The organism is Faecalibacterium sp. Marseille-Q4164 (assembly GCF_017377545.1).
Taxonomy (GTDB): Bacteria; Bacillota; Clostridia; order Oscillospirales; family Ruminococcaceae; genus Faecalibacterium; species Faecalibacterium duncaniae.
In genome coordinates, this window is record NZ_JAFREJ010000010.1 from 1 (window position 1) to 57387 (window position 57387).

Sequence of the window (57387 nt, forward strand, 5' to 3'; positions counted from 1 at the left end):
GCCTGCGTCATCCCCCAGACTGCATTCGGGTCAGCAAGTCCGCAGGCAGCGGTCATGGTATCTGTATAATGCTGCTCCGGGCTATCCTCCTCTCCCTTGGTATTCAAGGCTGCATTGATTCCGCCCTCTGCCATAACAGACTGCGCCCGCTCGGAGGCAAGGGAGGACACCAGCTTTACCGTCCAGCCGTTTTTCACAGCAGTCAAAGCAGCGGAAAGCCCTGCCAGCCCTGCACCCACGATCACCAAAGTGTGTTTCATACATTGTTCCACCCGATATAATATAGAATGATCGAACCGGCAGCAAACAGCACCAGTATAGAAAGAATCAGATAGAGGTCGCCGCGCTGCTCCTTATCCCGGACGATGCCCAGCGATACCAGAAGGGGTCGGAGATTGAGCAGAAGATGCACAAATACCGAAGCAACCAGTAAAAGCTGCGTCAGCAGCCGGACCGTTGTGAACGGAAACAGAATGTATACGCCGTCCTGCACTCTGCCGAACACGCCAATATGGAAAAAGAGCATGAGCAAAATAGCAAGCCCACTGGTGCGCCTTGCCCAGAACAGAGCATTCTGCTTTCCGTAGAGTTTTCCGCCGGACCGGGAAGCCCGGAATGTCTGTGCGGTCAGCAAAAGCCCAAGGACGGTGTGCGCCGCCAGAATGCCAACGCCGATCCATGCCAGAAACTTTCCTGCCCCGGAACTGATGCCCAGCAACATAAAACTGCCCATCAGCCCATGAAGCAGACAGATGAAAAGTAGCAGAACGGAGAGAATGGTGTTCAGTTTTCGCATGAGGGGTCCTCCATTTCTTCTGCGGAGAGCAGAAGGATGTCTGCATCCGGCAATGCTGTTGCATCAAGCGTATTTTCCGAAACCAGCAGCAGTTGATACCGCCCATTGATTGCACGGGAACGCAGCATGGTTTCGCTGTACTGCTTCAACGTGACATCTGCTCCGGCAGCGGTTAGGCGTTCACAAAGAGCCGTTGCATAGCGAAGCAAGGGATAGTCTGTTTTGCAGACCGAAAGCGTCATGTGCGGCAGTCCGGCATCGAAAAGGACTTCTGTCTCACCGGAAACAAATGCTTTCAGGTCATTCCGGAAATCCGCATCAGAAAACGATTCCAGTTCAGGGTTGATGCAGAACAGATAGTTACCCTCCAGCGGTGCGGCCATTTGTGCGGCACGTTTCGCTTTCGGGGTCGCACCGGTCAGCCCATCCAGAATAGAGGGCGGTGAGTGCATAAATACGCCAAACGCGGCAAGAAATCCCAATGTCAGAACCAGCGTGATCAATTTTCGTTTCACAGATAGACCTCTTTTATTGCATGGTTGTTCAAATACAAAATCTTCTGCTCAGAACGCAGCAGTTGAATGAATACTCAACTATATTGTATGCGAAATAAGGAGGCTGTCAAGGTCTGTTAGACGACAAATCGCGGGAAGCAGATGCTAACTTTTCCTCTTGACAACGGAGGAAAAGCAGATATAATATGATTGAACGGTTGTTCAACTACAAAACAAGGAGAACGTCTGATGTCAAATTCTTTATACACCTGTAATTGCGATGTGATCCATGAGGACATCGTGAACGATGTAAAAGGCAAAATGCAGCCGAAAGACGACTACATCCAGCTTGCATCGCTTTTCAAGCTGTTCGGAGATGGCACAAGAGTGCAGATCCTTCATGCTTTGGAACAGAGCGAGATGTGTGTATGCGACCTTGCGGTTCTGCTGGGCGTCACCAAATCGGCGATCTCTCACCAGCTGAAAGCACTCCGGCTTGCCGGACTGGTCAAATTCCGCAGAGAGGCCCAGATCGTGTATTATTCGCTGGCGGATGATCATGTAAAAGAGATCATCGACAAGGGATTTGAGCATTTAAGAGGATGATCGCGTAAGCGATTATCTTTTTGCCTTTTAAGTTGAACGATTGAACAATTAAGAAAATACGGTGGAGGTCAAAATGAAAAGAGTATTCATCCTGAAAGGTCTGGATTGCCCGAATTGTTCCGCCAAGATAGAAAAAGAGGTCGGAGCATTGCCGGGAGTGGAATCCTCGGTCGTGAATTTAATGCAGCAGACACTGACCGTTCAGTCAGAAAAGTCTGCGGATGCAACATTGGCGGAACAGGTCGAAACGATCGTTCACAGCCATGAACCGGATGTTGAAGTGTCGGAAAAGACCGAACCTGCGGTGACGAAGGTCTATCTCCTGAAAGGTCTGGACTGTCCGAACTGCTCTGCAAAAATCGAGAAGGAAGTCGGTGAACTGGACGGCGTGACTTCTTCGACCGTGAATCTGATGAACCAGACGCTGACCGTTCAGGCAGGAACCTCGGTGGCTGCTTCCCTGCTGGATACCGTTACCACGATTGTTCACAGCCACGAGCCGGACGTTGAGGTGTCGGAAAAGCAGCCGGAAGCCACTGCACCTGTCAAAAAAGAAGAAAAAGCGGCGGTCTATAACGATGAGGACAAGAAGCGCACGATACGTCTTGCCGTGGGTGCTGCGGTCTATGCAATCGGTATGGCATTGACCGTGTTCGCAAAGCTGCCGACTCCAGCAGAACTGGCATTTCTGATCGTGGCGTATGTGATCCTTGGTTGGGATGTCGTGTGGCAAGCAGTGAAAAACATCACCAGAGGACAGGTATTTGACGAGCATTTCCTGATGAGTGTTTCCACAATCGGCGCATTTGCCATCGGGGAATACCCGGAAGCCGTTGCAGTCATGCTGTTCTATCAGGTCGGAGAGTTTTTCCAGTCGCTGGCGGTAAAGCGTTCCAGAAAGTCCATCTCTGACCTTATGGACATCCGTCCGGATTCGGCGACCGTCAAGCGGAATGGCGTATTGCAGGTCGTTTCTCCGGAAAGCGTTGCGGTGGGCGAGATCATCGTGGTAAAACCCGGTGAAAAAATCCCGCTGGATGGCATCGTTGTGGATGGCGAATCCATGCTGGACACCAAGGCACTGACCGGCGAATCTGTGCCGAGAAGCATCCGCAAAGGCGATGAAGCCCTGTCCGGCTGCATCAACCAGAGCGGTTTGCTGACGCTGAAAGTCACAAAGAGCTTCGGGGAATCCACAGTGTCGAAGATCATTGACCTTGTGGAGAATGCCTCCGCAAGAAAAGCTCCTACCGAGAACTTCATCACGACCTTTGCACGATACTATACGCCGGTCGTTGTTGGAATGGCGGCTGTGTTGGCGATCATTCCGCCGCTCGTCCTTGGTGGCGGCTGGTCTGAGTGGCTGCGCAGAGGTTTTGTGTTCCTGATCGTTTCCTGCCCGTGTGCATTGGTCATTTCCATTCCCCTGACCTTCTTCGGTGGTATCGGTGCTGCATCCAAGCGCGGTGTGCTGGTAAAGGGCAGCAACTATCTGGAGGCACTGAACAAAGTGAGCGTGGTGGTCTTTGATAAGACCGGCACCTTGACAAAAGGTGTTTTTGAGGTCGCAAATATCATTCCGGCAGCCGGATACCAGAAAGAGCAGGTATTGGAGTATGCTGCACAGGCAGAGAGTTATTCCAACCACCCGATTGCAAAGTCGATTCTTGCAGCTTATGGAAAGTCGATCGACCAGAAGCAGTTCTCTGGCTTTGAGGAAATCTCTGGACATGGCATCAGTGTTATGGTGCAGGGAAAGAAGGTGCTGGCTGGCAATAGTAAGCTGATGGAATCTGAAAAGATTGCCTATTCTGCTTGCGATGCAGCCGGAACAAAGGTCTATGTAGCAGCGGATGGCAGCTATGTAGGCTGTATCCTGATTGCAGATGAGGTGAAACCGGACAGCAACCGCGCAATCGCAGAGCTGAAAAAAATCGGCGTGGAAAAAACTGTTATGCTCACCGGCGATGATGAGCGAATCGGCAAGTCGGTGGCAGACGAACTTGGTCTGGATGCGTATTATGCACAGCTCTTGCCCGACCAGAAGGTCGAAAAGCTGGAAATGCTGGATAAGCAGAAACGGCAGGGCAGCAAGCTCGCCTTTGTGGGCGATGGCATCAACGATGCCCCCGTCCTTGCCCGTGCAGATGTCGGCATAGCCATGGGCGGACTGGGTTCGGATGCCGCGATCGAAGCTGCGGATGTTGTCCTGATGACAGATGAACCGTCGAAACTTGTGGAAGCCATTGATGTTGCAAAGGCCACGAAGCGAATCGTGATGCAGAACATCGTGATTGCTCTTGGCATCAAGAGCGTGTTCCTTGTTCTGGGCGCACTCGGCATGGCCGGTATGTGGGAAGCCGTGTTCGGTGATGTGGGTGTCACGATCATCGCTGTTCTGAACGCAATGCGGATTCTGAAGAAATAAGCACAAACAAAAACAGGGTGCGCCCACCCGGACGCACCCTGCAAAAATCCACACACGATAAGTAAGGCAGGGAGTTCCCCAGCGGGAACTTCCTGTTTTTCTTTGCCAGAGATATGAGCCTGTTCCGCCTGCCACGCGGCAAACTCCCGCTGACCTTCCTCACTGTTCCAGCAGGCAAGGATGGCCGGGTAGAATGCCCGTGCCAGACGTTCGATGGCTTCATCGGGATAGGGGGAAGTGTTTGTGGACTTTTTCTTTTTGTTCAAACGCACGCTCCTTTGATCGTCCCACCGCAGCAAAGCCGGACAAGAAAATCAAAGTTCCATTTTTTATCAGGCGCAAGGGCGCGGATGCTTTCCGCCCTGCACTTGCGGCTGGTGGCTCGTTGATGGCTTACAAGTGCCTGTCGTTATGCGGTCTTTTCTTCTTCAAGGGCTTCTGCAAGAGCCTTTTCCAGATAGGTTTCGATTTCAGTCAGGTAGTTAGCAGGTCGCTGCATTGCGAAGCGGAGAACCTTCTGCTTTTCCGGGTCAGTGAAATAGCTGGGATTGTTTTTGAGCGTTTTCTTCCATGAGTTTTTCATCATTTCGGTCGCACGGCTCAAAGATTTGTAAACCTTCATAAACTCGTCCGGCACATGATAGCACCGGAATTCTTCTGTTTGTGGCGTGGGCATGGGAACGGGTTCCGCTTTTTCAGGCTCAAATTCAGCGCTGGCAGATTCCAACACTTCCAATGCCTCTGGATGCAGGATTTGAGCAAGGACATCTGAACGATGCTCGACACTTGCCTGCACAAGCTTGGACATTTCTTCGTTGGTGAACTTCACTTCACCGGAAAAGACTTTCTGCTTGATGCCGGGAGAGAGGTTGTCCGCAATGTCGATGCCTCGTGTATAGTGGCTGGCACGGAGAACAGAGGCACGGCTGACACCGTTTTCTTCTGCGATTCGGTCGCAGGTTTTCTTCCCGGAGTGGTGGTTATCATCGTGAGCACCACCACTTTTCTTTGCTAAAGTGTACTGATTGCCCCGAAAGATTTTTGCAGCTTTCTTCTCGGCTTCGTACTGCTTCCCAAGCAGATAGCGTTTCTGTTCGGGACTCAGGTTTCGCCGTCCCAACTGATTCCGGCAAATCCACGCAATGGCTTCTTCGCGGTTCTCAAATCGGAGCGGCATGGTGGAGAAATAAATCTCTGGGTGCTTTTGGAGGATTGCATAACGATTGTGGCCGTCAACAAGGGTGTTGTTCCACACGATCAAAGGAGAAATCAGCTTGCCCTCTTTGAGGATGTTTTCTTCAAGCTGCTTAAATTCATCATCGGTCAGAGGAGGAATCTGGGACTGGAACTCCGGATCGATTTTCAGATTGATCATACGCACACTCCTTTATCTCTCCTGCTGCGTCTGTTCTTCCTCCCGGAAAAAGGACGCAACATTCTGCTTTGCGGTTTTCAGTTTGAGCAGTTCCTCTTTCGCTTCCTTGTACTGCTCGTAGAACTTTGCCTTTTCGGATGCCAGCTGCGCATACTCGGCTTCCAGCTTTTTCGGGCTGGGCAGCTTTGTGATGCTGTTTGCCTTGAAATAGGCTGCTGCCGCCCGGTGGGCTGTCAGCTCTGCACGGTGCTGCTCCTCAAAGGCTGCGGGTCGCTTGGCGGTCTTTAGCTGCTGTGCGACATTCTTGGTGCTGGTGTAGGCTGCGATGTGATAGCGCAGCTCATTGTTGGTTTTCATGCGACCTTCGAGGTCTTTCACCACCGCCAGCGAGTCGTGATACTTGGTTTCCAGTTCGGTGATGCGCTGGTTCAGAGCGTCCTCGTCGGTCAAGCCCTTTTCCTGCAGAAGCTTCACGGTCTGTGCCATAACTTTGAGATTGTGTTTCGTGAGCCAACGCTTATAGCCGATGCCCTTGCCCTCAGTCATCTTCGACTGGATGTCAATCAGTTTCCCGATGGTATCCTGCTTGGACTGTACCTTGGGTTTGCGTTCGGCGTTTGCCTGCAATGTGGCAAGCACTGCCGTCTTATCGAACTTGTCCCCGAGATGTTTCGCGCGGATGAACTTCGTTCTGCCAGCGGGCAGATAGCTCAGACACCCACGGCTTTCCTTGACGGCAATACCATACTGCTGCATGAGCCTGTCAGAAAAATCTTCAAAACTCGTTGTGCGGTACAACACCGAAGAAATCTGTTTCCGCAAAGTGTCCTTCACGGTTTCAAACTTCTTCTGCTGGGGCGGCTGTCCAGCTGCGGTGAGGGCTGCGTTCTCACGGTCAAGTTTCAACTGACCACGCCTACGCGCCCAATACTCAGCTTCGCTCACGCGCTCTTTCGAGCCGTTGAGCAGGTCGATCTGGTACAGTCCGGCACCCTCGCACAGCTCCATGACCTCGACACGGAGGTGCCGCATGGTCTGGGCGGTGCTGGAGTGCTTCATGCCCTCGCGCCAATCGCGGGGCTTCTGCATATAGGGCTTACGCTCCACTTCTCGTGTTCGGATGCTGCCAATCACGATGTGGACATGGATATTTCCCGAATGGTTGTGCCCATCCGGGTGAGTGCAGACGATGGCAGGATGACCGGGAAAATTTTCAGAACAAAACTTCAGGCCAAGTGCCTGTGCCTTTTCCATGGTCAAGCCGTTGTCGGCTGCATCTCTGGGGTCAAAGCTGATGATATACTGGTGGCTTTTGATATCACCATGCTGGGTGTTCTTACCATACTTGCGGTTTGCCAGCAGACAGGCCATTGCAAACGAGAAATCGCCGCACTCAAGTGTATCGAGGATGTACGATTCTCGCAGCTTCGGTCTGCCCTGTTCATCCAGAAGTTGCTTCCCGGTGAACGCATCATGCTGGTAAACGAGGTACGCTTCGATGGCGGTATAGTCCGAGTTTTTAGAGGCGATATGCTTGAGCGTTGCCATACAGTTCACCCAGAACTTTCTCGGCGTGCAGCCGAAATGCGGTCGGGTCTGCAAGTTCGTCAAGGAGTTTCGCCCGGATCTGCTCGGTGTCTGCACCGCCGGAATTGAAGTGCCTTGCAAGCTGGTTGAGGTTGGTGCCCACCTTGCTGCACTGGGCAAGCAGGGTGGAAACAGCGGTCAGGGTTTCTTCTCCGCCGCCGGCAACGATGACCGTTTTCTCGATCTTGACGTTGTGGATGGCGCGGCGGATAAAAGTGGAGAGGGAGAGATTCAGGAGTTTGCAAGTGAGTTCCAGTGACGCTTTTTCCTCCGCTGTCACACGGAACTTGATGACGTGCGTTTTGTTGTTCGGCGTGTCGTGGTGCTTGGAATTGCTAGGGGTCGGTTGAACATTCGTTTTGGTCATTGTACCTCCTGTCTGTTCGATAACTCCTCGGTGAAGTTATGTAAAGCACGACACGCCGTTCTTTCGCACCGCAAGGTGCGAATATGAGCAGGGTTTGGGGCAGGCACGCCCCAACAAGATCACTTAGAAAACTCGCAAGAGTTTGAGAAGTGAAGTCCCGGATGGACAGGAAATTTTCAAGAATTGAAAATTTGTGGCCACGGGACGGTTCTTGCCCTCTACCGCTGCGCTCAAAGATCTTCATCAACAAATGTTTCCGAATTATTAAGACGCAAAAATAAGTAGAGAGTTCCACTGCTCGTGTATGTTGATCGCCGTTTGCTCCGAACGAAGTTCCTGCCCCTGTTTTGCAGCGGCGTTGACGAAAAGTCGGTATCACGTCCGGTCGGCTCATGAAATTTTCAAGGTGCAATCTTCCCTGAAAAAGAAAAATACCGCCCACGCAGCGCAGCGATGATTTTGTCGGGTGAATCGGCGGCAAAATGAATCGGGTGTGTTGCGGGGCGGTAGCTTCTTTCGTGGATTTTTCCTTCACTGAAGTGGTGGGTCTCACGGTGATAACCAACCACTTTTGCAGAAGATTTGCAATCAATCTACAAGTTCAGTGGGATTTGTGATAGAGAATATCATGGTTCGTAGAGTACGTCAAGATGATTCCGAAGAAATTATTTATGAATGGAGACAATAGTAAGACTTCTATTATGAATATGATACACTTTACATCATGAAAGAATTTAAGCTGCACAAAGATGATTCAAGCTGATGTGCAATATGCACAATAAGTTTTCTACAGCAAAATACAGATGTGGTCATTTAGCTCTTTTACCAGACAACTTTTTTTGTAAAATAAAAAAATTTGTTGACTTGAAATTGCTTGAAATGTTATCTTGTTGGTAACAAAAGCACGGTGAAGTGCTTGCTACCACACGAAAAGGCAAAACAAAAAAGGAGAGTAAAATGATGAAAAAGCGTATTGCGGCGTTGGTCACCGCCGGTGTCCTTGCTTTGTCGATGCTTACCGGCTGCGGAAGCAAACAGGAGAGCTGGAAAGTTACCTGCCCGTGGGCACCGTCTGGTGTAGCAGCGATGGTCAGCCAAAAGGCTGCTGCCAAGTCCCCTGATTATTCTGATAATAAAATCACACTGGTTGCTGAAGCCGTCAAGGGCGATGCTGCTACTGTCAACACTTGGGTGTCCAGTACTAAGGCAAATGATAAGGAACTGGTCTTCGCCGGTGAAGGTCTGTTCGCCATTACCGAGACTCTGGATCCGGCCAAGCTGCAGTTCAGCTACGACGATTTCGAGTTCGTGGAGAACTTGTACTCCTCCGTCTTCGTCCTGTCCGCTGATTCTTCACTGAACCTCAAGAATCTGGACGATCTGGAGGCCTATGTCAAGGCAGGCAACCCCGTATCCGTGGCCGTTAACGGCGCTACCGGCTCCGAGGCTTTCCTGGCAGCGGCTCTGTTCGGCTCTATGGGTGCCGGCGACCAGCTGAAACTGACTCCGTACCAGTCCGCTGCGGAGGCTGCACAGGCTGTAGCTAAGGGTGAAACGAACTTCGCGGTCTCTCACCAGTCTCAGATTCTTGAGACCTACCAGCAGGGCGGCGTTGATGTGGTCTGTGCATTCGATGACAAGGCTATCGAAAACGGTCCCTTCGCAGGTGTTGAAGGCGTTGGCTCCAAGGGCTATCCTTTCTTCCGCAATCGTTGCTTCGTGATGGCTCGCAAGGGTACCGATGCCGCGAAGGTTGCAGAACTGAAGGAGCTGTACGACAAGATCCTCGCCGATGATGAGATGGTCGAGTGGCTGAACGACACTATGCTGCTGGAAGTCGATACCATGACCGAGGACGATGTGAAAGCTCACATTGAGAACGTCAAGAGCATCGTCGAGCAGTATAAGGACATCGTGGCAGGCTGATAAAAAGTCCTCATAGCGACAAAAAGCTGAAGCAGGGGGAAGGGGATGACCCCGTCCCCCTGCTTTTATATTTAAAAAGGAGTGGAAACAGGTGAAAAATCTGATAGAACGCATCGAAGCAAGACTGGATGACTGGGGCGCGAAGCTCGAGAAGAAGAACATCGAGTACCCTGTTGATTTGATCTGCGGCATTCTGTTTCTGGTCATTGGCATCGTGCTGCTGCTCATCATGCCGCAGCAGGTGCAGATCTCGGAAAAAGACGTTGTGAATGGCCGCGCTTTCCCGACGATGCTGATTTGGCTCATGCTGGCCATGAGCGCCCTTCTGGTGGGCCGCGAGGCATACAACATGGTGATGCACCGCCCGACCAAAACTAAAACGCTGAATCTTTTGGTGGAAACAAAAGCACTCGTCATCGTCCTCATTCTGGTGGTCACTTATCTGCTGGCAGAGGTCACGGATCTGTTTGTTGTGGGCGCTGTATTCTGCGCACTGGCATTTCTGGTCTTTTTCCGCTGCAAGAAACCCCTTTACTATGCCATCACAGTTTCAATGGCTGTGTTGATTTGGGTCGTATTCCACTTTGTGCTGAATGTTAGTTTCTGAGGAGGCAGAATATGGGTTTGTTTGACTTTATCGGCCCGGCCTCCGGGCTGCTTTTCACCCTCGAAAATATCATCTGGATAAACCTCGGCGTCTTTATTGGCTGCGTGTTCGCGGCCATCCCGGGATTAAGTGTTATCCTCTGCATCATCCTATTCCTGCCTGTCACTTATACCATGCGTGCGATTCCCGGCATGATGTTCCTGTTGGGCATTTACTGCGCAGGTGGCTATGGTGGCTCGGTATCGGCTATCCTTATCAACACGCCGGGTACGCCCCACGCGGCGGCTACTATGCTGGACGGCTATCCGCTGTCCAAAATGGGCCGCACTAAGGCGGCGTTGAAAATTGCACTTTATGCATCTACCTTTGGCGGTATCTTCTCTGCGTTGGTGCTGCTCTTCCTCGGCCCTCAGGTCGCAAAAATTTCGGCACAGCTCGGCACGGCGGAGTACTTTATGGTCTGCCTGTTCGGCATGACGATTATTGCAGGCGTTTCTGGTAAGAGCCTTGTCAAGGGCATCATCGCCGCCTGCCTTGGTTTGCTTATTTCCTGTGTGGGCGCAGACCCCATGACCAGCTATGACCGCTTTACATTTGGTATTCCCCGTCTGTATCTGGGTCTTGACCTTGCCGTTACCCTCATCGGTTTGTTCGCACTGGTGGAAATCATTGGCAAGGCAGAGCTGAAGCGGAATGAGTTGAACCTTCACGCCGGAAAAATCGGCAATGATGACGGCAAAATCACAAAAGATGAATACAAGCGGATGTTCCGACCAGTGCTGATGGGTTCTATCATCGGTTCCTGTGTTGGTATCGTACCTGGCACGGGTGCGTCGGAGGCCTCGTGGTTCTCCTACAACACTGCGAAGAACCTGTCCAAGCATCCCGAGGAATTCGGCCACGGTTCTGTGGAGGGCGTTGCGGCTGCTGAGTCTGCCAACAATGCCGTCTGTGGCGCGACCCTGATTCCCTTGCTGACGCTGGGCATCCCCGGCGACGGCTGCGTGGCCATCATGTTGTCGGCCCTGATGATAAATGGCCTGAACCCCGGTCTCTCGCTGTTCACCACCGACGGCGCTATCATGTATGCCATCATGCTGGGCCTTATCCTCGTGAACATCTTCATGTTCCTGCAGGGCAAATACCTGACTAGCCTGTTTGCAAAGGTCGTCTCCATCCCTCAGCAGATCTTGACCCCCATCATCGTGATTTTCTGTTTCGCCGGTGCTTACTCGGTGAACAGCAGCTATTTTGATTTGAGCGTTGCGCTGGTGTTCGGCGTGATGGCGTGGTTCATGCGCAAGCTGGAGCTGCCCGCTGTCCCTGTGCTGCTGGGCATGGTGCTGGGCAATATGACCGAGACGAACTTCCGCCGCGCCCTGCTCATCTCGGACGGCAGCCCCAACATCTTCTTTGGCAGCGTGTTCTGCTGGATCTTCATTGCGCTGATCGTGGTGGTTATCATCGGCATCCTGCGCGGCAAGATGAAGGAAGCAAAGAACACCAAAGCAGAACAGTAAAGGAAGGTAAAACCATGGCATATAATATCATTTTCTATTTCAGTGACCAGCAGCGCTGGGACACCTGCGGCTGCTTCGGCCAGCCACTGAATATCACGCCTAATCTGGACAAGCTGGCGGCAGAGGGTGTGAAGTTTGACAATGCCTTTTCGCCTCAGCCGGTGTGCGGCCCCTGCCGTGCTCTGTTCCAGACCGGCAAATATCCCACCGAGACCGGTTGCTTCCGCAATAATCTGATGCTGCCCTCCAACATCAAGACGCTGGGCGAGTACATGGAAAAGGATGCCGGCTACGAGACGGCCTACATCGGCAAGTGGCATCTGGCTTCGGACGGTGAGCTGGAGAAAAAGCCCACCGTTGACCACACCATCACCGCTGTTCCGCTGGAGCTGCGCGGTGGCTATACCGGTTACTGGCGTGCTGCGGATGTGCTGGAGTTCACCTCCCACGGCTACGATGGCTATGTGTTTGATGAGAACAACAACCGCATCGATTTCAAGGGCTACCGTGCCGACTGCATTAACCAGTTTGCGCTGGACTATCTTGACCAGTATGCCGGCGAAAAGCCCTTCTTCATGACCGTGTCGCAGATCGAGCCGCACCATCAGAACGACCATAATCACTACGAAGGCCCCAACGGTTCCAAGCAGCGATTCGCAGATTTTGTTCTGCCGGAAGATCTGAAGGCTCTGGGTGGAAACGCAGCGGAAGAGTACCCGGATTATCTGGGCCAGTGTGCCAGCCTTGATGAAAACCTTGGTAAGCTGGTGTCAAAGCTGAAAGAAAAAGGCCTGTATGATAATACAGTTATCCTCTATGCTTCCGACCATGGCTCTCACTTCAAGACCCGCAACCGTGACGCGCACCTGAACGGCTATGATGATTACAAGCGCTCCTGCCATGACGGTTGCCTGCATGTGCCGCTGGTCATCTGTGGCGGCCCGTTCAAGGGTGGCAAGGAGATCACCGACCTGGTCAGCACCGAAAGCATTCCCAAAACTCTGCTGGCTCTGGCAGGCGTGGATGTCGGTGATAAGATGATCGGTGAAAATCTGCTTGACGTTGTGGAAAAGAAAAACCATAATAGAGTCAATGAGGTCTATGCACAGATTTCGGAAAGCCGTTGCGGACGCTGCATCCGTACTGCAGATTATATGTATTCTGTCTATGCACCCGGCGTCAACGGCGGCGAGGCTGCGGCATCCGATGTTTATGCAGACGACTTCCTTTACGATATGCAGAAAGACCCGTGGCAGCTGAACAATGTGGTCGCGGATCCTGCATATGCTGCGGTCAAGGCGGAACTTCGTGAACGTCTGCTGAATTGGATTCAGCACGCGGAAGGCAGCCGCCCCACTATCACCGACTGAAAAGGAGCGCTTGCCCATGCTCTCGGCTGTTGAGAAAAAATCCGATCAGGTTTATCGCTGGCTTCTGGCTTATATTGACGAAAACAAATTTTCCGGGAACCAGCGTTTGCCTTCGGAAAATGCGCTCTGCCGGAAGCTGGGTGTCAGCCGAGAAACGATACGAGTGGCCATCGACCAGTTGGTAGCAGAAGGACTCGTGTACAAGCTCAAGGGAAGTGGGACTTATTTCCACCGGGAAAAAGTAATGACGCGGGATTTGAACACAGATGATGCCCTTTATAAAATCGGCCTTGTCCTGCAGGGACAGGATACAAGTGCCAATTCGGGATTAATCGAAGGGGTTCGCAGTGTTCTGACGCAGGAGCAGGTTGACCTCCATGTATTTCTGACCGATAACAAATTCTGCAACGAACGCCGCTGTCTGGAGACTGTGGTACATCAGAATTTTCACGGTTTCATCGTGGATGGTGTCAAATCGAGCATCCTCAGCCCAAATCTTGACTGCTACAAGGAGCTTTACCGACGTAAGATCCCGGTGATATTCTACAACAACTTCTATCGGAACTTGCGCTGCCCCCGCGTAACGATCAATGACATCGAATGTGCCCATCAGCTGATAGGACGCCTGATGGATGCCGGACACAGCCACATTGCAGGCATCTTCGTGTACGACAACTACCAGAGCGTAGAAAAGTTTCAAGGCATGGCGGAAGCGATGCGAAATCGTGGTTTGGAACTGAACGATGATTACATCAAGTGGTGTATTTCGGACGAAGCCCACAACGAAAGCTATGTCCGTTCCATTGAAAGATTTCTGAAGAGCATCCCTAAATGCACCGCTATCGTCTGCTGCAACTACATCATCTATCGGCTGGTCATGAAAACCCTGCAGAAAATGGGGAAGACTGTACCCGAAGATTATTCGCTGGTCTGTTTTGATTATTCCGAAGAAACTTATCGGCAGGAGGATGTTACCTGCTCCGTGGAGCAAGGCTTCGAGATGGGACGTCAGCTTGCGCTGCGGCTTATGGAGATGATTTCCACCGGCGAATGCGATGACCGGAACTACACTTATGTCATGAAGCCCATCCTCTACGATGGCCATTCCATCCGGAAGATCAAAAAGGTAAAATAAAGATTCTCCCGGAGGCAGTACTGCTCTCCGGGAGAATCTCTTTATCGGTTTTGTTGTGCCAGAAAATGTGCAGCAGTATGCAGGCGCGGAAGCACATAGGCAAAGAACTGCTTATACGCTGCGCAAAAGCGGTTGCTTCCAGAGGCATCCCAATCTCGCTTGCATCCGCCCCGACAGAGCAGCTGATAAGCACATGCTGCGCATTCCGCCGGGCGTTTGCGGCCCTGTGCCAGAAATGTCTGGCTTGTGGGAGAATCAAGCGCATCTTCAACGGTACAGTGGCTCAGATTTCCCAGCTTCCACTCATCCAGAACATAAAAGTCACAGGGATAAAGGCTTCCGTCACCTTCTACGGTAAGATAATGTCCACAGGAACCGGAAGAAGCGCAGGAGGTAGGCGGCATTCCCAGCAGGATACGCAGATAGTCCTCAAAATTGCGAACACTGATATAATTGCCTCGTTGCAGCTGCTGATACCAAGTATCAAAGACGCCGCACAGAAAACGACCATAAAGTTCCGGCGTTAGAGAATATGCCTGCCCTCCAATCGTATCAAGTGGGTCAAGACATGGGATGAATTGCAGATTGTGCTGTCCCAACTCGCAGAGGCTTTTGAAGGCTCGCTGCGGCTTTCTGGCCAGCTGTCCGGTCACAACACAGAGCAGATTCGTTTCGACCCTGTAGGCATCCAGCAGCGCAAGCGCATGAGTTACTTTATCCCATGTGCCCTGCCCAGCTGCGTCCAGCCGATAGAGATCATGGTTCTCCTGTGTGCCGTCCAGAGAGAGGCCTACGAGGAAAGAGTTGGCTTTGAAAAAGGAAGCCCACTCTTCATCCAGACAAATGCCATTGGTCTGGATGCTGTGGAACACAGAGATATTGCGCTGCATGGAACGCTCCGTTTCCAGAAAGAACCGGAAGAAATCCAACCCAGCAAGAGTCGGTTCGCCGCCCTGAAACAGAAAATGGACGCTGCCGCCTTCCTCTGTGGCTGCAAAAGCCTTTTCAACCAGTTCTCCTGCCATTTCATGGGAAAGCAGTCCCATATTTTTGCAGGCTCGGCTGTTGGAAACATCGTCATAAAAGCAGTACTGGCAACGCAGATTGCACAGGCTGGACGCTGGCTTGACGAGAAATGTATTATGTTTCATAGAGATTCCCTCCGTGCTTCGCAGTTCTTAAAACAAGGATACCGGAAAATACGGGCTTTCGCAAGCAGTAACAGTTAAAAGCTGTTTGAAATAGTAAGAAAACAAATATAGTTGTCCGAAAATCAAAAAAGGGGAAGAAAACTTGTATGGATGAAAATAAAACATACGGTACACGGTTAGCACGGCTTTGGAAGCTGTTTTTGAGTACGCTGTACATTAGCAGCTTTACCTTCGGCGGCGGCTTTGTCATCGTGACCTTTATGAAGAAAAAATTTGTAGATGAGCTGCACTGGATCGATGAACAGGAAATGCTGGATATGACAGCGTTGGCGCAGTCCTCTCCGGGCGCAATCGCGGTCAATGCTGCAATTCTGGTAGGCTGGCAGGTAGAAGGCTTGATTGGAATGATCGTGGCAGTGTTGGGCACCATCATCCCACCTATGGTCATTCTTTCAGTCATTTCTGTGTTCTACAATGCTTTTGCCACCAATCGCTATATCGCGTTGTTACTCAAGGGAATGCAGGCTGGTGTGGCGGCGGTCATTCTGGATGTTGTATTCGACCTCGGCGGAAAGGTGCTGAAGACCCGCTCATGGGTGTATATTGTCCTGATGGTCGCAGCGTTTGTCGCAAATACGGTGTTTGATGTCAATGTGGTGGTGGTCATCCTTGCCGCTGCAGTATTCGGCGTGGTGCTGGCTCTGGTCCAGTGGAAAAAAGGTGGTGCAAAATGATCTACTTACAGCTTTTTCTCAGCTTTTTGCAGGTGGGTATGTTCAGCGTAGGCGGCGGCTATGCGGCCATGCCGCTGATCCAGAGCCAAGTGGTGGAACAACATGGCTGGCTGACGATGCAGGAGTTTACTGACCTCATCACGATTGCAGAAATGACCCCTGGTCCCATTGCGGTCAACTCGGCAACTTTTGTTGGTTTGCGTATCGCGCAGGTACCCGGAGCCATCATTGCAACACTAGGTTGCATTACACCGGCGCTGTTCTTTGTTTCACTTCTATCCTACATCTATCGTAAATACAAGGATATTTCTCTGCTGCAAAGTGTTCTGGCCTGCCTGCGTCCGGTCATTGTAGCACTTATCTTTGGTGCAGGTCTTTCTATACTGTCTATGGTGGTGTTCGGAGAGAGTGCAAAGACGCTCGCCAACGTAGACTGGATCGGCATCGGCAGTTTTGCATCGGCATTTTTTGTGCTACGGAAGCTCAAGTGGAATCCCATCCTGACCATGTGCCTGTGCGGCGTGGCCGGGCTTGGACTTCACATTTTGCTCGGAATATAATCTTAAGACAATTTGTCTGTTGGAATCATGAAAATAAATCATTGGGCTTGCAATCAGGGCAAAACTGTGGTATATACATTATACGAAACATTGCTTTAATAAACGTATTACCGTTCAATGACGTATAAAATGGAGGTGCTCGCCATGACCGCCGTGATCTATGCTCGCTATTCCTCGGACAACCAGCGTGAAGAATCCATCGAGGGTCAGATTCGTGAATGCACGGCGTATGCTAAGAAAAACGGCATCACCATCGTCAAGCACTACATTGACCGTGCCATCTCTGCCAAAACGGACAACCGCCCGCAGTTCCAGCAGATGATAAAGGACAGCGACAAGAAGCTGTTTGATATCGTTCTGGTCTGGAAACTCGACCGCTTTGCCCGAAATCGCTACGACAGCGCACGGTATAAGACCCAGCTGAAGAAGAACGGTGTCAAACTTGTTTCGGCTACGGAAATCATCTCTGAAGGGCCGGAAGGCATCATTCTGGAATCGGTGCTGGAGGGCTATGCGGAATACTACTCTGCCGACCTTGCCGAGAAGGTCGTCCGTGGACAGACGGAGAACATCCTAAAAGGCCGCTGCAACGGTGGCCGTGGAACCTTTGGTTATACACTGGATTCGGAACGGAAGTTCCATATTGACCCTCTCACCTCGCCTTTTGTGCTGGAATCATTCAGAAAGTACCGGGACGGTCTTACGATGAAGGAGATCCGGGACTGGTTGAATGAAAACGGCATCAAGAACCCGGTGGGCGGTGCGTTTACTTATAACAGTGTCGAACATATGCTCAAGAATCGGCGGTACATCGGAGAACTGAAATTCCGGGATGTGGTCGTGCCGGATGCCATCCCGCCCATCATTCCGCTGGAACTGTTTGAGGATGTGCAGGAAAAGATTGCCAAAAACAAGAAAGCCCCTGCCCGAAGAAAGGCAGAGGATGATTACCTACTGACCACCAAGCTGCACTGTGGCTGCTGCGGTGCGCTGATGTTTGGCGAAAGCGGTACAAGCCGGACGGGCGAAGTCCACCGCTATTATAAATGTGCCACCGCCAAAAAGAGGAAGGGTTGCAAAAAGAAAACCGTCCGCAAACAGTGGCTGGAAGATTTGGTAGTGAAGCAGACCATGCAGCTTGTCCGGGACGATGCTGCTATGGAATCCATCATCGCCAAGGTCATGGAGCTGCAAGACCGGGAGAACACCAATCTTCCCCTCTATGAAAAGCAGCTCCGGGATGCGGAATCGGGTATCCAGAATATGCTCAATGCGATTCAGGCTGGAATCCTTACCAGTTCCACCAAGGAGCGGCTGGAGCAGCTCGAAGAAACCAAGCGTGAGCTTGAAGTCCGCATTGCGGAGGAAAAGCTGGCAAAGCCGAAAGTGACGGAAGATTTCATCCGCTTTTGGCTTCTCCGGTTTCGCAAGCTCAATATGAACCAGAAAGACCAGCGGCAGGCGTTGGTGGATACGTTCATCAATTCGATTTACCTGTACGATGATAAGGTTTTGATAACCTTCAACTATAAAGAAGGTACACAGACCGTGACTTTTGGAGAAGCGACAGAAGCTGCATCAAAGGGAAATGGTTCGGATTTGGATTGCTTTACTGCACCAAACAAGAAAGATCCGAACCTTTTCTCGAAAGAGAAGGGTTCGGATCTTTTGTTTTAGGCGGCGTGCCCCGCCGTACAACAAAAGCATCCGCAGCGCATGGCCGGGCTGTTTCAGCTCAGGCGCAGTGCGCTGCGGATGCTTATTTTTCAGGCCGCGCCCCCTCCCCCAAAGGGAGAGGTCACACTGCGCCCAGGTTTTGGTTTTCGCAAAACCTTATCAAAAGGCCGCTATGAGCTCCTCCTTCGGGGGAGCTGGCATTGCGAAGCAATGACTGAGAGGGTTTGTTTTGTTACCCCACCAGCTGCTGATAGGCATTCAGGGTCTTGTAGGCCGGGTCGGAGTTGTCGGGGGCAAAGCGGCCGCCCAGCTTCTGGTCCATCAGGCCGTGCTCCACGCACCACTGCGCCGCCTTGGCGGTGTCCGGGTCTGCAACGTCCTTGAAGGCCGGGGCTTCGGCAGGCTCAGGACGGCCTGCGGTGTTCCACAGCAGCAGGGCAGTCTGGGCACGGTTCTCCGGCATGGCCACGCCCTCCGGCAGCAGGGCTTTCAGCTGCTGCTCGGAAACATAGCTGTACACGCCGTAACCCACCAGACCGGCCACGGCTGCGCCGCCCACCAGCAGGATGGCCGCGCCGCCGCCACCACCGCCGTCGTCGCCACCGGTGGAGACACCGGCGCTCTTGGACATGGCGCGGGCAGAGACATTTTCATTGGGCATCGTAAAGGTTGCGGTCCGCTGGTACTGGCCCGTCAGGGTGTTGGAAACAGACCCATAGGGGGTGATCTCCCACCAGCCAAACTCCTCGTTCTCCGGGAACTTGGTGGTGTCTGCCGTCAGGGTCACCGTATCGCCGGGCTTCACGTTCAGCACAGCACCGGTGCTGCCGTTCACCGTGGCAACACCGTCGGTCACTGTCAGCTGGTACTTGCCCGCCTCCGGGGGAATCGTGGAGTCGCCGCCAGTGGAGCCGCCGGTAGAGCCGCCGCCAGTGGAACCACCACCAGTGGAGCCGCCGGTGCCAGTCACATTCAGTTTGAAACTTACTTCCATTATATCGCTTCTGCACTTATAAGCGTAGTACACTACGTTTGTGCCTTCATCGACTGTCAGAATGTTCCCGTTGGCTTTGCCATGCTCCCATCCTGTAACCCGGGTTACATCAAAGTTCCCGGGCAGATTTCGCAGGTCAAACGTACGGTCAGGGTTCAGGGTAACGGTGTAAACGTTTTCACCGCTGTAAATATCAGTAGAACTGAAATTGAGATTCGGGTTGTTGTCCAAATTCAGGCTGGTGAGATGGTTATCCCCAAGCCACAATTTAGTCAAGTTTTGACTGCTGCTTACGTCCAACACGGTTAGCTGGTTGTCGAAGCAGTTCAGCTCCTCCAAGGCACTCATATTGTCCAAATTCAGCTGGGTCAACTGATTATGGGCACAATTCAGTTTCTTCAGCAGTTTATTTTGGCCCAGAATCAGCGTTGTCAGCTGGTTGTTTTGGCATTCCACACTTACCAAACGGGTCTTATGTTTCACATCTGCGTCCAGCTCTGTCAACTGATTTGCGGAACAGTTGAGTGTTACCAGGAATATACTATTTTTGACATCCAGTTGCGCCAGATCGTTGTGCGAGCAATCGAGCGTCACCAAATCTTTCAGATGCGATACATCCAGCTGTTTCAATTGGTTCCCAGAGCAAATCAGATGGTAAATTTTGGGATTCTTGCTCAGGTCCAGCTGGGTCAGTTGATTCGTATTGCATATCAATTTTTCCAACTCTGGATTCTGTCTCAGGTCTAATTTCTGGATAGAATTGTTTTCGCAATTCAACTCTTTCAGGTTGGGGAACGCCTCAATGCCTTTTAAGTTGCTGATGTTCCATCCTTTGACTTCGATACTTTCGACTTTTCTTTGTTCTTCCACCGTGAGGACATCTCTGCCACTTGCTTTGTAGTTTTTGATGTACTTTCTAAAGTTAGGGTCAGGGAAATTTTTCTCATTGATGGGCAGACTGGTTTCAAAGATGAATGTAGGTTTTACTCCCTTGCCGCAATCGTATTGGTAGCTCACCTCATCCTTGCCATCTTCCACTGTCAGAATCGTGCCAGAAACAGAGCCGCCGTGCCAGTTGCTTGCCTTTCCCACGTTAAAGCCGTGCAGAGTGTTCAGGTCAAACGTTCCGTTTGTAAGGACTGCGATAGGGTGCCTGTTTCCATCAGCATTTATAGTGCTTCCGACCATATTGGAAAAGTCCACACAAGCCAGCCGGTTTTCCGAACAGCTCAGATGGCTCAAGCTGGTATTCTTCCTCAAGTCCAGCGTTGTCAGCTGATTTCCATCACACGTCAGCGATGCCAGATTCTGATTCCGGCTTACGTCCAGTTCTGTCAATTCATTATGGTGACAATCCAGCAGTGTCAGGTTAGTCTGGTTTTTGACATCCAGCTCTACCAGTTGATTTACAGAGCAATTCAACTGTTTTAGCTGGTAGCAACGGCTAACATCCAGCGCCATCAGTTCGTTGTTGGAACAATCAAATTTGACCAGTTCCTCTTCGCTCCGCATTACGATTCGCCATATTTTGTTATAGGAGCAATCTACCTCCTCAAGTTTCAGCCCATGGAGAATGCCCAGATCCATGTAGGTCAGGTTATTATGGGAGCAATTCAATATTTTCAGTCCGCTTGAAAGAATAGGATAATACTCTTTCAGTTGATTATAGGAACAATCCAGCTCCCTCAGTTTGAAATTTTTGCCAACATTAAGTGTTGTCAAGCCGATACCGTGGCAATCCAGCGTTTCGAGATCTTCAAAGAAACGGATTCCCTCAAGATTTTTGATCTTGTAATCGTCAGGGATCGTCATCTCTGTGATGCTGAGTTCCTGCGCATCGAGCTTGCCATTGTGGTTTGTGTCACATCTTTCTTTGAGAAAGCGCTGAAATTCTGCATCCTTGAATTTCAGTACAAAATCCGGCGAATCAAAAGCAATTCCTGTGCTCGCCGCAAAGGCGCTGAAGGGCTGGAAGGTGAACACCATAGCCAGTGTCAGCAGAGCACTGACCAGGCGCGTTCGTTTTGTGAATCGTTGTTTCATGGGGTGCTCCTTTCTATGGTAAAATTTATTTTTTCAGGGCCCCATTCGGGAGAAGCGTCAGCTTCTGCCGAAAAAAGGGTACCCTTTTTTCAAAAAGCGGTCATTGCCCGGCAGGGGGCAGAATGGTCATTCTGCCGTCCACCGCCGCATCCAGCATCTCGTGCTCCCGGAAATATTCCATCAGGATATCCTGGCAGGAGGTAGCCACGCTGCGGGGCTTCTGGATCTTGCAGATGGTATCGTAGGAGATGTTGAAAAAGCTCTCGATGTTTTTGAAGTGGTAGTTCTGCAGGCCCACGGTGAACAGGGCATCGTCGCCGATCTCCTTACCCACCTCCTTGCCGCAGTAGGTAAAGTAATCAAAGTCGCCCTTGGCGCGGTCGTAGCGCAGCCGCAGGGTGGAGGGCAGCTGGTAGAACTCGGTGTGGCCGGTGTAGGCCTCCTCCCGCAGCATGTAGTGGAGCATCTGGCGCAGCTGCTGGCCTGTCACCTTGAACATGAACACGCCGTCGTCGTAGGGGAAGCCCTCGATGAGGTCGCCGTAGGTGACAATGGGGCCCAGCTTTTCGGCCCGGATGCTGCCGGAGCCGATGAGCATGACATCAATGCCAAGGCTGCGGGTGAAGATATCCGCAAACAGGTTGCCCAGCTCGGTCTCCCGGGTGCGCTGGGGGTGGGTCAGCTCCCGGCGGAAGCGCCCTACGATGTGGCTGTACTTTTCGTCCACCTGGCTGGTGAAGCGGTGCAGCACCTGCTCCATGGCAGGGTTGCGGGGGCAGGTCTCGGCGCAGATGGGCACGGTGCGCCATGTGTAGGAATCGATGCAGTTGTTGTCGGTGTCCACAATGATATCAAAGCGCCCGATCTGGTCGGTGCCGGTGCCCGCCTGTGCAATGATCACGCCGTTTTCCTCCACCTCGTGTTCCAGGTAGGTGTGGCTGTGCCCGCCGATGATCAGGTCCACCCCCCAGGCCGGGTCCAGCTGGCGGGCCAGGTGGCGGTCCTCCTCAAAGCCGATGTGGGTCAGCAGCACGGTGAAGTCAATGTCGATGCTGTTGTGGGCGTTGCAGATCTTGCCCACCTCGGCGGCAGCGGCGGCGGTGTCCACAAAGGAGCCCACCAGCGATTCGGATTTGGTCTGGTTGATGACATCCTGCGTGATGATGCCGATGAAGAGGATGTTCATGCCGTCCACCCGCAGGATCTTGTAGGGGGTGAACAGCCGGGTGGGGGTGTTTTTGATGTAGAGGTTGGCGTTGATGATGGGGAACCGGGCACATTTTTCGATGAACAGCAGGTGGGCGATGCCGTAATCCACCTCGTGGTTGCCGATGGTGACGATGTCCGGGGCAAGGGCGTTCATGATTTCGATGGTGGAAAGGCCCTTGTACTCCGAATCGATGACCGAGCCCCGGAACATATCACCTGCAATGGCGTAGATGGTGTTGGGCTCCTCTGCCCTCACCTTTTCGATGTAGCCGGACAGCATGGAAACGCCGCCCACCAGTTTTTCGTCCACCTGCTCTGCCAGAAAATCTCCGTGCAGATCATTGGAGTGGAGGATGGTGATTTTTTTGGTGTGTTTCATGGTGCATTCCTCCCGGTGTGGGTCGGCGGCGGTCAGCCCATGGCCTCCTGCCGCGCAAAGTAAACGGTGCTGACCAGGCTCATGTAGCTTTCCTCGTTCTCCAGATAGAACTTCAGGGCAAGGGTGTCCTCGTCCTCCAGCGTAACGGCGTAGCGGGAGCCGTCCTCCCCGGTAAAGGTGGCGTACCACTCCTGATTGGACTGGAAGGGCACCTCCGGGGTGCCATCGTGGTAGAACAGCTCTGCCTCTTCCACGTTCAGCTCCGGGTAGGGGGTGATGTAGCTGGCGGTCAGGGGCAGCTGGTCGCCCTCGGTCTCGGTATCCGTGGGCAGGAAGCACATGGCATCGGCATCTGCCGGGTCGGTCTCAAAATAGCCCTCGTCGGTGTCGCGGGCGAACTCCAGCCAGTTACCCTCCAGCGACCACGGGTCGGCAACGGAGATCCAGTCGTCCCCTTCCGGGTAGATGGTAAAATCGCACACGCCCTCGGCTTCCACCACATGGCCGTTCTCGCCGGAAAGGAAGGGGCTGAATACCAGCTCTTCGCCGGTGCTGGGGTACAGTTCCACCTCGGTGTTGGGAACGATATCGCTGATGTTGCACAGCAGCAGGATGGGCTGACCGTCCTCACTGTAATAGAGCTGTTTCCCGCGCTGGAGCGGTTTTTCGGCATCGTCTGTCAGGCTCGTCTCGTAGACGAACAGGGTGGCCTGCGCCTCCTGCGGGAAGATGCAGTACAGGTCGCACCCGCCATCCGGTGCCACGACCCAGTGATCCTGCGGGATGTCGTAGACAAAGCCCCACAGCTCCCGCAGGTCGGTCTGGCTATCCAGCACCTGCTGCACATCGGTGGTGATCTCGTAGGAGCCGCCCAGATACAGCACACAGGCGCGGTATTCGTCCTCCCCTGCCAGAAGGCGCATGTAGGTCACGTCCTCCGGCTCCTCATATTCCTGCTTTTGGGTGTTGGAGGCGATCATGTTGTCTCCGTCCAGCCTGTTTTCGGGCTTGGAGCTGGGGGTGCTGCTGCCGTTGCCGCAGCCCGCCAGACCGATGGCCAGCGCCAGCAGGGCGGCCAGAAGTTTCAGGTTTTTCATGGGTTCTCCTTTCTCATGCCCTGCCGGGGCGCGCCTCAGGAGGCAGCGCCGGGCGTTGGGTGGTTGGAAAAATCGTCTACGCCCTCCACTGGCACAGGGCTGCCGGTGGAGGCGGAAAGCTGGGGCGACCAGTCCAGCGCGCGGCCGGTGGTGCAGTAGACCACCGCCATGATGTCGGGGGTGTCCGGGGTGCCGTTGCACAGCAGCAGCACGGGTTGACCATCCCGCCCGCAATACAGCTCCCGGCCCGTCTGGTGCGGGTACTGGTGGTCCTGCTTTTCGTAGAGGAACAGGGTGTCCCGGCTGCTGACAGCGAAGAGGCAGTACAACTCCCGCCCGCCGCCCGGCGCTGCGACCCGGTGGTCTGCCGGGATGTCCGCAACAAACTGCCACGGCTGTTCCTGCAGGCTGTCCAGCGCAGCGTCCACATCGGCGGTGCGCTCCGGGACGCTGCCCAGATAGAGCACTGCGGCAAGGCTGCCGTTCTGTTCGGCCTGCTGCCGCAGCTGCGCCACGGTCACAGCGTCCGGCCGGGAAGCGCTGTCCGAAGCTGCCGCGCCGGAGCGGATGGGGTCGCCGTCCACCGGCCCGCAGCCCGCAAGGCTCAGGGTCAGCGCCAGCGCGGCGGCAAAGAGCCGCATGGTCAGGCCCTTCATCTCAGGCCCACGGGTCGGCAGACGTGGGGATGCGGATGCCGGTCATCAGGTACTGCTCCCACAAAAACCACTGCCCGTTGCCCTTGCGGCGCAGCTTGATGGGCCGGGGGTCATCGGCACCGCCGCAGGGGATGAAGAGCTTGCAATAGCCATCCTCCACATAAGAGGTGTGGTTGCTGCCCACCAGAAGGGTGAAGGGCTGGCGGGGGGTATAGCCGTTTTCCGGCGACGCGCCCACAAAGTAGGAGAAGGGGATGTAGCTCTTGCCGTCCCGGAAGCGGTCGTTCAAAAAGGAGATGTCCTGCCCGTTCAGCGGGCGGGGGCCGCGCAGCCAGTTGAGCATCTCCTGCCCGATGGCCTTGTCGGCACCGTAGGCGCACAGCGCGCAGACGGTGAGGGCTGCGGCCTTGAAGGGGGTGTCCAGGCTGGCCTCCGGCAGCTCCTGCATCTGGGCAAGGCTTTCCGGCAGAGCCTGAAAGGTAAAGGTGACGGTCTGGTTTCCACCGGCGGTGGCAGCGGCCTGTTTCATCTTATCAAAAAGTCCCATGAAAATACTCCTTTCTGTTTCAGCTGTAAGGGTTCAGCCCCGTTTCGGGTCGTAGCGGGGCACGGTCCGTTTGCGGACCACCTTTTGGTCCAAGTCCAGACTGAGGTTTGCGAAATAGCCGTTTTCAAAATACCATGCAAGGTCCTTTGCATCCATGCCAACGCTGTTGCACAGCCACCGCAGGGGCACCTCCGGCCCGGAGTAGCTCTCCACCCGCCGGGCGATGGTTCTTGCATGGTAGCGGCGGGCCTCTCCGCGGGCAAACAGTGCCAGGGGCACAGCCCCCACCACGATCCAGAATACATAGCCTCCGATGTAGGAATAGTCCTTATCCTGCAAACTCAGGCAGAGGGTATACAGCCCGCCAAAGGAGCAGAACACGCAGAAGGCAAGCCCCGCGTTCCGCAGCCATTTGAGGACACGGGGAATCTCGCCGCGGGCTTTTTCCGAAAGATAAGGGTTCATAAGGTTCCTCCTTTCAGAACGAGCCGCCTCCGCCGCCGTGGGTGGTGCCGCTGGAAGAGGTGTGGGTGGAGCTGCCGCCGGAATCGCTGGAGCTGGACTCCTTCGGCCGCTCGGTGCGGTGCACATCACGGTACAGGAACAGCTCCCGGCTGTTGGTCAGGTTCATGCTGCCCTCCCGCACATAGCTGGCGGCGTTCTCCTGGAACGCCACGCTGCGCAGCTGGCTTTTCATTACGCTGACGACGACCCATGCCAGCACAAGGCCGATGCCCACCGCAAGGACCAGGTACATGGGGGAAAGCGGGTCCCGGGGCAGGGTCTTTACATCATAGGGGCGGCCCGCCCGGGCAGCGTCGATGTAAGTATCCGACCACTGGACAAAGGTGCGGAAGGCGGCGGCGTAGTCCCCCTCCGCCATAAAGGGCTTCATCTGTTCGCCAAGGTACTGGATGCCGGCATCCGTAAAGGCGGTGATGCCGTAGCCGCAGGTGGAGATGTGCCATTTGCGGTCGCCCACGCTCACCAGCAGCAGCACGCCGTCCATATCGGGGCCGTAGCCGAACTGACAGTAATCATAGAGGTCATCGGCATAGGCCTCCATGCTGTCGTACCCCACGCTTTCCAGCGACTCAACGGTGGCAATGGTCACATCGAAGCTCTGGCGGAGGCTCAGCTCCTCCAGTGCATCCTCCAGCTCGCTGTCCTCTTCTGCAGTCAGGACATCCGCGCTGTCGTTCATGCGGTAGTACAGGTCGGCAAAGCCGCCCTCCACCGCAAATGCCGGAACGGTCAGGAGCACCGCAAGCACCAGTGCTGCCAGCGCCGCAAAGAGGGAGCGCAGGCGTTTGGAAGTCTTTTTCATCGTTCGTCCCTCCTTTACAGGATCCGTGCCAGCCACAGCAGCCACATCACGCCGTAGGACGCGGCGGAAAGGGCAGCCGTAAGGCCCAGCATCCACTTGCGGGCAGCGCCCTTGTCCACGGGCAGGTCGCCCACGAATTTGCCGGTCTGTCCGTTCATGGCAAACAGGTAGTTCTCGCCCCGCCAGCTGGTGCTCAGCAGCCAGACCGGGAACAGCGCGTACTTTGCCTTGCCGCCATGGAGCTGGATGCTGCTGTTTTCCACCTTGACCGAATCGTAACCGGTAACGGTCTGCTGGAACGTTTCCTCGGTGGAGCGGCGGATGCGCCTGTTGGCCCGCTCGATGCTGTCCTCGGCGGTCACATCATATTTGTCCGCCACATAGCCTGCCAGATAGGCGGTCTGGAAGGGGATGGCATCCTGCATGGCAAAGGGCTCGATGGATTCCATCAGGTCATCCTCGATCTTGGAGGAGCCGTCCACGGGCACCGCGTCAAAGCCCAGGGTGCCGTCCCGCCGGACAGAGTAGTAGTTGGTCTCGGTGTAGTCGTACTTGCTGTCCGACCAGCTGCGGGTCCGGGTGGCGGTGAACCGCAGCTGAGCGTCGGCATCGCTGTCAAAGAGCCAGAAGGGCACATACACGCCCTTGACCTCGTCGATGTGGTTCTGGCTGCGGAACACCCGGGGCAGCAGGGTCTTGCCCTTGAGGTGCTCCTGCAATTTGGCCTTGGCGGCCTTTTTGTCCAGCTTGAAGGGGATGATGAGGTCGGGCCGCAGCGCCCCGGCAAACTGTCCGGTGAGGACGATGGGGTTGCCGCAGAAGGGGCAGGCCGAAGCCGCCATGGTGTCGTCGCCCACGATCTCGCCGCCGCAGCTCTTGCAGCTGTAAGTGTGCAGACCGGCGGTCTCCCCTTCTGCCCAGCTGCCGCCGGGGGTGGTCCACTCCATCTCGCTGGGCTTTTCGTCCTTCAGTTCCTCGTCGTAGCCCTTGAGGGTATCCACGTCGAACTCGGTGTCACAGTAAGGGCATTTCATCTTCTGGGTGGCGCTGTCAAATTGGATGGCGCCATCGCAGCAGGGGCACTTGTATTCCAGCATTCCTGCCATAGCGTTTCCTCCTGTTGTTCCAAAGGGGGCCGGGGGCTCTTCCCCGGCCCCGCTGTTTTTGTGTTGGTCTTCCCGCCGAAGCGGTCGGCTCAGAAATCCGTAGTGATGCGGAACACCACCGGCTCGTCCGGCTCGGTGGCTTTGCCGTGGTGGCCCACTGCCAGGAAAGCGTTTTCCTCCAGCGGCAAAAAGACGTCAAAGGTGCAGAAGTCGCCGCACAGCTGGCACAGGGTCTCGCGCTCGCCCACGGGAAGGGACTTTTCCAAAAAAGTGCCGTCCGGCCCGTACAGCTCCCACACATAGCCCGTGTCCAGCAGATAGCCGTTGGGGCGCTTCATCATCACGGCGTCAAAGCTGCCCACCGGCTGCGAGCTGCGGGCCAGCTCATTGCCGTCCAGATCAAAGGCAGCAAAGTAATCATCGCCGCTGGATTCCAGCTCGCCCACCGTCAGCAGCTCGTCCCCGCTGAGGTTCAGGGAGGACATGCTGCAGAAGGGTCCGATCTCGTTATCCCCTTCCAGCGTCAGCTCGGTGTACTCGCCGTCCTGCACCAGCACCGGCGCGGAGTTGGTCCAGTAGATCACGGTCAGATCCCGGTCCTTGGAGGAATAGCAGCTGCCCGAGTAGTCCAGTGCGTCGCCGGGCTCCTCCGGGTCGCTGCTGTTCAGATCGTAGCAGTAGACGTCAAAGGTGTCCATGGCATACAGGATGCCATTGCGGTCGATGCTGAGGGCGTTGCTGCCGTCAATGTTGTACTCTGCCACCGGGGTCAGCCGGTCATCCTTGATGGCATACTCGAAGATCTTGGCAGACTGCTTTTCATCGTCCTCGTTGTAGAAGCTGAAGAAGTAATTGCCCCGGTAGCTGTCCGCGTGGATCAAATGATAGGCACCGCCTACCTCGCGGCGGACATCAAAGGGGATGTACTGCGCCTTGAAGGTGTATTCGCCGATGGTCAGTTCCCCGGTTTTGAACTGGGCCACAAGGGCCCCCGTGGGGGCAGCCTTCTTCCCTGCTGCTTCCGGCTGTGCCGAAGCGGACGGGGCACTGCTGCTGGAAGCCGGTGCACTGGAAACGCTGGAAGCGCTGGCGGCACCGGAGCCGCCGCAGGCGGTCAGCCCGAGGGCGGCGGTGGCAAGGCCCATGGCCTTGAGGAAATCTCTGCGCTGAATCTTTCTCATATCCGTTCCTCCTTTTGGGGTCACTGCACTTTTGCAAAGGCTTCGTCAGCACGGCGGCTGTACAATGCCATGCCGCCGGTCTGGGCATCGTTGGCCAGATTGATGTTCTCCACGAACTGGGCCTTTTCCTGCTCAGAGAGCTGCCCGCCCTTCATGGCGGCAGATGCCACGGCACCCATGGCACCGATCATACCCATCTGGCCCTTCAGCTCCCGTTCCTCGGCCTTGGACATCCGGCGGCCGAACATGCTGGTCTCATTATCGTGGACCCCGAAGATGTGGTCCAGATGCTGCCGTGCGATGTGGGCATAGCCGATCTCCCGCCGGTCCCGCTTGCTGAAGCAGATGACCAGCTCCTGCTTGATGTAGGGGTGGGGACGCATACCCCGCTGGGTCTGGGCCTCGGTGATGCCGCGGGGCTGCACCAGACGGATCTTCAGGCCGCCGCCGTTGAGGGTGGGTTCCTGGCCCGGCTCCTTGGCGGGGGTCTCGTCCAGATACTCCTCATAGCTGGCGATCTGGTCGTAGCGGATCAGCTCCGGCATCTTGCCCCGGCCGCCGGTGCGGTCGTCGATGTACAGCATTCCAAGCTCATCGCAGAACACCAGCCCCATTTGCGTCGGGGTGGAGGGGTATGCGTTGACCCGGAACTCGGTCTTGTCGAACACCTCGTCGAACACCCGCTTCATCCGGGCCATGTACTCCATGTGCTCCTTTGCTTCGTCCAGCGTCAGCTCACTGAGCCGGATATATTTGGAGCACTTGTTGCCACAGTCATCGCAGAGGAACTGTCCGTCCCGGAGCTTGGAGCGGTGCAGGGTGCCGCACTCCTTGCCGCAGACGGCACAGTTCTGTTTTGCGAACAGGTTGGAAAAGAATCCCATCATGGTATGCTCCTTTCATTGCTCTGTATTGTCAGGTCCGGTCGCTGTCGTCAAAGGGGTCGCCGCACTCCGGGCAGAACTTGGGCGGGTGAGCGGGGTCTGCCGGCTCCCAGCCGCATTTGTCGCACTTATACTTGGGCGTACCGGCGGGCTTTGGTTTGCCGCACTCGGAGCAGAAGCGGCCCTTGTTCACTGCGCCGCAGCTGCAAGTCCAGCCTTCTGCTGCCGCCGGGCGGGGCTTGCCACACTCCGGGCAGAACTTACCCGTAACGGTAGCACCGCAGCTGCAGGTCCAGCTGTCCGCAGCGGGCTTCGGCTCCGGCTTTTTGCTGCCGCATTCCGGGCAGAATTTGCCGGTAACGGTAGCGCCGCAGCTGCACTGCCAGCTGTCCGCCGGGGCGGGTGCGGGACGGCTGACCTGCTGGGGCGCGTCCACGCTGTCCGGATGGGCCTGCTGGCCCATGGCGAACAGGTTCTGGGCGCTCATGCCGCCCATGCCGCCTGCACCGGCCGCCATGCCCATGCCCATAAAGCCGGTCATGGCACCGGCGGTGTTGCCGGCGGCGGTCTTCATGGCATCGATCTGGCCGCCCACCAGACGGGCGGCAGCGGTGGTGGGGTCGGTGGTCATGGCGTTTTCTTCCCACTCTGTGATCTTCTTCTGCTGCTCCTCCGGGATGGACAGGGAGTTGATGTTGAAGGAGAACACCTCAATGCCCCGCTTTTTGCGCCAGACATTCGACAGTTGCTCGTTGAGCGCCTCGGAGATCTCCAGCGTGTGGGCAGGGATCTCGTAATACTGCACCTTGTTGGCCGAAAGGGTGGCAAGGGCAGGCTGCAGGGCGTTCATCAGCTCGCTCTTCAGCCGGGGTGCGATCTCCGATGCGTCATACTGGGTGGAGACGTTGCTGCACACGTTGGTGTAGAACAGCAGCGGGTCGCAGATGCGGCAGGTGAAGCTGCCGTTGCACCGCAGGTTCACCGAGAGCTTGTAGCCCCGCTCCTCGCTGACCACCACCCGGAAGGGAATGGGGGTGGCGGTGCCGTACAGGATCTCGCCCAGTTCCTTGGTGTTGATGTAGTACACCCGCTGGTCCTTGCCCGTGTCGCCGCCGTAGGTAAAGCGCTTGGCCACGGTCTGGAATGTCTGCGCCAGACTGTCGCCGAAGTTTCCGGTGAAGACGCTGGGCTCGGTGGACGAATCGAAAGTGAACTCGCCCGGCTCCGCGCACACCTCCACCACGCGGCCCTGCTCCACGATGAGCATACACTGGCCGTCTGCCACGGCGATGCCGCTGCCACTGGTGATGATGTTGTCCTCGCCATTGTTGGAGCTGCGGCGGGAAGTGCGCTTCTGGCCCTTGACCATCAGCACATCCTTATCCAGAGCGTCGCAGTAGAAAAATTCCTTCCACTGGTCTGCAAGAGTTCCGCCCAGTGCACCCATACCTGCTTTGATAAGACCCATAGTAATTTCCTCCTGTATGTTTTATTTGTGTAAACGATAACTTTTTTGTTATCGCACGGTTTCCGGTTTCGGTCACGGTACAAGGGTTAGATCCGGGGAGTCGTTTTTCCAGTAAATGGGACGCGTGTCCCGGTCAAACAGCACTTCTCCGGCGCGGTATTTCAGGCTGCAACCGCTGGGGCTGCCGTCATCGTTCAGCAAAATGGCCCAGAACTCGCAGGGCCTGCCGTTCTGGTCGGTCAGCGTGAAGTACAGCTCGGTACCGTCCTCGGTGCGGCCCTGTGTTCCCTCGGCGGTGCCGGTCAGGGTGCCGTTCCACCCGTCCCATTCCACGCTCATGCAGCAGCTGCCGTCCGGCAGGAAGGTCATCCAGCGGATGCCCTTTGCGGCCTCGTCTCCGGCGCGGTAAGTGCCCCACAGCCTGCGGGGGATGGCGGTGTAGCCGATGTCGTCCCACGCCTCGGTGCGCTGAAAAACGTACCAGACCTCACTGCCCTTTTTGGGGCCGGTGGACTGCATCCGCAGCGAGCGGTCCTCCATCATGGAGATGGTCCAGCGGCTTCTGCCGTCCTCGCTGAGGCATGTCAGGTTCCAGCCCTGACTTTTTTCCCCGTCCCAGCCGGTCACAGCGCCGGCATTCAGCTCTCCGGTGCGGGTCTCGGCAGCGGACTGGATCTGCGGGCTGACGTATGTTTCCCGGATGAAGGAGACGGTCACCGTGCCGGTGATCTCGGCCTTTTCCAGCCGCAAGGTAAAGCTTTCGTTGCGGTCGGCGGGGACACAGCTTTCACCCTGCGTCACCGCCGTGACTGCCATCCACTCGGCCAGCACCTGCCACTCCCAGTCCGGTGGCAGCGGCTGTGCGTCCAGCGGGATGGTCGGGGCATCGGTCACGTACTCCTCCCCGGAGGCGCTGAACCGGCGGATGAGAAAGGTAACGTTCCCCGCTTCGTCAAACGAAACCGGCAGCTCGTCCAGCGAAGTCCACCATGCGGTGTTTCCCTCTTTCAGGCTGCCGGGGGGCAGCATTCCTCTCTCGATGGCGGCTTGACGGTCCAGCTCATCCCGGCGCTTCACGTCGCGGTAAAGCGCCTCTTCCAGCGCAGCGGGGTCTGCCCCCATGCGCTGCAGCATCTGGGTGACGGTCAGCTGTTTTCCGCTGTCAAAGTCAAAGCACCAGCCCCAATGGAAGGGTGCATCCGTACCGCCATAGCAGCTGCTGACCACAAGGCTGACGCAGTCGCCGTACCAGCTGGCGTTCCAGTTCATCTCAATGCAGATGTCCCACGAATCTGGGTCGGCTGCCGCCGGGCAGTCTGCGTACTCCTGCACATCGTATTCGTAGAGCTGGGCGATCTCAGCGTTGATGCGGGCAGCATCGGCGCTGTCGCTTTCCAGCCGGGGCAGATGGATGTTCAACCGGACCTTGCCGCCGTTTTCCGCCTGCACCACCTTTTCAAGGGTGTACTGCTCGGTGATCATCACGGTGGCGTGCATGGAATCCGGCGGGGTCGATTTCAGCTCCCGGCTGCCAGCCGGGCGGGCAGAGGCTGCGGTCTTTGCCCCGCAGCCCGCCAGCAGCGCTGCCAGCAAAACTGCCGGTATCCAGCGGAATGCTTTGTGTTTCATGGTGGTTCTCCTGTGTTCTCAGCGGCTCCCGCCGGGGTCAGGGATCCGGGCAGCGGATCAGCTGCAGCTGGGTCTCGCCCTCGGCAAAGGGGTTTTGCCCGGCGATCATGGTAAGGTTCAGGGTCTCGTTGTACAGGTCGTACTTCACCGCCGCCACAAAGGTGATGCCCGGCATCCCGTCTGCCGTCTCGCTGGTAGAGACGCCCAGCACCATGCCCTCCGGCACCACGCCCAGATAGTCGGCGTAGCCCTGATAGAAAACGTTGTTGTCCTGCACGCCCATCTGGACGGAACCGTTGCTTTCCACGTCCATCCAGTCAAACTGGTTGTCAGACATGTCGTTGAAGGCACCGACGGCCTCCGAGGGGATCTCCTGCATGTTCCACTCTGCTGTCAGGGGAGCCAGCTCCAGCACAGAGCCATCCTCCTGATGCAGAATTACCTCTTTGCCGCTGCGTTCCAGCGCCACGCCGTTGTTTGCAATGTAGATGGGGTCCTGGCAGACCAGAGCGCTGCCGAACATAAGGCAGTGCAGCACATCCACATACTCCACCACGCCGTCCCTGGTCAGCAGATAGACCACCGGGTGGAAGGACGCGCCCAGTTCTCCGATGCACACATCCACATACTCATTATAGATGCCAAGGATGGGGTAGGTGCGGTCCTGTTCCAGCCGGATGCCGTAATCCGCGTCCCATGCGGCGGTCTCCGGCGTGCGGCGGAGGGTGACGGTGCCCTGGGTTCCTTCCAGCTGCACCGAAGCGCTGCCGTAAGTATCGGTCAGCACCGGGGTGTCGGCGGGGGTCAGCGGGATCTCCACATCCAGCTGCCGCCAGCCCCACCCGGCGGGGGAGCTGCACCCGCCCCGGAGCACCAGCCGGTCCTGCTCCGGCAGCAGCAGGCACAGGTCATCCAGCTGGTTGTTTTCCAGCGTGTTCATCCGCATGCTTGCCAGATTGCCGCCGCTGCGCAGGCCCTCGTAGTAGCCGCCCTGCGCCATATTCCGGTCAAAGGTCTGCATGGCCTCGCGCAGCATCTGCTGCTGCACGGCATCCGGGTCCAGCCCCATGCGCTGAAGCATTTCAGCCACGGAGACCTGCTTTCCGGTGGCAAAATCGAAGCACCAGCCCCGGGAATACCCCGGATCGGTACCGCCGTCGTAGCGGAACATCACAAGGCTGACGCAGTCGCCGTACCAGTAGGCATCCCAGTTGATATAAGTATCATAAGTATCCGGGCTCCCCTCGTCCTGCTGGGGCTCGATCTCCGGGCTGTCCTCGTACTCTCGGAATTCTGCCGCATACATGGCGGCAAGCTCATAGTTGATATAAGCGGCGTCCGGGCTGTAGCACACAAGCTGCGGCACATGGATGTTCAACTTCTGTGCGCTGCCCCACTCGTACAGCTGGATGGTCTTTTCCAGCGTGAACTGCTCGGTGATGCGGTCTTTTTGTGCTGTCTGCACCGCCGTGTCTGCGGTGCTCTGGGGGACAGTGCCGGAGCCTGTGGGGGCAGCGGGAGCCGCTGCGCTGCCGCACCCCGCCAGCACCACCGCCGCCGCCAGCACCGCAGCGGCAAGGCGTTTGTGTTTCATGGTGGTTCTCCTTGTTTTCTCAACCGTAGCTGCGGTTCATCTGCAGCTGGGTCTCGCCCTCGGCAAAGGGGTTTTGCCCGGCGATCATGGTCATGGTCAGGTTCTCGTTGTACAGGTCCATCTTGAACGCCGCCACAAAGTTGAGCCCCGCATCCGTAGAGATGCCCAGCACCACGCCCTCGGGCACAACGCCCAGATATGCGGCATCGCCCTGATCCATGCGGCTGTTGTCCTGCATGCCCATCTGGACGCTGCCGTCACTGGTCAGGTCCATCCAGCTCCAGCCGGTTTCGTCGGTATAGTTGTAGGAGCCGATGACGGAATAGGGGATCTCCTGCGCGCTCCACTCTGCCGACAGGGGAGCCAGCTCCAGCACAGAGCCATCCGCCCGGCGCAGGTTCACCTCGCTGCCGCAGAGTTCCAGCGCCACACCGTTGTTGGCAAAGTAGATGGGGTCCTGGCAGATCATGGCATCCCCGAACAGGAGGCAGCGCAGCACGTCCACATACTCCACCACGCCGTCTTTGGTCAGCAGATAGACCACCGGGCGGAAGAAGCCGTCCTCCTGCTCCCCGATGCACACGTCCACATATTCATTGTAAGCGCCAAGGATGGGGTAGGTGCGCGTCTGTTCCACCCGGATGCCAATGTCGCCCCATTGGTCGGTCTTTGGCGCGGGGCTCAGGGTGATGGCGGCCTGCGTTCCCTCCAGCTGCACCTGCACACCATCGTAGGTATCGGTCAGCACCGGGGGATCGGCGGGGGCGGCGGAGGTCAGCGGGATCTCCATATCCAGCTGCTGCCAGCCTTCTTCACAGCTGTACTTTCCACGGAGCACCAGCTGATCCTGCTGTGGCAAAAGCAGGCACAGGTTTTCCAGTTCATTGTATTCCAGCGTGTCCATTCGCATTTGCGAAAGCTCTCCGCCGAGACGCAGGCCCTCGTAATACGCGCCCTGCGCCATCTCCCGGTCAAAGGCCTGCATGGCCTGCCGCTGCACCTGCTCCTGCACGGTGTCCGGGTCCAGACCCATGCGCTGCAGCATCTCGGCCACGGTGATCTGCTGGCCGGTGGCAAAATCGAAGCACCAGCCGCTGTAACGCCACGGGGCGGTGCCGCCGTAGCGGCTGCGCACCACCAGGCTGACGCAGTCGCCGTACCAGTAGGCATCCCAGCCCACACCGATCTGCGGGTACTCGCCGCCCGGCTGCCCGGCCTCCTCGTAGGCCTCATATTCCCGGAAATCCGCCGCATAGATGGCGGCAAGATCCTTGTTCAGGCTTACGGCATCCGGGCTGTCGCATTCCAGCTGCGGCACATGGACGGAAATGTACTGCACCTCTTCCTCTCCCCACACGCCCGAAACGTTCTTTTCCAGCGCGAACTGATCGGTGATGCGCTCCTTCTGGGCTGTCTGCACTGCCGTGCTTGCGGTGCTTTTGGCAGCTGCACCGGAGTTTGCGGGGGCAGCGGGGGCCGCTGCGCCGCCGCAGCCGGTCAGCCAGAGAGCCGCCGCCAGAACCACAGCAGCAAAACGTTTGTGTTTCATGGCTGTCTCCTTTTCGTCATTCATCGTTGGTGGGGTTTTCTGGCGTACGCATGATATAGGCCGCCCAGTAGGTCTTGCCCTGAACATCCGCCACGGTGATGCCGATGTCGAACACGTCCACTTCCTGAGAGTCCATGGGGCCCGGGGCATAATTGAATTTTCCTTCCAGCTCATCCATCAGGGCCTTGAACTGGGCCTGATTGGCCGGGTAGGGCCGGTCCAGATAGTAGCGTTTCTCTCTGTAATGGTCCAGCTGGATGCCATAGCAGTTGTGGTGGATGCTCCGGATGAAGCCGGTGGAGCCTCTGCCCCATCCATAACCGCCCTCATCAAAGCCAGCCCACATTCCATCCACATAATCGCCGTTCATCCGGGCTTCCAGCCCTTCCTCTGCGGAGAAGGAAGGAGTGTCGTAGTCCACAAACATCTGCATTTCGGACTGAATGGAGTGTTCCAGACCCGCATTGTACTGCAGTTTGAAGTACTGCACCTTCCGCCGGGTCAGCTCGGCATTGATGATCTCAAAGATCTTTCTGCCGTCCCGGATCACCGGAATAGGGGGCGAATCGGGAGCCTCCGGAAGCGGAGGGCCAAGGGTGGTGATCTCCCCACTGTAAAAGGGGTCGTAGGCAGAGGGGGGGAGGGAGCTGCCGGAGTCCGGGATGTCCGACGCACCGGAACCGCCAAAGCCCTCGTCCTCACAGGCGCTCAGGGCCAGCATCACCGCCGATGCGCCGGAGAGCTTGAGGAACGTCCGTCGGTCGTATCGTTTCATGGGGGTGCTCCTTTCTATAAAGCCCCGGACACAGGGGGAGTGTGCCCGGGGCAAAAGGGGGAAGTCTGGTTATCTTATGCCTTGTTATTTCGGAACACAACAGCGGTCATGTAGGTCTTGCCCTGAACCACCGGGCAGTAGATGCTGATGAACTCTGCCTTGGCGCTATTAGAATTGTTCAGCAGTTTTGCTACAAAAGTCCGAACGGCAGTATCCTCGCAAGAATACGCATCCTCCAGAGCCACCACCATATCGGGAGACGGTTCGGAGATTCCGGCCATACCTGCCAAACTGTCCTTGCCATACTTGTTCAGTATCTTGTCCTCAAGTCCATTGAGTTCCCCAAAAATGATCTTGTGGTCAGGGTCTTTCAACGTATGCGGTGTCTCGTTGGCCTCTTCAAAAACACGTCCGTAGCACCTTATGGCACCCACCGCATCCTGATTGAGGGTCAGCTGCTCATGGACAACCGCCTTTGCATCGTACTTTTCCTTCCAGACCTTGTTGATGGCTGCCACCAGCTCGGCTTCTTTGGACGTAGTGGGTGCGGGAGGTGCGGGAGGTGCGGGAGGTGCGTAGGGCTCGTCGCCGCAGGCGGCCAGTGCCATCATTGCAACGGCTGCGCCGGTAAGGGTGAGGAATGCGCGTCTGTTCAGTTCTTTCATGGGGTGCTCCTTTCAATACAGTATATTATAGATTACGGTTCGGGATTTGCGGGAAGTCCGTGCATCCCTGCCCCGGTTCAGTGCTGTGAATAGTTTACCATTACCGCCACCGCATAGGTCTTGCCCTTAATGGTGGGGCAGTAGAGCCCGATCATCCACTGCTCGGGATGCGGACTCACCAGTCCAGGCCCGGCCAGATACCGCACAAACTCCCTGACCTCGCTCTGACTATGAGGATACAGTTTCGTTAATTGCGTACCGTCATGGGTGCTGTTAGAAACTCCCCCAGTCCCCCGATAGCTTCCGCTTCCATATTTTTTATCGATTTCCGCTATCATTTCAGCCTCACGGTCTTTGTAGTCGTAGAATACATCATCAGGCAGGTTCCATTTGCGGAAATCCTCCTCGTCCATTTCAGGGTCATAGGTTTCAAAGGGGCTGGCTGTAAACTTTGCGAGGTCGGCAGCCTCCTGACAGTAGACCACAGACTTGCAGATATCAAGTTTGGGATTGGGGGCTACTTGTTTGTTGACTTCATACCAGACCTCGTTGATGGCTTTGAACAGGGCCAGCTCTTTGCTCTCAGAGGCCGGAGGTGCGGGAGGTACGGAGGGCTCGCCGTCGCAGCCTGCCAGCGAGAGCGCCACAACGGCTGCGCCGGTAAGGGTGAGGAATGCGCGTCTGTTCATCTCTTTCATGGGGTGCTCCTTTCTGTTGGTCCCCCCCTGTTTTTCCGGGGGGCTTTGTGGGGCGTGGGGTTCTCGGTACTTGCAGTCCGCTCCATCTTATGCTATCCTTATGAATAGAATCCGCAGTTGCCCGTCGACACGTTTTGTGCACAGCGACAGGCTTTCTGCACCGGTGCGAGACCTCTTCTGTTTGTACTGTACCATACCCGGAAAAAAATTGCCCCCCCAGAAAAGCCGTTTTTGGGGGGCAATTTGAAAATAAATTTTGGGGATTTTGGGCCTTCCCCGCAAAGAATCCCCCCAAAAAGCCCAAAATTGGGGGGATTTGGGGCGGCTGCCCGCCAAGGCAGGCCGCTGCGGCCCTTCTTTTGCCGGTTTTCCCCTTGGCTGCAAAATGCGGAAAGGAATCACGAACATGGAACGAAGGACATTTTTGAAGCTTGCGGCAGTTCTCCCCGGTCTGGCTCTTACGGGCTGCGGCGGCAGCAAGACCCTGCTCTCTGCCAAGGACCCCACCATGCTCAGCATCTGGCATGTGTACGGCGAACAGGCAGACTCGCCCATGAACCGCCTGCTCACCGAGTTCAACGACACCGTGGGCAGGGAGAAGGGCATTCTGCTCAATGTGACCAACATGACCAACAGCGCCGCCATCGGTGGCCAGCTGCAGGATGCCAAGGCCGGGAAACCCGGCGCGCTGGATCTGCCGGACCTGTTCTCGGCCCACCCCTCGGATGCCAGCGCACTGGGCATTGAGACCCTTGTGGACTGGAACGACTGGTTCACCGCCGAGGACATGGCGGCCTATGTGCCCGGCTTTGTGCAGGACGGCATCATTGAGGGGCGGCAGGTGGTGTTCCCGGTGTCCAAATCCACCCAGCTCATCTTCCTCAACGGCTCCCAGTACGCCCGATTTGCGGCGGATACCGGGGCACAGCTTTCCACCCTTGCCACATGGGACGGCTTTTTTGAGATGGCCGCCGCTTACCGGCAGTGGTCGCAGGGCAAGCCCTTCTGCGCGCTGGACTACCCCTTGCGTCTGGTGGAGCTGAACGCGCTGGAACAGGGCAGCGGCGAACTATACAAGGACTGCTGGTACGACCTGACCAATGAAGCTTTCCGTACCTCGTGGATGGAGTTTGCCCGGGGGCTGGTGCAGGGCGATATTCTAATCTCGGACCTGTACTCCAACACGCAGGTGATGACCGGCGAAACGCTGGCGGGCCTTGGCAGCTCCGCGGCCATCCTCTATTATAATGATTTCGTCACCTACCCGGACAACACCACCGAGCCCACCGACCTGCTGCTGGCTCCCCTGCCCCACGCCGCCGGGACCACCACGCCCCTGATGCCGCAGGCCGGTGTGGGCCTGTGCGCCTTTAAGACCACCGACCAGAAGGCCGAAGCCGCCGCTGTGTTCCTGCGCTGGTTCACCGAGCAGCAGCGCAATCTGGAATTTGCCGCCGACACCGGATATATGCCGGTATCCAGCGCCGCCTTTGATGCCATTGCGGACTATCCGTTCGAGCAGCAGAGCTACCAGCGGCTGTACGATGTTTACAACGAGATGCGTCTCCAGAACACCCCCCTGTCCGAGCCGGGCATCGTGGGGTACCACGCCAAGGCAAAAGCCTTGTACGACAGCCTGCGCCAGAAGGACTACCCCCAGCGGCTTGCCAACGGCGAAACGCTGGAAGCCCTGACCGAGGAGACCTGGCAGCTGCTGTGTGACAATGCCTGAACCCGCAGCACAGCCAAAAAGGGGGAACTTTGATGCACTTTTTTGCCCGGCACCGTGAGAATATCCGCCAGAGCTCCATGAGTTCCCGGCTGCTGTGGCCCTGCCTGCTGCTGGCTGCGCTGCTGCTGCTGACCTTTGGCGCGGCGCTGTTCCTGTTTGCCAGCCTGCACAACACCAAAAAGGACACCACCCGCAGCCTGGAGATCCAGTATTCGGTGTTCCAGAACGATATGGAGCGCTATTTTGACCAGCTGGCGGTCATGGGCGTGAACCTCTCTGAGGATATGGGCGCTCTGGTGGACCGGCAGCTTGCCAGCCGGGAGATGACCTTTGACCAGCTGAACGACTCCCCCGAGGTGCTGAACGCGCTGGAGGAGGAGATGATCGAGCCGCTCTGCCGCAGCCTGCGCCGGACCAGCTGCTCCGGTGCCTTTGTGCTGCTGGATGCCACCGTCAATACCCGCATGGAGGGGGCCGGGTACTCCCGCGCCGGGCTCTATGTGCAGAAAGGCGGTGCCGACACCCCCACCGTGCCCCTGCTGCTCTACCGCGGCAGCGCCGATGTGGGCAAGACCCACAGCGTAATGCCCCACCGCAAATGGCGCATGGAATTCCAAACCGACCAGTTCCCGGACTACGACCGCTGGATGACCCCCAGCAGCACCCCGCTGTACCAGGCTTATACGCTGACGGAGCGGTTCAGCCTCCCCGGCACCTCGGAGGAGGTACAGCTGTTTTTGCTGCCCCTGCGGGGCCGCGATGGCACCATGTACGGGCTGTGCGGCTTTGAGATCAGCCAGAGCTTTTTCAAGCAGAACTTTGCCCAGCCCACCGGCTTTGACCACCTGATCTGCCTGCTTGCCCCGGCAGACAGCGGGCTGAACGCCAGCGCCGCCCTCAGCAGCGGCACCACCGACGGCTACTTCCACGCCCCCCGGGACACGCTGGTGCTGCGCAGCATGGGCGGCAGCCTGACCCAATTGATCGGCTCCGACAGCGCCTATGCAGGCATCTCGGAGCTTTGCCGCCTGAGCGAGAACCAGTCCTACCGGCTGGCCGTCTGCATCCCCATGACGGACTACCGCAGGCTGATCTTTTCCGGCAACCTGCAAATGCTGCTGATCGGCCTGTTCATCCTCTTTTTTGTGGTGTTCTGCTGCATGTACTTCCACCAGCACATCCTCTCGCCTGCGTTCCGGCAGTTTGAGGAGGACCGGCGGGAGTCCCGGCGGCGGATGGACGAGCTGCAGATGGAGCGCCAGCAGATGCAGACAGAGCTTTCCCGGCTGGCAGACGTGTGCCGCAACGAATCCGTCCCCGATGCCTTCCAGACCTTTCTGGAGGGCATCCCCAACCTGACAAAGACCGAGCGCCGCATCTTTGACGGCTATGTGGCCGGGCTGCGCTCCCGGGAGATCGTGGAGCAGCTGGACATCAAGGACAGCACCCTGCGCTTCCACAACAAGAACATCTACGAAAAGCTGGGGGTCAGCTCCCTCAAGCAGCTGCAGCAGTTTGCCGCGATCCTGAATTCCGGCGGCAACAGCGCCCCCGACTCCGCCCCGGATGAAAGCGGCCCCAAAAAGGCCCGCTGAACCGCCGCTCCCGCGCCGCAGCTTTCGCTGAAAAGATGCAAAAAGAGCCGCCGCACCTCACACAGGTGCAGCGGCTCTTTTATATTGATTCTAGGTTCCGGACGCTCCGGGGACGCTTCCGGCAGCTTAGTACAGCTTTGCGCCGGCAGGGATGTGGGGATCCACCATCAACAGGTGGAGGCCCTCATGGCCGTCCTCCACCTGTGCCGCCAGTTTCAGCACATCTACCACATTGGTGACCTTCTTGGCAAGGTTCGCTCCGACATATTCACGCATCATCTCGAAGATCTCACACCGCAGGGGCATGGTGTCCACCATTCTGCCGTTCTCCCTGCATGGATTTCCTGCCCCCTCTCGGCGGCGTTTCCAGGCTCTCCCTTGCGGGGTCATCGCCGGGTATCCCATGCAGACGGTCATGCGGTTTTCAAGGTGCGGTGCTGGATCTGGCAATAAAAAATCGCCACACAACAACCTGAACCTAACCATCCCTTCCGGGATGGCCTTGGTTCGGGTTCGTTATGTAGCGATAAGAAAGTCAAAAACTTGCGCCGACTCCTTCGGGAGCCGAGCTGGAACTCTAAGATAAATATGTTATATTAAATTGTTGGGATAGATTACCACAAAAATCGAGCCGTGTCAACGTGAACTTGTCGGGGCAAGGCCCCTCCATCTTGCTGCGCAAGACCGTTCTGCCGCTTAAAAGCCCCACTGGGGCTTTCATTGCTCTGCTGCGCTACGCAAACGCGAACTTTTGAGAACGCGTCACTTTCGGCAGCTTGCAAGAAAAGGCGAGGAAAACTTTGGCAAAAAGAGAGAGGGCTGGACGACGCCTACCCTCTTGACAAAAAGTAATCTGGCTATCCGGTTTTTAAGAATCGTCCATTCTTTAAAGAATTGTCCATAGACAAATCTGCAAGCAGCCTGTAAAATACTTTGCAGGTAGTCAAAGCTAACCTCGAACCACTTGAGAAGGTAATTTCTATATGAAAAAGACACGACTGACGATCATTCTATTGATGATTCTAACGCTTGTTTCTGCAATTATTACGCTTTGCATGGGAGCAGTCCGCATTCCGGTACAAGATACACTATCGATCCTGCTTCGGCACCTGTTCGGGACAGACACAGGCACCTCGGTATCTTTGGCATTTGAACAGATCGTCTGGCAGATCCGAATGCCCCGAATTATTCTGGGCTTTCTGGCCGGAAGCGGGCTGGCGCTCTGTGGCTGCGTGATGCAGGCAGTTGTCCAAAACCCAATGGCAGACCCATATATTCTTGGTGTGTCGGCAGGCGCAACGCTGGGAGCCACTGGTTCACTCTTTTTAGGGCTGGGCGTGATCTCCGGCTTTTGGGCCTTTGTAGGAGCAGGCGGTGCCTGCTTTCTCGTATTGGCCCTCTCCTCGGCGGACGGTAAAACCACCTCGGTCAAACTGATTCTCTCCGGCATGATTGTCAATGCACTGCTGACAGCATTTTCCAACTTTATCATTGCGGTAGCAGGCGATTCGGACGGTATGATGTCCATCAAGTTCTGGACGATGGGCTCCCTGACCCGCGCCGGATGGAAAAACATCGGCCTTATCACACTGATCGTACTGGCGGCAGCAGTCTTTTTCCGGACGCAGGCGCAGACGCTGGATGGCCTGATGTTGGGCGAGGAAGCAGCTTCCACCATCGGCATCAACACCTTCCGGTGTCGGTTGGTTTACCTGCTGGTGCTCTCGGTGCTGACCGGTGCACTTGTATCGGTTTGCGGCACTATCGGATTTGTGGGGCTCATCATCCCGCATGTTTCCCGCGCCATTGCCGGCACAGCCCACCGAAAACTACTGCCGATTGCGGCATTATCCGGCGGACTGTTCATGCTTTGGGTAGATGCCATCGCCCGCAGTCTGATTCCCAACACCGAGCTGCCTGTGGGCATCTTCACCGCCTTGATGGGTGCGCCGTTCTTCGTCTATGTGATGGTGCGTAAAAAATATGGATTTGGAGGCAATTGAATGAGACTGGATGCGAAAGACGTAAACATTTCGATTTCCGGCAAACCAATTGTACAGCATCTCTCCATTGAGGTGCCGGACCGGAAATTCTCGGCCTTGCTGGGTGCCAACGGCAGCGGCAAGACCACTCTACTCCGCTCCATCTACCGCACACAAAAGATGGACAGCGGCATCGTTCGTCTGGATGACGAGGACATCACACACTTTCCCGGCAAAAAGCTGGCGCGGAACATGGCGGTGATGGGACAATTCAACCAGATCAATTTTGACTATACCGTGCTGGACATCGCCCTGATGGGACGGTATCCCTTCCATTCCTTGCTGGAGCAAGAACGGGAGAGGGACTACGAGATAGCTTTGGAAGCACTGGACAAGGTTGGTATGAAAAACTACCGTGACCGTAACTTTCAGTCTCTCTCGGGCGGCGAAAAGCAGCGAGTGGTTCTGGCCCGCGCGCTGACCCAGTCGCCCAAGATCCTGATCCTAGACGAACCGACAAATCATCTGGATATCCGTTATCGGTTAGAAATCCTTTCAATCATCAAAGATTTGCAGATCACGGTCCTGGCAGCGCTGCACGATCTGAGCCTTGCAGCACAATTCTGCGACCACCTCTATCTGATGAAACAAGGCGAAATTGTAACGCAGGGCCAGCCTCAAGCGGTGATAACCCCCGAAAATCTGCGCCGAATCTTTGATGTAGAAGCCTGTGTGTACCCCAGCCCGATCAACGGAAAACTGATGATTCAATATCTATAACAAAAACGCGGGAGTACCCCGCAGAAAGAGGAACCTTTATGAAAAAGAAAACCCTGAGTGTTGCTGCCGCGGCACTGGCAGCCGTCATGCTGACCACTGGCTGTGGTCAGACCGCATCTTCTGTGGCATCGTCTGCTGCCGCCTCCTCTGAGATTGCTTCGTCTGTTGCCGAGAGCACCGTCTCCGCCGAAGAGACCTCTTACCCCCTGACCCTGCAGATTTATGACGCTGATGGCAATGCTGTGGATATGACCTACGATCATGCCCCCGAAAAGGTGCTGTCCACCCAGTTGTCCATGACCGAGCTGCTCATTAAGCTGGGGCTCAAGGACAAAATTGTCGGTGTGTTCGATAATGACAACGCCCTGAAAGGCGACATCGCCGATGAAGTTGCTTCGCTGAACAGCCTTGGCGATAAGAAGTCTGTTTCCAAGGAGACTATCCTTGCCACCGAGCCGGATCTGATCCTTGGCAAGGGTCCTCTGATGTTCACCGAAAGCAGCATTGGCACCGTCCAATCCTATCAGGAACTGGGCATTCCCGTCTATACCGAGTTGGCCAGTGCTTCCACTGACCAGGCTCTGGACAACATCGTAGAAGATGTGCGGAACATTGGCGAGATTTTCAACGTGCAGGAGACTGCAAACGCTTACGCTGACGAGCTGCAGGAGAGAATCGACGCGCTGATGGACAAGGTCAGCGGCCAGAGTGGAGAGCCCCTGAAGGTTCTGTTCATGGCTGGCTACGCCGATGGCACCTTCGTGGCCTTCAATTCCAAGATGAGCAGTTGTATGCTGAATGCCCTGAACGCTGAAAATGTTCTGGACAAGGGCGGCAACGGCCTGACGCTGGAGAATCTGGTCTCCATGAACCCGGATATCATCGTCTACGTCCGCGCAGACCGCTTTGGTTCCACCGATGCCGACGCGGTGGAGCAGCTGACCTCCAACGCCGTCGTGCAGGAGGTTCCCGCCATCGCCAACCAGAAGGTCATCGAGATGGATTATGATGACGTAATGGACTACGGTGCACGGGTCATCGATTCTGCTGAGACCCTGTACAACTTCATGTACAGTGCATCTTAACGGAACCTGAAATCAAAAATTTCGGTTATGGCAGAATACGGGTGGGCGGAAAGCCCATCCGTTTTTTGTAAATGCGGCTGAAATAACAGGCATCTCGGTAGCCGACCTCATGAGCGGCCTGTGTCACAGTGTAGTCGCCGGAACGCAAAAGCTCAGTGGCTATTCGGACACGATAATTGATGAGGTAATCGATGGGGCGGATGTTTTTGTACTTATAAAAGAGATAGCTGACATGTCCAGCTTTCTCATTGACCTGCTCGGCCAGTGCGTCCAGCGTCAGCGGCTCTGCATAGTGCTCTGCGATGAAATCCAGCAGGATGCTCATGATTTGGCTTTCATTGTAAGTTTCCTCGGGCTGAAAATCTGCAAAAATCTGGGCGAAGAACTCTTCTGTCAGCTTTTCTTGCTGGTACTGGCTGCGGATGTCAGCGTCCGGGTGGAGCTTTAGGATCTGCTCCAGAATGGAAAAGGTCTGTTCCGGATTTTTGAGCTTGTGGGAGAACAGCAAAGGCCGGTCGTTTTCGTAGTACATATTGATGTAGTGGAAATCCTGCTCGCCCAAGGCCGAAATGGTCAGGGTCTTGTCGGGACATCCGTGCAGGAATAGTCCTCGCTTGGCAATGAAGGGTTCGTGCTCAAATGAGAAGATGGCCCGACCCGACACCGGAACAATCAGTGCACTTTTCAGGGTGCGGTAGCTATTACTCTCACCAGCGTGCAGGGTAAAGCTGCGGAAGCCGACAGACTCGATTCGGCCCTGATTGTATTCCTGAAATAAAATTTCCAGCGGATTAGGAAGCGCGGATATTTGATTCATTGGGAGCTCCTTTGTGCAAAAGCGGTTAGTTAATGCTAATATAGCACAAAATGCTACCGTTTGTCTATGTGGGGAGCACCCCACACTGCGTAATAATTGACAAAAAAGGGTGGTTATGGATGGATATTCTAAACCTCGGTTCACATCGAATTGGAGCCCGCTTCCCGGAAAAGGGACTGCGCAAAGGCAAAAATCCTGCAATCCTACTCAACGATGGGGAACTGATTGAGCAGTTGAATCTGCGCACGGAACGAGCAGTGTTGGTGGGGGTATACCCCAATAACAGACTTTCAGAGTATACCCCGTGGCCAGAACCGGCTTTTCGACCGGGCACACCGGATTTTGGCGGGCAGCTAGGACAATATCATCGAGAACTGAACAACGAAATTCTCCCGGCGCTTATAGACGAATACGCCCTTGACACGGAAAAACTGGCGTATGGCGGCTATTCGCTGGGCGGTCTGGCTGCAACCATGAGTCTCTGGGAAACAGATGCCTTTGCTGCAGTATTTTCCCTCTGTGGGTCGTTCTGGTATCCGGGTGTTGCCGATTTCATAGAGGAACATGTCCCCAAAAACTACTCCGCACAGGTTTATCTGCAAAATGGTATCCGGGAGGGCGAAGGCCACAACAACCGTCTGTGTGATGCCTATAGCTACGCCCAACGAGTCCACACTGCCCTGCAAGCGACATGTGGAGCTAAAACTGTGCTGGATGACTACGGCCATCATGACCGGCAAAGTGAGCGTCTTAACGCTGCACTGCGTTGGGTGGAACGTGTGCTATGAATCATTGGCGTAAATTTTGGCGTATGCTGAATCAAGGTGCATTTTATAATCACCAGCGACGAGCTGATTTAACCGCAGGGAACGCCGATTGGTAGCATAAAATCCTTATATGAAACAAAAAGCGGCAGCTACGTTGTTTTTCGCAACATAGCTGCCGTATCTTCGTTTTGGGAGTTCGGTGTACCTACTACACCAATCCGTCTATTCACTTCTTACACCACACCGCTTTGTAAGGCTCTTTTTCGGGAAAACGTCCCAAAATTGGTGTAGTTGTGGTGTAGTACCGCAGATGTCGCTTGAAATCTGTTCATAATTTCATCGTATCTGCGTTTTAATTTTGCATTTTACTGCTCAATCGGCTTCATCGTGGGGAACAGCAGAACATCGCGGATGGAGGCGCTGTCGGTGAGCAGCATGACCAGGCGGTCCACGCCGAAGCCCAGGCCGCCCGTGGGGGGCAGACCGTACTCCAGAGCGTTGACGTAGTCGTAATCCACCTGAGCCTTGCAGTCGGGCTCAATGGCCTTGCGCTCGGCGACCTGACGCTCAAAGCGGCCCTTCTGGTCGATGGGGTCGTTCAGCTCGCTGAAGGCGTTGCCGTACTCGGTGCAGTCGATGAAGTACTCAAAGCGCTCGGTAAAGGCGGGATCGTCCGGCTTGCGCTTGGCCAGCGGGCTGATCTCGACAGGATAATCATAGATAAAGGTGGGCTGGATCAGCTTGTCCTCAACAAAGGCATCGAAGAACTCGGCCAGAATGGCACCCTTGGTGGGGACCTCGGGCAGCTCCACATGATGCTCCTTGGCAGAGGCAATGGCATCCTCGTCGGACTTCCAATCGTTGAAGTCCACGCCGGAATACTTCTTCACGGCCTCCACCATGGTCAGGCGCTCCCAGTGGCTCATATCGATCTGCTTGCCCTGATAGGGAATGACCATGCTGCCGCAGATCTTGAGGGCCAGGCGCTTGTACAGCTCCTCCACCAGGTCCATCATGCCGTGGAAATCGGTAAAGGCCTGATACAGCTCGATGCTGGTGAACTCGGGGTTGTGCTTGGGGTCCATGCCCTCGTTGCGGAAGATGCGGCCAACCTCGTACACGCGGTCCATGCCGCCCACGATCAGGCGCTTGAGGTACAGCTCAGTCTCAATGCGCAGCACCATGTCCATGTTCAGGCTGTTGTGGTGGGTGTAGAAGGGACGGGCGGAGGCACCGATCTCAAAGGGGGTCAGGATGGGGGTATCCACCTCCAAAAAGCCCTTCTCGTCCAGATAGGCGCGGATCTCCTTCAGGATCTGGCTGCGCTTGACGAAGGTATCCTTCACCTCCGGGTTGGCGATCAGGTCCACATAGCGCTGACGGTAACGCATCTCGGTATCGGTCAGGCCGTGGAACTTCTCGGGCAGGGGGCGCAGGCTCTTGGCCAGCAGGGTCAGCTCGGTGGCACGAACGCTCAGCTCGCCGGTCTTGGTGCGGAACACCTCGCCCTTGACACCGATGATATCGCCCACGTCCAGCTTCTTGAAGGCGGCGTAGGCCTCCTCGCCCAGCTCGTCGCGGCGGACATACAGCTGGATATCGCCCTTGTCATCGCGCAGGTGAGCAAAGCTTGCCTTGCCCATCACGCGCTTGGACATCATACGGCCGGCCAGCGCGACCTGCTTGCCGCTGTCGGTCTCGTTGGGCAGCTCCTTGAACTCTTCCTTCAGGTCGGCAGAGTATGCGTCCTGCGGGAACTTGGTCAGGGTGAAGGGGTCGTTTCCGGCAGCCTGCAGGTCGGCCAGCTTCTGGCGGCGCACCTGCACCTGCTCGCTCTCAGACAGGCCCTGAGCGGGGTTTCTCTTTTGCTCTTCCATGGTTTCCTCCCGTTCAGGCTCAGTTTGCGGCGTGGGTGATGGCCAGCACTTCGTACTCGACGGTCTGGCCGGAGGGCAGCAGGACCTCAGCCTTCTCGCCCACGGCCTTGCCCAGCAGAGCGTGACCCACGGGGCTCTCGTCGCTGATCTTGCCGTTGATGGGGTCAGCCTCGGTGCGGCCAACGATGTCGTACTCCTCGGCCTCATCATCGCCGATCATCTTGATGGAGACGTGGGTGCCAACAGCAACGCTGTCCACGCTCAGCTCGCTCTCGTCGATGATCACAGCGTTCTTGACCATCTGCTCCAGCTCGGTGATGCGGTTCTCCACCAGACCCTGGGTGTTCTTGGCTTCATCGTACTCGCTGTTCTCAGAAAGGTCGCCGTGGCTGCGGGCTTCCTTGATCTCCTCGGCCAGCTCCTTGCGGCGGACCGTCTTGAGGTATTCCAGTTCGTCCTGCATCGCCTTCAGGCCGGAAGCGGACATCTTGATTTCTTGTGCCATTTTGGATCTTCTCCTTGTCTATTGGATTGACGCAGCCGCAAAGCCGCGCACGAATGCTATTATGACTGTTCTATTATAATAGCAAGCCGGGAGCTTGTCAATAAAAACCACGGCGCTAGAGCGGAAAAAGCGGCGGTTTCGGCTCCCGCCCCTATGCAGAAGCGCCCCACCGGTTCCCCGGCAGGGCGCTTCCACAGGTTATTTGGGAATAGAGAATGGCTCGGTTGTGGGGGCAACCCCCCAGTCGCTTTCAGCGACAGCCCCCGCTAATAGGGGGGCCCTTGGCATAGCGGATAGTTTCACCTTTTTGCCAAGGCCGCCCCTATTAGGGGCGGTGGCATCCCGAAGGGATGACGGTGGGGTTTACTTTTCCTGTGCCTTATTCCACACGCGGATCACTTCAACACGGCTCACGGAATCGGTATCCACATAGGTCTCGCCGTTGTCCTTTGCGGCCTTGAGCAGATCGTTTTCCACAGCCCAGGCAATGGCCTTCTGGGTATCGGTGGCATCGGCGGGCAGAACTGCGGCGGGTGCGGGCTTACCGGCATGGTTCCACACCAGCAGGGCCAGCTCGGCACGGTTTGTGGGGATGGCAGTACCAGCGGGCAGAGCGGTTTTCAGGTACAGCTCCGTGCCCAGCTGGTAGCCCTGCCATGCCAGAATGGCGGTGCCAGCAGCGGCAGTGCCGACCACGGCGGCGGTGCCCAGAATATTGGGCTCGTCCTCCTCAATGGAGGCATCCTTTGTCATGGCTTCGATGGTCACGCCACCGGCAGGCATCTGGAACTTCAGGGGGTTGTTCTTGACATCCACATCCAGCGTTTCATCGGTGGTAATCGTCCACTGGTCAAATGCAACGGCATCGCTCTGGCTGGTGTAGGTCACGGTCACGTCAGCCTTTTCGGGCACTTTGGCGATCAGCTCGCCCTTGTCGTTCTTCTCAGCCTTGATCTCTTCGTCACCATTCTTAATGGTAACATCAGCGTTCTTGACGGTCAGGGTGTAGAGCTTGGTTGCAGGGGTCAGTTCGGCAGCCTCTTCGGCAACAACGATATCCGTGCCGCACTCACTCACAATCTTGTCCCCATTTTTCAGGGCAATACCAAAGGTATGCGTACCGGCCTTGCCATAGGTTACGTCCAGCTTGCGATTCTGGCCCATCAGCGGCATCAACTCGGAAATGGTGTATTCTTTCTTGTCCAGCACTTTGCCGTTCAGCATCACACTGGTAACATCATCATCGTAGGTCAGCGAAATCTTGATGTTGTCCTTATCTTGCATGAGCTTACTAAAATCATCGCCGGGAGTAACCGTGACATTCACATCAGCAGGGGTGTTGACCAGATAGTCACTCTTGGAAACCTTTGCGGTCAGCGAAGTGTTCGTATATTTACGCCAGCCCGCATAAAGAGTAATTGCCTTGGTAATAGGCTCGTTCTTGTATTCAGTAGTGCACTCTGCGTCCGTGTACCAACCTGTAAAGACCCATTCGTTGGTACTGTCGCTCAGCTCAGGCAGGCCAGTAACAGAGTCACCATATTCAACAGTTTTGTCAGCAGGCTTTTCATCATGCCCATTGTTGTTAAAGGTCACAGTGTAATTGTTCTTTGCCCACTTGGCGTAATAGGTTTTACCCGTTACGGGGGTAGTATCCTCGGTTTCGGTCTGGCATTTAGCGTCCTCATACCATTTTGCGGTACATCCAGCCTTGGTTACGCTGTCAAAACCGGTCTTATTCATGTCAACAATGCCGCCATCGACAACAAAGACAATGCCTACATTTTTACCCAACCCACTATCATTGTTGGTTGCTCTCGGATTTGCAGATTCGTCATTCACATAAATGCACACATTGGGATTAAGTGGTTGTCCACTCGTAGAAGAGCCCAGGCAACCGTTCATATAATGAATCTCGTCGCAACCTGTAAAATCAATCTTCTTCAAATTTGCACACTCACAGAAAGTTCGATTTCCAAGTTTTACGTTATTGGCTCTCACCGCAAAGGTTTCAAGCGCCTGTGCGTTACGGAAAGATGCTACCACAGCTTGTTTTCCATCTTTATCCTCATATTCATCTTCTGTGTAAGTATCAACATCGATGTCAACATGCTTCAGTGTAGTATTTCCAGAGAAAGCATAGGTATTTTCAGCTGGAATGTGCGCATCTCCGCCTGTTACATTCAATGTTTCCATACTCGGAAATACTGACGGTCGCACATATTGCAGGTTTTGGCCACAAACATTTACCGTTGTTATTCCAGCATTTTTAGAAAATATATCGTGCCAAAGACTCCCGTCTGTTTGATCTTCCTTACCACTCTTTAACGCACCTTTTAACTCAACTGCATTGATTGTGGTCACCGCAGGATCACTTCCACTTCCCCTAAAAGGATCTCCACCTGTACAAATGACTTCTGCACCATCCAGAATATCAAGTTCTTTGATGCCGCACGCAGTAAATACCTTTTCCCCTAATGTTACCTTGCCCCGAAATGTCAATTTATTAAAATTTTGACAAGCATAAAATGCAGAATCTCCAATGTTACTGATTCCTTCCGGCACATCTAATGTAGTAATAGCTGTCGAATAAAATGCGAAAGGTTGAATCTTTTTTACAGCACTGCCTAATGTAATATCTGTCAATTCTGTACATCCATTCGCAAAGCTTCTCGGTACTTCCTCAGTATTTACAATCAGTTTCTTCAATCCAGAACCATTGAACGCATTAGAATCCGTACCTCTCAAACCAATCTGAATACCATCTGTCAGCGTAAAACTCTCAAGATGAGGCATCTGCTCAAATGCACGGGCACCAATATACTTCAAATTGCTCCAGTTATCAAAATCAACTGTAAACTGTGTTCCACGGAACGCAGCACAACCAACGCCAGTAAAGCTACTGGGAAGCCACTTCGTCAGCTCTTTGCCGTCACCCAGTTTGGAGCAGAAATCAAACATACTGGTTGGAACATATGTACCAGTATACGTTCCACCATTCGTATCGTTATCCTTAAGGCTAGGTGCCGTAAAATTGGGTGCCCATTCAACATCCGTAAGTTCACTATCTGCGCGGTAGATGTAATCACCCAAATAGTTAATGCTTGCAGGAATATTTGTCTTGGTCAGTGCAGTAAGATTTCGGAAAGCATTACCACCAATACCGGTAACGCCCTCTTCAATTTTAACCTCTTTGATTACATTTGAAAAAGCTGCCCAAGGGCGGGTATCTTCCGTATTGCCGTACTTATAATCCGCCATACGGCCGGTACCAGAAATGGTCAGAACGCCGGTTTCCTTATTGAAAGCCCACTGAACACTCTTTTCCTGATTCTCTGCACCACAATAACCAGAGGTTTCTGCTTTGCTTTCGGTGCTATTCTTGCCAGTAACAGTGGTTGTCTCCGCAGTTTTGGTGCTCGTTCCCTCTGCAAACGCCGAAACCGCAGTAGCAGGCATCATGGAAACTGCCATGCTCACTGCCAAGGCGGCGCTGATCACTCGTTTCAATCTCATAAAAATCCTCCTTTTATGAATTATTCCCAAAATATAACCATGCCCGCACAAAGCAAAAAGAGCGCCGCACCGGCCAAATGGCTGGTACAACGCTCTGCGTTTTGTACTTTGGGAATCTACCGCCCCTTGAGGTGATGCCCATGTGCGGTATGGTTGAGAAAGTGCGGCTGGCTGCCATATTACAGGCCCTTTAGCTTTGCGTCGCAGCCTTTCGATTGGTTTGCCGATTCTTCTGTTTTTATGTGGCAACTTACACAAAAATCATAAAACTTTTTTTTTTTTTTTGTCAATAACCCAAAAACATCTTTGGCAAGTTGCACAAAAGCGACAGTGTTTGTATGACATTTTCGGATAGCAGCATCTCCCCGGGGAGAAGTGTTCCGTTTGGGAAAAGGCGGCGTGTTTCCTCGCTTTTTCGTTGAAATATGCCAAGTTTTATGATATAGTAGTAGTCGTTTTTACGTTTCACTCCCCTATTCTCCCCGCGGAAAGGAAGCATCCATGAACCTGACAAAGCAGTTCTTCAAGTATGTGTCGCAGAATATTTTCGGTCTGATCGGCACATCGTGCTATATTCTGGCCGACACCTATTTCATCGCCCAGGTGGCGGGCACCGACGGCGTGACCCTGCTGAACCTCTGCCTGCCCATGTACAACCTGATCTTTGCCTTCGGCTCGATGATCGGCCTGGGTGCGGCCACCCGGTACGCCATCCTGCAGGCGCAGGGCGAGGCGCGGGCGCAGCGGTATTTTTCCAACGCCATCCTCTGCGCCTGCCTGATCGCCATCCCGTTCATGCTGGCGGGCGCGTTCTGCCCGGGCACGCTCCTGCAGCTCATGGGCGGCGATGCGGACATTGTGGCGCTGGGCCTGAACTACACCCGCATCTTCCTGCTGTTCACACCCTTCTTCATGTGCAACTACATCCTCTCGGCCTTCGTCCGCAACGACGGCGACCCGTCCCTTGCCATGGTGGCCACCCTGAGCGGCAGCCTGTTCAATGTGGTGTTCGATTACATCTTCATCTTCCCCATGGAGCTGGGCCTGCCCGGCGCGGCGCTGGCAACCGCCATCTCGCCGGTGCTCAGCATCGCCATCTGCAGCCGCCACTTCTTTCAAAAGAGCAACACGCTCACCTTTGTCCGGCAGGCCCCCTCGGCCCGGCTGCTGGTGCAGAGCTGCCAGCTGGGCATCTCCGGCTTTGTCGGGGAGCTCTCCTCTGCTGTGACCACCACCGTGTTCAATTTCCTGCTGCTCCGGCTGGCGGGCAACGTGGGCGTGGCCGCCTACGGCGTGGTGGCAAACTTTGCGCTGGTGGCAACAGCCATCTTCAACGGCGTGGCCCAGGGTGCCCAGCCGCTGATCAGCCAGTGCTACGGCAAAAATGAGATGACCGGAGCAAAAAAGCTGCTTCTGCTGGGCTGCGGCACCGCGCTGGCGCTGGCGGCGGTGTTGTACGGTGCCGTGTTTGGCTTTACCAATACCTTTGTTGCCCTCTTCAACAGCGAGAACTCTGCTTTGATGGCCGAATATGCCCACAGCGGTATGCGCATCTACTTCCTGGGCTACTTCTTTGCAGGCTGCAATATTGTTGCGGCGGGCTATCTGGGCGCGGTCAACCGCCCCACCGAGGCCACCATCACCTCGGTCAGCCGGGGCGTGGCCGCCATCGTCACCTGCTCGCTGATCCTGAGCGCCCTGTTCGGCATGAACGGCGTGTGGTCGGCCTTCCCCGCCGCCGAGGCCATCACGCTGGCCCTGACGGTGTTCCTGCTCAAGCGCCCGCAGTCTGTGTGCGGCTGAACGCCTCCACGGAAAAGAGCCGGGTGCTGCCCCGGCTCCTGAACATTTTAAATATACAGTGCCTGCTCCCGCTGGCTTTCCGCCGGGCTGAGGGGCCGCGCTGTCTGACCGGCCAAGGCCCGCCACTGTGCGGGGGATTGGCCGGTCTCTTTTTTGAACACCCGGCACAGGTAGTTGGCCCCTGAGAAACCGCACAGGCTGGCAATGACATCCAGCGTGTATTCCCGGTGCAGGAGCAGCCGCATGGCAGCTTCCACCCGCACGGTGGTCAGGTAGCGCCCCGGGGGCACCCCTACGGCGGCGGTAAAGGTGCGGACAAGGTGGCTCTTGGAGACTCCCAGCCGCTCACTGAGCTCCTCCACGCCGTACAGGCCAGCGTAGTTCTGGCGGATATCCTCAATGGCGGCCTCCACCAGCGGCGGCAGGGGCGGGGCGGCGCTGTCGGCCCCCGCAAGCTCACAGAGCAGGGCAAAGGCCAGCTGGCTGGCGGCCCGGCTGCGGGGTGTATCGGCCTCGGCGGCAAGGCGGCCCAGCAGCTCTGCGGCAGCGGGGCAGGTCTCGCCCCGGGCCAGGAACGGCAGCTCCGTCAGCCCGGCAAGGAACTGCACCGCCGCCTGCCCGGTCAGCTGGACGCAGAGCAGGTGGCTCTCCCCTTCCGGGGTCAGGGTCAACGGGGCGCGGCTCAGCACCAGATGGCCCGCCGCCGCGCTCTGGGGCGGCAGGATCAGTGCGCTGCCCGCCGGGGAGGGCGAGGCATCGGTCAGGCTGGCAGTGCATCTGCCGCTGGAGATCAGGCAGACCCACAGCCCCTCGCCGGTCAGGGTCAGGGGTTCTTTGGGCTGGATATCCCGCACCACGCCAAGGGCTGCGGTGCTTGTCCAATCATAAAGCAATATCTGACACCTCAAATCAATAAAATGCTATTTTATATCACAAAGTTATCTGTTATTATAATACCAACGAGAGCGTGCACCGTCAAGGTGCCGTAACATAGAAAAATTTTAATGGAGGCAATGACCTATGGCTTCGATTAGCTGCCAGCACATCTACAAGATCTATCCGGGCGCTACTGCTCCTGCTGTTACCGACTTCAACCTGGAGATCCAGGATAAGGAGTTCATCATCTTCGTCGGCCCCTCTGGCTGCGGCAAGTCCACCACCCTGCGCATGATCGCCGGTCTGGAGGAGATCTCCAAGGGCGAAATGTACATCGGCGGCCGCCTGATCAACGACGTTCCTCCCAAGGATCGTGATATCGCCATGGTGTTCCAGAGCTACGCTCTGTACCCCCACATGACCGTTTACAAGAACATCGCTTTCGGTCTGGAGCTGCGCAAGACCCCGAAGGACGAGATCGACCGCCGCGTTCACGAGGCTGCCAAGATCCTGGAGATCGAGCACCTGCTGGACCGCAAGCCCAAGGCTCTGTCCGGCGGCCAGCGTCAGCGTGTTGCTCTGGGCCGTGCAATGGTTCGTAACCCGGCAGTCTTCCTGCTGGACGAGCCCCTGTCCAACTTGGATGCAAAGCTGCGTACCAGCATGCGCACCGAGATCATCAAGCTGCACAAGAAGCTGGCTACCACCTTCATCTACGTTACCCATGACCAGACCGAGGCTATGACCATGGGCGACCGCATCGTTGTTATGAAGGACGGCGTCATCCAGCAGGTCGATACCCCGCAGAACCTGTACGATATGCCCTGCAACATGTTCGTTGCCGGCTTCATCGGCAGCCCCCAGATGAACTTCCTGGACGGCACCGTGACCAAGAACGGCGATCAGTACGCCATTGACCTGGGCGGCGACACCATCCCCCTGCCCAAGGAAAAGACCGCTGACGGCAAGCTGGATTCCTACGTTGGCAAGAAGGTCAAGATGGGCATCCGTCCTGAGGATATCGACGACGAACCCGAGTTTATGGCAAAGCACCCCGACTGCCACCTGGAGGCTCAGGTCGATGTGTCCGAAATGATGGGCGCTGAGATCTACCTGTACCTGGAGTACAAGGGCAACAAGATGACCGCCCGTGTCGCTCCCACCTCCAAGGCACGCAACGGAGACACCGTCCGCGTTGCATTTGATCCGCACAAGGTCCACCTCTTTGATGTCGAGACCGAGCAGACCATCCTGAACTAAGTTCTCCAGGGATCATCTTTTGATCCTCCTAATAAGCAAAAGCCGCCGGGAAGCGATTTCCGGCGGCTTTTGTCTAACACACACATTGGAACATTATAAGGGAGATTTCACCATGGAACACATGATGCTTCTGGTCACCTACCGTATGCTCCCCGGCCAGCGGGACGCTTTTCTGCAGGAGGTCGCCGCTGCCGGCATTCTGACAAAGGTCCAGCAGGAGGACGGTTTTGAGCGTTACGATTACTACCTGAGCGCCGCCGACCCGGACGAGCTGCTCATCGTTGAGGAGTGGGACTCCGAAGCCCAGCAGCAGGCCCATGTAAACACCGACCACATGGCCCAGCTCCGCGCCATCAAGGAGAAGCATGTTGCTTCCACCGCGATGCAGCGCATTGCCAAAGCCGACTGAGCACGAGAGGATAGAAAAGCACCCGCGGCCTGCTGGCTGCGGGTGCTTTTTTCAAAGGAGAGAACGGAATGCTCAGCCCTTGACACCGCCCAGTGCAACACCACGGACGATGAACTTGGACAGCAGCAGATAAACGATGATCACGGGCAGGATGGCAATGGCCACCAGCATATAGACCTTGCCCATATCGAACTTGAGGAAGTCGGCACTGCGGAGCTGTGCAATGAGGATGGGCAGGGTCTTTTTGTC

At 55.7% G+C, this 57387-nt stretch carries 50 protein-coding genes and 1 riboswitch (1 of these 51 only partly in view); of the genes, 19 read left to right on the forward strand and 31 right to left on the reverse strand.

The window, feature by feature from the left end:
* From J3352_RS09495 to J3352_RS09505, 3 genes are all read right to left on the reverse strand, one after another.
* Positions 1-260 (reverse strand): FAD-binding protein (locus tag J3352_RS09495; protein WP_207700500.1); only part of this gene is annotated, 260 nt, incomplete at its 3' end.
* On the reverse strand, positions 257-796 hold the full coding sequence (locus tag J3352_RS09500; protein WP_005935830.1) for a hypothetical protein: 540 nt from the start codon (positions 794-796) through the stop codon (positions 257-259). The genes J3352_RS09500 and J3352_RS09495, both read right to left, overlap by 4 nt.
* Entirely contained in the window at positions 784-1311 is a 528-nt protein-coding gene (locus J3352_RS09505) for a hypothetical protein (protein ID WP_207700501.1), read from the reverse strand. Before J3352_RS09505 ends, J3352_RS09500 begins: the two co-directional genes overlap by 13 nt.
* Positions 1312-1539: 228 nt before the next feature.
* On the opposite strand from J3352_RS09505, the gene J3352_RS09510 reads away from it, so the two are divergent.
* Together J3352_RS09510 and J3352_RS09515 are read left to right on the forward strand one after the other, a co-directional pair.
* Complete coding sequence (locus J3352_RS09510) at positions 1540-1896, forward strand: helix-turn-helix transcriptional regulator (RefSeq protein ID WP_015536701.1); 357 nt, start codon at positions 1540-1542, stop codon at positions 1894-1896.
* A gap of 73 nt (positions 1897-1969) precedes the next feature.
* Entirely contained in the window at positions 1970-4324 is a 2355-nt protein-coding gene (locus J3352_RS09515; protein ID WP_156068778.1) for a heavy metal translocating P-type ATPase, read from the forward strand.
* A 409-nt stretch (positions 4325-4733) separates the two neighbouring features.
* On the opposite strand, the gene J3352_RS09520 is transcribed toward J3352_RS09515, so the two are convergent.
* The 3 genes from J3352_RS09520 to mobC are packed head-to-tail and all read right to left on the reverse strand — an operon-like array spanning position 4734 to position 7653.
* Positions 4734-5699, reverse strand: a complete 966-nt coding sequence (locus tag J3352_RS09520) for a hypothetical protein (RefSeq protein ID WP_156068776.1) — start codon at positions 5697-5699, stop codon at positions 4734-4736.
* A 12-nt stretch (positions 5700-5711) separates the two neighbouring features.
* Positions 5712-7247 (reverse strand): relaxase/mobilization nuclease domain-containing protein, encoded by a 1536-nt coding sequence (locus tag J3352_RS09525; RefSeq protein WP_207700502.1) that lies wholly within the window; start codon positions 7245-7247, stop codon positions 5712-5714.
* A complete protein-coding gene (gene mobC, locus J3352_RS09530; protein ID WP_156067185.1) occupies positions 7219-7653 on the reverse strand; it encodes a plasmid mobilization relaxosome protein MobC in 435 nt (144 codons plus the stop codon). The genes J3352_RS09525 and mobC overlap by 29 nt, the downstream gene beginning before the upstream one ends.
* Positions 7654-8613: 960 nt before the next feature.
* Here mobC and J3352_RS09535 point away from each other — a divergent pair.
* The 5 genes from J3352_RS09535 (at position 8614) to J3352_RS09555 (ending at position 14211) form a co-directional block, all read left to right on the forward strand.
* A complete protein-coding gene (locus tag J3352_RS09535) occupies positions 8614-9579 on the forward strand; it encodes a tripartite tricarboxylate transporter substrate-binding protein (protein WP_156067246.1) in 966 nt (321 codons plus the stop codon).
* A 91-nt stretch (positions 9580-9670) separates the two neighbouring features.
* Positions 9671-10186 carry a tripartite tricarboxylate transporter TctB family protein gene (locus tag J3352_RS09540; RefSeq protein ID WP_179859583.1) on the forward strand — a complete coding sequence of 172 codons (516 nt, stop codon included), beginning with the start codon at positions 9671-9673 and terminating at the stop codon, positions 10184-10186.
* 11 nt (positions 10187-10197) lie between these two features.
* The gene (locus tag J3352_RS09545) at positions 10198-11706 is read left to right on the forward strand and encodes a tripartite tricarboxylate transporter permease (RefSeq protein ID WP_156067188.1); all 1509 of its coding nucleotides are present in this window, start codon (positions 10198-10200) and stop codon (positions 11704-11706) included.
* A 14-nt stretch (positions 11707-11720) separates the two neighbouring features.
* A complete protein-coding gene (locus J3352_RS09550; protein ID WP_117535515.1) occupies positions 11721-13076 on the forward strand; it encodes a sulfatase-like hydrolase/transferase in 1356 nt (451 codons plus the stop codon).
* Between the two features lie 16 nt (positions 13077-13092).
* Entirely contained in the window at positions 13093-14211 is a 1119-nt protein-coding gene (locus J3352_RS09555; RefSeq protein WP_118529301.1) for a GntR family transcriptional regulator, read from the forward strand.
* 41 nt (positions 14212-14252) lie between these two features.
* On the opposite strand, the gene J3352_RS09560 is transcribed toward J3352_RS09555, so the two are convergent.
* The gene (locus J3352_RS09560) at positions 14253-15362 is read right to left on the reverse strand and encodes an anaerobic sulfatase maturase (protein ID WP_156067191.1); all 1110 of its coding nucleotides are present in this window, start codon (positions 15360-15362) and stop codon (positions 14253-14255) included.
* 146 nt (positions 15363-15508) lie between these two features.
* Here J3352_RS09560 and J3352_RS09565 point away from each other — a divergent pair, with 146 nt between their 5' ends.
* From J3352_RS09565 to J3352_RS09575, 3 genes are all read left to right on the forward strand, one after another.
* Positions 15509-16096 carry a chromate transporter gene (locus tag J3352_RS09565; RefSeq protein ID WP_117535512.1) on the forward strand — a complete coding sequence of 196 codons (588 nt, stop codon included), beginning with the start codon at positions 15509-15511 and terminating at the stop codon, positions 16094-16096.
* A complete protein-coding gene (locus tag J3352_RS09570; protein WP_015536709.1) occupies positions 16093-16656 on the forward strand; it encodes a chromate transporter in 564 nt (187 codons plus the stop codon). Before J3352_RS09565 ends, J3352_RS09570 begins: the two co-directional genes overlap by 4 nt.
* A gap of 144 nt (positions 16657-16800) precedes the next feature.
* Positions 16801-18333, forward strand: a complete 1533-nt coding sequence (locus J3352_RS09575; RefSeq protein WP_156067194.1) for a recombinase family protein — start codon at positions 16801-16803, stop codon at positions 18331-18333.
* Between the two features lie 232 nt (positions 18334-18565).
* On the opposite strand, the gene J3352_RS09580 is transcribed toward J3352_RS09575, so the two are convergent.
* The 17 genes from J3352_RS09580 to J3352_RS09660 form a co-directional block, all read right to left on the reverse strand.
* On the reverse strand, positions 18566-21370 hold the full coding sequence (locus J3352_RS09580; protein ID WP_005935457.1) for a leucine-rich repeat domain-containing protein: 2805 nt from the start codon (positions 21368-21370) through the stop codon (positions 18566-18568).
* Positions 21371-21470: 100 nt separating this feature from the next.
* Entirely contained in the window at positions 21471-22958 is a 1488-nt protein-coding gene (locus J3352_RS09585) for a bifunctional UDP-sugar hydrolase/5'-nucleotidase (RefSeq protein ID WP_005935454.1), read from the reverse strand.
* Positions 22959-22990: 32 nt separating this feature from the next.
* Positions 22991-24055, reverse strand: coding sequence for a hypothetical protein (locus tag J3352_RS09590; protein ID WP_005935452.1), 1065 nt, complete (start codon positions 24053-24055; stop codon positions 22991-22993).
* A 35-nt stretch (positions 24056-24090) separates the two neighbouring features.
* On the reverse strand, positions 24091-24711 hold the full coding sequence (locus J3352_RS09595; RefSeq protein ID WP_005935448.1) for a hypothetical protein: 621 nt from the start codon (positions 24709-24711) through the stop codon (positions 24091-24093).
* 1 nt (position 24712) lies between these two features.
* Positions 24713-25258 (reverse strand): hypothetical protein, encoded by a 546-nt coding sequence (locus J3352_RS09600; RefSeq protein WP_005935445.1) that lies wholly within the window; start codon positions 25256-25258, stop codon positions 24713-24715.
* Between the two features lie 33 nt (positions 25259-25291).
* The gene (locus J3352_RS09605; RefSeq protein WP_097773360.1) at positions 25292-25723 is read right to left on the reverse strand and encodes a hypothetical protein; all 432 of its coding nucleotides are present in this window, start codon (positions 25721-25723) and stop codon (positions 25292-25294) included.
* 13 nt (positions 25724-25736) lie between these two features.
* Complete coding sequence (locus J3352_RS09610; protein WP_005935438.1) at positions 25737-26585, reverse strand: TPM domain-containing protein; 849 nt, start codon at positions 26583-26585, stop codon at positions 25737-25739.
* A gap of 14 nt (positions 26586-26599) precedes the next feature.
* Positions 26600-27691, reverse strand: a complete 1092-nt coding sequence (locus tag J3352_RS09615; protein WP_005935435.1) for a hypothetical protein — start codon at positions 27689-27691, stop codon at positions 26600-26602.
* Between the two features lie 89 nt (positions 27692-27780).
* Positions 27781-28872, reverse strand: coding sequence for a twin-arginine translocation signal domain-containing protein (locus J3352_RS09620; protein WP_156067197.1), 1092 nt, complete (start codon positions 28870-28872; stop codon positions 27781-27783).
* Positions 28873-28892: 20 nt separating this feature from the next.
* Positions 28893-29759 (reverse strand): DUF4428 domain-containing protein, encoded by an 867-nt coding sequence (locus J3352_RS09625; protein ID WP_005935430.1) that lies wholly within the window; start codon positions 29757-29759, stop codon positions 28893-28895.
* A gap of 28 nt (positions 29760-29787) precedes the next feature.
* Positions 29788-31224, reverse strand: coding sequence for an SPFH domain-containing protein (locus J3352_RS09630; protein ID WP_097773359.1), 1437 nt, complete (start codon positions 31222-31224; stop codon positions 29788-29790).
* A gap of 72 nt (positions 31225-31296) precedes the next feature.
* On the reverse strand, positions 31297-32853 hold the full coding sequence (locus J3352_RS09635; RefSeq protein ID WP_097773358.1) for a hypothetical protein: 1557 nt from the start codon (positions 32851-32853) through the stop codon (positions 31297-31299).
* A gap of 37 nt (positions 32854-32890) precedes the next feature.
* Positions 32891-34447 (reverse strand): hypothetical protein, encoded by a 1557-nt coding sequence (locus tag J3352_RS09640; RefSeq protein ID WP_005935416.1) that lies wholly within the window; start codon positions 34445-34447, stop codon positions 32891-32893.
* A 19-nt stretch (positions 34448-34466) separates the two neighbouring features.
* Positions 34467-35996, reverse strand: coding sequence for a hypothetical protein (locus tag J3352_RS09645; RefSeq protein ID WP_035394861.1), 1530 nt, complete (start codon positions 35994-35996; stop codon positions 34467-34469).
* A gap of 16 nt (positions 35997-36012) precedes the next feature.
* On the reverse strand, positions 36013-36771 hold the full coding sequence (locus J3352_RS09650; RefSeq protein WP_005935410.1) for a twin-arginine translocation signal domain-containing protein: 759 nt from the start codon (positions 36769-36771) through the stop codon (positions 36013-36015).
* 74 nt (positions 36772-36845) lie between these two features.
* The gene (locus tag J3352_RS09655; protein ID WP_005935407.1) at positions 36846-37436 is read right to left on the reverse strand and encodes a twin-arginine translocation signal domain-containing protein; all 591 of its coding nucleotides are present in this window, start codon (positions 37434-37436) and stop codon (positions 36846-36848) included.
* A 77-nt stretch (positions 37437-37513) separates the two neighbouring features.
* On the reverse strand, positions 37514-38125 hold the full coding sequence (locus J3352_RS09660) for a twin-arginine translocation signal domain-containing protein (RefSeq protein ID WP_242699930.1): 612 nt from the start codon (positions 38123-38125) through the stop codon (positions 37514-37516).
* A gap of 415 nt (positions 38126-38540) precedes the next feature.
* Between J3352_RS09660 and J3352_RS09665 the strand changes: the two genes are divergently transcribed.
* Positions 38541-39866 carry an ABC transporter substrate-binding protein gene (locus J3352_RS09665; protein ID WP_035394859.1) on the forward strand — a complete coding sequence of 442 codons (1326 nt, stop codon included), beginning with the start codon at positions 38541-38543 and terminating at the stop codon, positions 39864-39866.
* A gap of 32 nt (positions 39867-39898) precedes the next feature.
* Entirely contained in the window at positions 39899-41461 is a 1563-nt protein-coding gene (locus J3352_RS09670) for a helix-turn-helix transcriptional regulator (protein ID WP_005935398.1), read from the forward strand.
* Positions 41462-41587: 126 nt separating this feature from the next.
* Here J3352_RS09670 and J3352_RS09675 read toward each other — a convergent pair whose 3' ends face one another.
* Positions 41588-41779 (reverse strand): hypothetical protein, encoded by a 192-nt coding sequence (locus J3352_RS09675; RefSeq protein ID WP_035394857.1) that lies wholly within the window; start codon positions 41777-41779, stop codon positions 41588-41590.
* A 665-nt stretch (positions 41780-42444) separates the two neighbouring features.
* Here J3352_RS09675 and J3352_RS09680 point away from each other — a divergent pair.
* The 3 genes from J3352_RS09680 to J3352_RS09690 are packed head-to-tail and all read left to right on the forward strand — an operon-like array spanning position 42445 to position 45308.
* Positions 42445-43464: an iron ABC transporter permease gene (locus J3352_RS09680; RefSeq protein ID WP_097773354.1), complete on the forward strand. Its 1020-nt coding sequence runs from the start codon at positions 42445-42447 to the stop codon at positions 43462-43464.
* Complete coding sequence (locus J3352_RS09685; protein ID WP_097773353.1) at positions 43465-44223, forward strand: ABC transporter ATP-binding protein; 759 nt, start codon at positions 43465-43467, stop codon at positions 44221-44223.
* 38 nt (positions 44224-44261) lie between these two features.
* The gene (locus tag J3352_RS09690) at positions 44262-45308 is read left to right on the forward strand and encodes an ABC transporter substrate-binding protein (RefSeq protein WP_097773352.1); all 1047 of its coding nucleotides are present in this window, start codon (positions 44262-44264) and stop codon (positions 45306-45308) included.
* 25 nt (positions 45309-45333) lie between these two features.
* On the opposite strand, the gene J3352_RS09695 is transcribed toward J3352_RS09690, so the two are convergent.
* Positions 45334-46125 (reverse strand): AraC family transcriptional regulator, encoded by a 792-nt coding sequence (locus J3352_RS09695; protein WP_097773351.1) that lies wholly within the window; start codon positions 46123-46125, stop codon positions 45334-45336.
* Between the two features lie 119 nt (positions 46126-46244).
* Here J3352_RS09695 and J3352_RS09700 point away from each other — a divergent pair, with 119 nt between their 5' ends.
* Positions 46245-46913, forward strand: coding sequence for an alpha/beta hydrolase-fold protein (locus tag J3352_RS09700; RefSeq protein ID WP_050762817.1), 669 nt, complete (start codon positions 46245-46247; stop codon positions 46911-46913).
* 344 nt (positions 46914-47257) lie between these two features.
* Here J3352_RS09700 and lysS read toward each other — a convergent pair whose 3' ends face one another.
* The 3 genes from lysS to J3352_RS09715 form a co-directional block, all read right to left on the reverse strand.
* Positions 47258-48769 carry a lysine--tRNA ligase gene (lysS, locus tag J3352_RS09705; protein WP_097773350.1) on the reverse strand — a complete coding sequence of 504 codons (1512 nt, stop codon included), beginning with the start codon at positions 48767-48769 and terminating at the stop codon, positions 47258-47260.
* A 19-nt stretch (positions 48770-48788) separates the two neighbouring features.
* Entirely contained in the window at positions 48789-49274 is a 486-nt protein-coding gene (greA, locus tag J3352_RS09710) for a transcription elongation factor GreA (protein WP_097773349.1), read from the reverse strand.
* A 363-nt stretch (positions 49275-49637) separates the two neighbouring features.
* Positions 49638-52790 carry a leucine-rich repeat protein gene (locus tag J3352_RS09715; protein ID WP_156067205.1) on the reverse strand — a complete coding sequence of 1051 codons (3153 nt, stop codon included), beginning with the start codon at positions 52788-52790 and terminating at the stop codon, positions 49638-49640.
* 159 nt (positions 52791-52949) lie between these two features.
* A riboswitch (cyclic di-GMP riboswitch) is annotated at positions 52950-53025 on the reverse strand.
* 266 nt (positions 53026-53291) lie between these two features.
* Here J3352_RS09715 and J3352_RS09720 point away from each other — a divergent pair.
* Positions 53292-54593 carry an MATE family efflux transporter gene (locus J3352_RS09720; protein WP_156067208.1) on the forward strand — a complete coding sequence of 434 codons (1302 nt, stop codon included), beginning with the start codon at positions 53292-53294 and terminating at the stop codon, positions 54591-54593.
* Positions 54594-54640: 47 nt separating this feature from the next.
* Here J3352_RS09720 and J3352_RS09725 read toward each other — a convergent pair whose 3' ends face one another.
* Positions 54641-55486 carry an AraC family transcriptional regulator gene (locus J3352_RS09725; protein ID WP_156067211.1) on the reverse strand — a complete coding sequence of 282 codons (846 nt, stop codon included), beginning with the start codon at positions 55484-55486 and terminating at the stop codon, positions 54641-54643.
* A gap of 127 nt (positions 55487-55613) precedes the next feature.
* Between J3352_RS09725 and J3352_RS09730 the strand changes: the two genes are divergently transcribed.
* Entirely contained in the window at positions 55614-56729 is a 1116-nt protein-coding gene (locus J3352_RS09730; RefSeq protein WP_156067215.1) for an ABC transporter ATP-binding protein, read from the forward strand.
* Positions 56730-56841: 112 nt separating this feature from the next.
* A complete protein-coding gene (locus J3352_RS09735) occupies positions 56842-57138 on the forward strand; it encodes a putative quinol monooxygenase (protein ID WP_156067217.1) in 297 nt (98 codons plus the stop codon).
* Between the two features lie 72 nt (positions 57139-57210).
* On the opposite strand, the gene J3352_RS09740 is transcribed toward J3352_RS09735, so the two are convergent.
* Positions 57211-57387, reverse strand: the 3' end of a protein-coding gene (locus J3352_RS09740) for a carbohydrate ABC transporter permease (RefSeq protein ID WP_005935355.1). It continues 690 nt past the right edge of the window; the window shows 177 of its 867 coding nt (coding positions 691-867); its start codon lies off the right edge, out of view; its stop codon occupies positions 57211-57213.

What these genes read in the sequence shown, in the direction of transcription:
- J3352_RS09500 (WP_005935830.1), bottom strand. Translation starts at nt 796, where the DNA reads ATGCGAAAACTGAACACCATTCTCTCCGTTCTGCTACTTTTCATCTGT.
- J3352_RS09510 (WP_015536701.1), top strand. Translation starts at nt 1,540, where the DNA reads ATGTCAAATTCTTTATACACCTGTAATTGCGATGTGATCCATGAGGAC.
- J3352_RS09515 (WP_156068778.1), top strand. Translation starts at nt 1,970, where the DNA reads ATGAAAAGAGTATTCATCCTGAAAGGTCTGGATTGCCCGAATTGTTCC.
- J3352_RS09520 (WP_156068776.1), bottom strand. Translation starts at nt 5,699, where the DNA reads ATGATCAATCTGAAAATCGATCCGGAGTTCCAGTCCCAGATTCCTCCT.
- J3352_RS09525 (WP_207700502.1), bottom strand. Translation starts at nt 7,247, where the DNA reads ATGGCAACGCTCAAGCATATCGCCTCTAAAAACTCGGACTATACCGCC.
- mobC (WP_156067185.1), bottom strand. Translation starts at nt 7,653, where the DNA reads ATGACCAAAACGAATGTTCAACCGACCCCTAGCAATTCCAAGCACCAC.
- J3352_RS09535 (WP_156067246.1), top strand. Translation starts at nt 8,614, where the DNA reads ATGAAAAAGCGTATTGCGGCGTTGGTCACCGCCGGTGTCCTTGCTTTG.
- J3352_RS09545 (WP_156067188.1), top strand. Translation starts at nt 10,198, where the DNA reads ATGGGTTTGTTTGACTTTATCGGCCCGGCCTCCGGGCTGCTTTTCACC.
- J3352_RS09550 (WP_117535515.1), top strand. Translation starts at nt 11,721, where the DNA reads ATGGCATATAATATCATTTTCTATTTCAGTGACCAGCAGCGCTGGGAC.
- J3352_RS09555 (WP_118529301.1), top strand. Translation starts at nt 13,093, where the DNA reads ATGCTCTCGGCTGTTGAGAAAAAATCCGATCAGGTTTATCGCTGGCTT.
- J3352_RS09560 (WP_156067191.1), bottom strand. Translation starts at nt 15,362, where the DNA reads ATGAAACATAATACATTTCTCGTCAAGCCAGCGTCCAGCCTGTGCAAT.
- J3352_RS09565 (WP_117535512.1), top strand. Translation starts at nt 15,509, where the DNA reads ATGGATGAAAATAAAACATACGGTACACGGTTAGCACGGCTTTGGAAG.
- J3352_RS09570 (WP_015536709.1), top strand. Translation starts at nt 16,093, where the DNA reads ATGATCTACTTACAGCTTTTTCTCAGCTTTTTGCAGGTGGGTATGTTC.
- J3352_RS09575 (WP_156067194.1), top strand. Translation starts at nt 16,801, where the DNA reads ATGACCGCCGTGATCTATGCTCGCTATTCCTCGGACAACCAGCGTGAA.
- J3352_RS09580 (WP_005935457.1), bottom strand. Translation starts at nt 21,370, where the DNA reads ATGAAACAACGATTCACAAAACGAACGCGCCTGGTCAGTGCTCTGCTG.
- J3352_RS09585 (WP_005935454.1), bottom strand. Translation starts at nt 22,958, where the DNA reads ATGAAACACACCAAAAAAATCACCATCCTCCACTCCAATGATCTGCAC.
- J3352_RS09590 (WP_005935452.1), bottom strand. Translation starts at nt 24,055, where the DNA reads ATGAAAAACCTGAAACTTCTGGCCGCCCTGCTGGCGCTGGCCATCGGT.
- J3352_RS09595 (WP_005935448.1), bottom strand. Translation starts at nt 24,711, where the DNA reads ATGAAGGGCCTGACCATGCGGCTCTTTGCCGCCGCGCTGGCGCTGACC.
- J3352_RS09600 (WP_005935445.1), bottom strand. Translation starts at nt 25,258, where the DNA reads ATGGGACTTTTTGATAAGATGAAACAGGCCGCTGCCACCGCCGGTGGA.
- J3352_RS09605 (WP_097773360.1), bottom strand. Translation starts at nt 25,723, where the DNA reads ATGAACCCTTATCTTTCGGAAAAAGCCCGCGGCGAGATTCCCCGTGTC.
- J3352_RS09610 (WP_005935438.1), bottom strand. Translation starts at nt 26,585, where the DNA reads ATGAAAAAGACTTCCAAACGCCTGCGCTCCCTCTTTGCGGCGCTGGCA.
- J3352_RS09615 (WP_005935435.1), bottom strand. Translation starts at nt 27,691, where the DNA reads ATGGCAGGAATGCTGGAATACAAGTGCCCCTGCTGCGATGGCGCCATC.
- J3352_RS09620 (WP_156067197.1), bottom strand. Translation starts at nt 28,872, where the DNA reads ATGAGAAAGATTCAGCGCAGAGATTTCCTCAAGGCCATGGGCCTTGCC.
- J3352_RS09625 (WP_005935430.1), bottom strand. Translation starts at nt 29,759, where the DNA reads ATGATGGGATTCTTTTCCAACCTGTTCGCAAAACAGAACTGTGCCGTC.
- J3352_RS09630 (WP_097773359.1), bottom strand. Translation starts at nt 31,224, where the DNA reads ATGGGTCTTATCAAAGCAGGTATGGGTGCACTGGGCGGAACTCTTGCA.
- J3352_RS09635 (WP_097773358.1), bottom strand. Translation starts at nt 32,853, where the DNA reads ATGAAACACAAAGCATTCCGCTGGATACCGGCAGTTTTGCTGGCAGCG.
- J3352_RS09640 (WP_005935416.1), bottom strand. Translation starts at nt 34,447, where the DNA reads ATGAAACACAAACGCCTTGCCGCTGCGGTGCTGGCGGCGGCGGTGGTG.
- J3352_RS09645 (WP_035394861.1), bottom strand. Translation starts at nt 35,996, where the DNA reads ATGAAACACAAACGTTTTGCTGCTGTGGTTCTGGCGGCGGCTCTCTGG.
- J3352_RS09650 (WP_005935410.1), bottom strand. Translation starts at nt 36,771, where the DNA reads ATGAAACGATACGACCGACGGACGTTCCTCAAGCTCTCCGGCGCATCG.
- J3352_RS09655 (WP_005935407.1), bottom strand. Translation starts at nt 37,436, where the DNA reads ATGAAAGAACTGAACAGACGCGCATTCCTCACCCTTACCGGCGCAGCC.
- J3352_RS09660 (WP_242699930.1), bottom strand. Translation starts at nt 38,125, where the DNA reads ATGAACAGACGCGCATTCCTCACCCTTACCGGCGCAGCCGTTGTGGCG.
- J3352_RS09665 (WP_035394859.1), top strand. Translation starts at nt 38,541, where the DNA reads ATGGAACGAAGGACATTTTTGAAGCTTGCGGCAGTTCTCCCCGGTCTG.
- J3352_RS09670 (WP_005935398.1), top strand. Translation starts at nt 39,899, where the DNA reads ATGCACTTTTTTGCCCGGCACCGTGAGAATATCCGCCAGAGCTCCATG.
- J3352_RS09675 (WP_035394857.1), bottom strand. Translation starts at nt 41,779, where the DNA reads ATGGTGGACACCATGCCCCTGCGGTGTGAGATCTTCGAGATGATGCGT.
- J3352_RS09680 (WP_097773354.1), top strand. Translation starts at nt 42,445, where the DNA reads ATGAAAAAGACACGACTGACGATCATTCTATTGATGATTCTAACGCTT.
- J3352_RS09685 (WP_097773353.1), top strand. Translation starts at nt 43,465, where the DNA reads ATGAGACTGGATGCGAAAGACGTAAACATTTCGATTTCCGGCAAACCA.
- J3352_RS09690 (WP_097773352.1), top strand. Translation starts at nt 44,262, where the DNA reads ATGAAAAAGAAAACCCTGAGTGTTGCTGCCGCGGCACTGGCAGCCGTC.
- J3352_RS09695 (WP_097773351.1), bottom strand. Translation starts at nt 46,125, where the DNA reads ATGAATCAAATATCCGCGCTTCCTAATCCGCTGGAAATTTTATTTCAG.
- J3352_RS09700 (WP_050762817.1), top strand. Translation starts at nt 46,245, where the DNA reads ATGGATATTCTAAACCTCGGTTCACATCGAATTGGAGCCCGCTTCCCG.
- lysS (WP_097773350.1), bottom strand. Translation starts at nt 48,769, where the DNA reads ATGGAAGAGCAAAAGAGAAACCCCGCTCAGGGCCTGTCTGAGAGCGAG.
- greA (WP_097773349.1), bottom strand. Translation starts at nt 49,274, where the DNA reads ATGGCACAAGAAATCAAGATGTCCGCTTCCGGCCTGAAGGCGATGCAG.
- J3352_RS09715 (WP_156067205.1), bottom strand. Translation starts at nt 52,790, where the DNA reads ATGAGATTGAAACGAGTGATCAGCGCCGCCTTGGCAGTGAGCATGGCA.
- J3352_RS09720 (WP_156067208.1), top strand. Translation starts at nt 53,292, where the DNA reads ATGAACCTGACAAAGCAGTTCTTCAAGTATGTGTCGCAGAATATTTTC.
- J3352_RS09730 (WP_156067215.1), top strand. Translation starts at nt 55,614, where the DNA reads ATGGCTTCGATTAGCTGCCAGCACATCTACAAGATCTATCCGGGCGCT.
- J3352_RS09735 (WP_156067217.1), top strand. Translation starts at nt 56,842, where the DNA reads ATGGAACACATGATGCTTCTGGTCACCTACCGTATGCTCCCCGGCCAG.